Below are 57200 nucleotides of genomic sequence, written 5' to 3'. Positions count from 1 at the left end.
CCCGCCGCGTGATCGGCAACCACGTCGTCCTCGACCTCGGCGACGGCACCCACGCGATGTACGCGCACGTGCGGCGCGGCTCCCTCACCGTGCGCGCCGGTGACCGGGTGCGCGTGGGCCAGGTCATCGGGCAGTGCGGCAACTCCGGCAACTCCACCGAGCCGCACGTGCACTTCCAGCTGATGGACGGCCCCGACGTCGTCTCGGCGCGCGGGATCCCGTTCCGGTGGCGCGGGGTGGGGGTGCCCGCGAACAGGGAGGTCTTCACGGTGCCCGCGCCCGCCGACGCGACGGACGCGACGGACGCGACGGACGCGGCCGACGCGGCCGACGCGGCCGGCGCAGCCGACGCACCCGACCCGGCCGAGGCCGCCGCGGACGTACCCGCCAAGGCCGATGAATCCATGACCCGGTAAATGTTTGATCCCGGCCAAAAATCATCCGCATACAATGCGGAGCATGGCACAGAGAGACGCGCCGGCCGCCGTCGAGGCGCCCCAGGCCACGCGGCCGGGTCTGCGCGAGCGGAAGAAGCGGCAGACCGCCGAGCGCATCTGGCGGGCCGCGGTGGACCTCTTCGTCGAGCGCGGCTTCGACAAAGTGTCCGTCGCCGAGATCGCCGAGGCCGCCGACGTATCGAAGATGACCGTCTTCAACTACTTCGGTACGAAGGAGGACCTGGTCCTCGGGCCGATGGAGGAGCACGTCGCCGACGCCGCGGACGCGGTGCGCGGCCGTGCCCCCGGCGAGTCCGCCGTGGACGCCCTGCGCCGCCAGCTGCTCGGCGCGATCGCGGAGCGCTCCCCGGCCGTCGGCCTCAGCGACGACCAGCGCTCCTTGCAGACGCTGCGCCTCGTCCTGGAGACACCGGTGCTGCTCAAGCGGGCGCACGACTTCCACATGCGGGGCCAGACCCTGCTCGCCGACGTCCTCGCCGAGGAGACCGTCGAGCCGGTGCTCGCCCAGGTCGCCGCCGCGCAGCTCATCGGCGTACGCAACGCGGTCTGTGCGGACGCCATGCGCCGCCGCCTGGCGGGGGAGCCGCTCGCCACGATCGCGGCGGACGCCGACCGGCTCGCCCGCGCCGCCTTCGACCTGCTGGAAAAAGGCCTCAGCGGGTTCGCCGTCAAGGCTTAGGCTCCGGCTATGCCACCGGCCAAGAAGCGCGCCCGCGCCTACGACCAGACGAAGACCCGCACCGCCGTCCTCGCCCAGTTCGCGACCGCGCGCGAGGCGGTCGCCGGGCTCTCGGACGAGCAACTCGCCCGGCCCACCAGGCTCGGCGACTGGAGCGTGCGCGAACTGGCCGCGCATCTGACGATGTCGCTCGGCGCGGTCGCCCGCGCGCTTGCCGCGCCCGCTCCGGCCAAGGCCGATGTCACCTTGCAGAACTGGGCGTTCCAGACCTCGGCGGCAGCCGGCCAGGTCGACGAGGACGTGCGCGGGATCGTGGGCGGGGGCGCGGACCTCGACGCCTTGTTCGGGCAGGCCGTCGACCGGCTCGCCGACGCGCTACCCGACGCCCCCGGCAGCCGCGTCGTCCAGATGCGCTTCGGCGGCATGACCCTCGCCGACTTCCTGGTCACACGCACCGTCGAACTCGTCGTCCACACCGACGACCTGAACGACGCCGTGCCCGGCCTCGACGTCCCGTACGACCGCCAGGCCCTGGCCGCCTGCACCCGGCTGCTCGCCGACACCCTCGCCGTCAAGGCCCCCGGCGGCTCGGTGGAGGTGCGGATTCCGCCGTACGCCGTGGTGCAGTGCGTCGAGGGGCCCCGGCACACCCGCGGCACCCCGCCGAACGTCGTCGAGACCGACCCGTTGACGTGGATCCGGCTCGCGACGGGCCGGACGACCTGGGCCGCCGCCCGCGACGCGGCGAAGGTCAGCGCGAGCGGCGAACGGGCGGATCTGGGCGGGCTCCTGCCGCTGATGTCGTAGCCGGTACGAGGCCTACGAGGCCTACGAGGCCTACGACGCCTACGACGCCTACGACGCCTACGAGGCTCCTGAGGCGCGGGTGCAGGACGCGCGGCCGACGGCCGGTGAGGGAACCGGTCCGCCCGTCGTCCCGTCACAGTGACATGTACAAGCAGCGCGTAACCCAGACCCTCACCGTCCTCGTCGCCGCAGGTCTGCTCGCCGCCTGCGGCTCGGAGTCCGGATCGAAGGATTCCGGCAAGTCCGGCAAGTCCGGCAAAGGTGACTCCGGTTCCGTCGGCGCCAAGGTGCCCCTGACCGGCGTGCGGTGGAACGTCGAGAGCCTCACCGTCGACGGCAAGAAGCAGAAGGCCCCGGACGACGTCTACGTACGGCTCGGCGGCAAGGGCGGCGCCGGCGGCCACTTCGGCTGCAACGGCTACGGCGCCGACGTCTCCGTCAAGGGCGACACCGTCGACTTCAAGCCCGGCGTCCACACCGAGATCGCCTGCGATGCCCTCGACTTCGAGAACAGCCTCGCCCGTGCCATCGACGGCAAGCTCAAGGCCAGCGTCGACGACGACCGCCTGACCCTCACCAACACCAAGGGCGACCGCATCGCCCTGACCAGCGGCCCCGCGGCCCCCGACGCCCCGCTCCAGGGCACGACCTGGACCGTGGACGCCGTGGGCAAGGGTGAGTCGGCGCGGCCCCTGCCGAAGCAGGTCGCGGGCAAGGCCCGGCTGGTCTTCGGCAAGGACGGCACCGTGCGCGGCAACCTCGGCTGCAACGGCGTGACCGGCAAGGCCGAGGCGCACGACGGCACCCTCGCCCTGGGCGCGCCGAAGCTGACCCGCATGATGTGCGTCGGCCCCAGGGAGAAGACGGAGAGCGACCTGCTCAAGCTGTTCGACGGCAAGACCCGGTACGAGGTCGAGGACGACACCCTCACGCTCACGGCCAAGGACGGCACGGTCGTGACGGCGACCGCGACGGTGGACGCCAACACGAAGAAGTAGCCCACCCCCCTGCGGCCCTCCCGCCGTCGATACGGCGGCTCACGCCGCCGGATACGGCAGCAGCCCCGCATCCGTCCGCTCCCACGCCGTCCGCAGCTCCGCGAGGAGTGCCGGCTCCCGGCCCGCCAGGTCCGCCTGTTCCCGCTGGTCGCGGCCCAGGTGGAAGAGCTGGTCCGCGCCGCCCTTGCCGCGGTAGTACTTCCACGGCCCGCGCCGCAGCGCCCGCTCGCCCCGCACCCGCCAGAACAGGTCCCGCTCGCCCGGCTCCGTGCCGCGCAGCAAGTACGGGGCCAGGCTCGTGCCGTCGAGCGGCCGGGCCGGATCGGGCCGCGCCCCGGCGAGTTCCAGCAGCGTCGCCGTCCAGTCGGGCGTGTACACGGGCAGGTCACTGACCTGCCCGCCGTCCAGACGGGCGGGCCAGCGCAGGATGGTCGGCACCCGGATGCCGCCCTCCCGTAGCGAGCCCTTGTTCCCGGACAGCGGCCAGTTGTAGGAGAAGCGCTCGCCGCCGTTGTCGGAGGCGAAGAAGACCAGGGTGTCGCGCTCCTGGCCGGACTTCTTCAGGGCGTGCAGCACGTGCCCGACCGAGCGGTCCAGGTCCTGCACCATCTCCGTGTACTTGGCGACCGATCCGCCGTCCCGGTGCTGGAGGGCACCGCGCTCCCCGGCCTCGATCCGCCGTACGACCTCCGCGCTCGCCTCGGTGTCGCCGTCGGCTATCCACGGCCAGTGCGGGGTGGTGAAGTTCAGGTTGAGCAGCCACGGCCGGTCGTGCTCGCGCCGGACGTACTCACTGGCCCGCTCGGTGAGGATCCGCGTGTAGTAGCGCAGGTCCTTGTAGGTCGCGTCGCCCTCGTACAGGTCGTACTCGCCGGCCAGGCCGAGCTTGGAGTAGTACTCCAGGGCCCCGCCGAAGTTCCCGAAGAACTCGTCCCAGCCCGACCTGGTGGGCGAGTAGTCCGGCAGGTAGCCGCAGTGCCACTTGCCGATCAGGGCGGTCGCGTACCCGGCGCCGCGCAGCAGCGAGGCGAGCGTGGGGTGGGTCGGCTCCAGGCCCGCCGACTTGTCCGCGATGGGCTCGGCGAGCCCGCCCTTCGTCCGCCCGGGGAAGCGCCCCGTGTACAGGCTGAAGCGGGTGGGGGAGCAGGTCGCCGAGCCGGAGTAGGCCTGGGTGAAGCGCACGCCCTGGCGGGCGAGGCGGTCCAGGTGCGGGGTCCTGATGTGCGGCGAGCCGTAGGACGACAGGTCGGCCCAGCCGAGGTCGTCGCCGAGGACGAAGAGGATGTTGGGCCGCCGCCCGGCCCTCCCGTCGTGCCGCTCGCGGGCGGCGAAGGGCCGCTCGGCGGGGGCCGCGACAGGGGACGCGACGGGCGCGGCGACGGCCTCGCCCGCACCGATCCCGACGGCGGTGGCGGCGCCCGCCACACCCCCGGTGAAGGCGCGCCGGGACAGCGGACTCTCGTACGAAGGCACAAAGGGCTCCTGGGCAGGAAGGGCCCCCGTCGCGGGGGCGCGGCGAAGCCCCCCGAGGTGAAGCGGCGGGGGTGCGGCCGGAAAGGGCGGAGGGGCGCCCCGGAAGGGGCGCGAGAAGCGCGCCGGAGCGCGCGCGAAGCGGGACGGCTGGGGCGGAAAGCCCCCGAAGCGCCCCGAAGGGGGAACGTTTCAGCGTGACAAACGTCCCACGACCAAGAAGGTCAAACCGCCCTGAAACAGGGCGAAATGAAAGGCCCGCTCAAGCGCCGAAACGACAGATCGCGCTCGCGACGCGGGCCAGATCCACATGGCGGCGCCACACGAGCGGGACCGTCAGCGGGTCACCGAAGGGCTGCATGAACCAGGAGCCTCGCGGAGCCGGCGGAGGGCTGTCAATGCACTGTCGTGCCTGTTCACGAGCCCTTCGCACGGCCGAAGCAACCCGGCCGGAACAAGATCGGGAAGGCGTCCGCCAGGAGGTCCGCAAACAGGCCGCCTGGAGGAACGTACATATGCGGCCACGCCCTTCCGGGCCCCCGTCAAGCCCCCGCCTACGCTCCGTACAGGACCCGTATCCCCAATTCGGACCAGTGGTCGATCTCGCCTACACTCGGTGCCGTGCCACGTGGTGACGGTCGACTCAATCACGATCTGCTCCCCGGCGAGAAAGGCCCCCAGGACGCTTGTGGCGTCTTCGGTGTCTGGGCTCCGGGCGAAGAGGTCGCAAAGCTCACGTACTTCGGGCTCTACGCCCTCCAGCATCGGGGTCAGGAATCCGCGGGAATCGCGGTCAGCAACGGCTCCCAGATCCTCGTCTTCAAGGACATGGGCCTCGTGTCCCAGGTCTTCGACGAAACCTCCCTCGGCTCCCTCCAGGGTCACATCGCGGTCGGACACGCCCGCTACTCGACCACCGGAGCCTCCGTCTGGGAGAACGCCCAGCCCACGTTCCGCGCCACGGCCCACGGCTCCATCGCCCTCGGCCACAACGGCAACCTCGTCAACACGGCCCAGCTCGCCGAGCTGGTCGCCGCCCTGCCCAAGGAGAACGGCCGCGCGACCCAGGTCGCCGCGACCAACGACACGGACCTGGTCACCGCGCTGCTCGCGGGCCAGACCGACGCCGACGGCAAGCCGCTGACCATAGAGGAAGCCGCGGCCGCGGTCCTGCCGCAGGTGCGGGGCGCCTTCAGCCTCGTCTTCATGGACGAGCACACGCTGTACGCCGCCCGTGACCCGCAGGGCATCCGCCCGCTGGTCCTCGGCCGCCTGGAGCGCGGCTGGGTCGTGGCGTCGGAGTCCGCCGCGCTCGACATCTGCGGCGCCAGCTTCGTCCGCGAGATCGAGCCGGGCGAGTTCGTCGCCATCGACGAGAACGGCCTCAGGACCTCTCGATTCGCGGAAGCGAAGCCCAAGGGCTGTGTCTTCGAGTACGTCTACCTGGCCCGTCCCGACACCGACATCGCGGGGCGCAACGTCTACCTCTCGCGCGTCGAGATGGGGCGGAAACTGGCCAAGGAAGCGCCGGTCGACGCGGACCTCGTCATAGCGACCCCCGAGTCCGGCACCCCCGCCGCGATCGGCTACGCGGAGGCCTCGGGCATCCCCTTCGGCGCCGGCCTCGTCAAGAACGCCTATGTCGGGCGGACCTTCATCCAGCCCTCCCAGACCATCCGCCAGCTGGGCATCCGGCTGAAGCTGAACCCCCTCAAGGAAGTCATCAAGGGCAAGCGCCTGGTGGTCGTCGACGACTCGATCGTCCGCGGCAACACCCAGCGCGCCCTGGTCAAGATGCTCCGCGAGGCGGGCGCCGCCGAGGTGCACATCCGCATCTCCTCTCCCCCCGTGAAGTGGCCCTGCTTCTTCGGCATCGACTTCGCGACCCGCGCCGAGCTGATCGCCAACGGCATGACCGTGGACGAGATCGCCACGTCGCTCGGTGCCGACTCGCTCTCGTACATCTCCATCGACGGCATGATCGAGGCGACCACCATCGACAAGCCGGACCTGTGCCGCGCCTGCTTCGACGGCGAGTACCCGATGGAGCTGCCCGACCCCGAGCTGCTCGGCAAGCAGCTCCTGGAGACGGAGCTGGCCGCGGGCCCGGCGGCCACGGCCGCCGCCGACGCGATCCGTCGCCCCTGAGCCCCATCGTCAACACCGAAAGATCCCGGGCAATGTCTGAGACAACTGCTGGTACTGGTGCCTCCTACGCCGCGGCGGGCGTCGACATCGAGGCGGGCGACCGCGCCGTCGAGCTGATGAAGGAGTGGGTCAAGAAGACCCAGCGCCCGGAGGTGGCGGGCCTCGGCGGCCTCGGCGGCTTCGCCGGGCTCTTCGACGCCTCCGCGCTCAAGCGCTTCGATCGGCCGCTGCTCGCCTCCGCGACGGACGGCGTCGGCACCAAGGTCGACCTCGCCCGGCAGCTCGGCGTGTACGACACCATCGGCCACGACCTGGTCGCGATGGTCATGGACGACATCGTGGTGTGCGGCGCCGAGCCGCTGTTCATGACCGACTACATCTGCGTCGGCAAGGTCCACCCGGAGCGCGTCGCCGCCATCGTCAAGGGCATCGCCGAGGGCTGCGTCCTCGCGGGCTGCGCGCTCGTGGGCGGCGAGACGGCCGAACACCCGGGCCTGCTCGGCCCGGACGACTTCGACGTCGCCGGCGCGGGCACGGGCGCCGTGGAGGCCGACCGGGTGCTCGGCCCCGATCGCATCCGTAAGGGTGACGCGGTGATCGCCATGGCGTCCTCCGGTCTTCACTCCAACGGGTACTCGCTGGTTCGGCACGTGGTCTTCGACCGCGCGAAGATGACCCTGGACCAGCAGGTCGAGGAGTTCGGCCGCACGCTCGGCGAGGAACTCCTGGAGCCCACCAGGATCTACTCCCTGGACTGTCTGGCGCTGACCCGCACCACCGACGTGCACGCGTTCAGCCACGTCACCGGAGGCGGCCTCGCGGCGAACCTGGCCCGGGTGATCCCGGACGGCCTGCACGCCACCGTGGACCGCTCCACCTGGGCGCCGGGCGCCGTCTTCGACCTCGTCGGCAAGGCCGGGCAGGTCGAGCGCCTGGAGCTGGAGAAGACCCTGAACATGGGCGTGGGCATGATCGCCGTCGTGCCCGAGGAGTCGGTGGACGTGGCCCTGGCGACGCTCGCCGACCGCGGCGTCGACTCCTGGGTCGCGGGCGAGATCACCGACCGCGGCGACCACGCCACGGGCGCCGAGCTGACGGGCGACTACGCCAAGTAACCCACCGGACAGCACGAAACCCGGTCCGGCAAGCTGCCCGGACCGGGTGAAGTGCGTTGTCCCGCCGTCCGCGAGAGGTGCGGACGCTACCGCGGGAAGTACCGAACTACGAGGTCAAGCGCCGCGGCGCTGCTGCGAGGGGCCGGACTCGCCGGCGTCCTCGTCGTCATCGTCGTCGGTGTTGTACAGATCCGCGTACTGCGCGTACGGGTCTTCGTCGTCCTCGTCCTCGAACGGCTCGCCATTCGGCGGCTGCTGCGAAGTCGAAGCGCCCAGCTCGTTGGCCAGACGCGACAGGTCAGTCCCGCCGCTGTTGTACTTCAGCTGGCGGGCGACCTTTGTCTGCTTGGCCTTGGCCCGGCCGCGCCCCATGGCTCGACCCCCTCGGTATCGGGGCTCATGGCCCCAGAGTCTTGACACGCGTTCATGATCCGGAACGGGCTCTCCGTGGAGAGACCGGTCCGTAGGGCTTCCACGGTACCTGTTCCTGCGGCCATACGGTACGTCGCCCGCAGGACGCGCCTGGGCGCACGACCGGCAAGGAGCCCTTTCCTCGCTGGTCAGCTGCGATTTTAACCTCTTCTTGGCGGGCGACCCGCCGACGGGCGTGAGTCTTGTCTCCCGATGACGCCGGCGGGCCCCTACGAGGGCCTTGTCAGGGCCCAATCAGGCCGTTCTGAAGGCCGTTTTCAGTTGTCCCGGGGCCGCGTTCCGTATGCTTTCGGACACTTTCCGCAGCCTTTCGCCCGGTACGCGTCAGCGGCGGCGGGCCTCCGCGATGCGCTGCTCGGCGATCCTGTCGGCCGCTGCGGCGGGCGGGATGCCATCCGCCTTCGCGCGAGCGAAGATGGCGAGCGTGGTGTCGTAGATCTTCGACGCCTTCGCCTTGCAGCGGTCGAAGTCGAAGCCGTGCAGCTCGTCGGCGACCTGGATCACGCCGCCCGCGTTCACCACGTAGTCCGGGGCGTAGAGGATGCCGCGGTCGGCGAGGTCCTTCTCGACGCCGGGGTGCGCGAGCTGGTTGTTGGCCGCGCCGCACACCACCTTCGCGGTGAGGACCGGCACGGTGTCGTCGTCGAGCGCGCCGCCGAGCGCGCACGGCGCGTACACGTCGAGGCCCTCGGTGCGGATCAGGGCCTCGGTGTCGGCGACCGCGGTGACCTGCGGGTGCTTGTCCGTGATGCGGCGTACGGACTCCTCGCGCACATCCGTGACCACGACCTCGGCGCCGTCCTCGACGAGGTGCTCGACGAGGATGTGCCCGACCTTGCCGACGCCCGCGACGCCGACCTTGCGGCCGCGCAGCGTGGGCGCGCCCCACAGCGTCTCGGCGGACGCGCGCATGCCCTGGAAGACGCCGAAGGCGGTCAGGACCGAGGAGTCGCCCGCGCCGCCGTTCTCCGGGGAGCGGCCGGTCGTCCAGCGGCACTCGCGTGCGACGACGTCCATGTCGGCCACGTACGTGCCCACGTCGCAGGCCGTCACGTAGCGGCCGCCGAGGGAGGCCACGAAACGGCCGTAGGCCAGGAGCAGCTCATCGCTCTTGATCTTGTCCGGGTCGCCGATGATGACGGCCTTGCCGCCGCCGTGGTCGAGACCGGCCATGGCGTTCTTGTACGACATCCCGCGCGCGAGGTTCAGCGCGTCGGCGACGGCCGCCTCCTCGGTGGCGTAGGGGTAGAAGCGCGTACCGCCGAGGGCGGGGCCCAGGGCGGTGGAGTGGATGGCGATGACGGCCTTGAGTCCGCTGGCGCGGTCCTGGCACAGCACGACCTGCTCATGACCCCCCTGATCCGACTGGAACAGGGTGTGCAGGACGCCGTCGGTTGCATCGGTCACGGTGGTGACTCCCGGTTACGTAGCGGCGGTTGGGCGGGCGCCCGTGCGGGTGGCGGGCTCCGTTGTGGCATGAGAGTAGAGCCTCATGGGGCCCTGCCGCCGCACGGAGGTCGGCAAGACTCTGTCCCCTCTTCGCGGGCGTCACTCTCCCGGGCTGCGAGACGCAGTACGGCGGTGTTCGGCCATGGCAGGATCCGCAGTGTTTTCCGGCCGGAACGCGGGGGAGGGGAGGAGCCGTGCCCAAGGTGTCCTCGGTGGTCGTCCCGTACGCGTCGTACTTGCGTGTGTACGAGCCGCTCGCCGCCTTCCCCGAGCCCGAGCGCACCCACTGGGCGCGTTACGCGCGCCGCCCGGAGCGGCCCTCCTACCAGGACGAACTACGGGCTTCGCTGGCGGACTTGGCGCCCACACCGCCGATCCCGGTGCCGGTGCACGAGAGCCGGGAGGCCTTCGTGGTCGAGGCGGACGGTGTGGTGTGCGTCTGCCCCTGGCGCACGCGCCTGCGCGGCTGGCAGGCCCTCGACGAGCTGTCCGGGCAGCTGCCCGCGCCGGTCCTGGACGCGGTCATCCCGCCGGTGGTGCGCCGGCAGGCCGCGGCGGACTACGAGGCCTGGCTGGCCCGCAACCCCGACGCGCGCCCCTGGATCCGCACGGCGACCTGGCACGTCCCGCTGAACTGGTTCGTCCTGGTCGCGGACGAGGAGCGCTTCTACGACAAGGGGTACGCCGACGCTGCGGGCGAGGACGAGCCGCCCGGGGCCGCCGCGCCCGTCCTGCGGTACCGCACGCCGATGGTGCAGGCCCGGCGCCGGGTCGCGCGGGGCCTGAAGGCACTGCGGAACGCCATGGACGAGGGGCCGCTCATCGACGGCCTGGTGGACGTCGGCCGGTGGCTGGAGGAGTTCCACCCGCGCTCGCTCGTCGAGCTGGACTACGGCGGCCTGGTGCACACGCTGCCGGAGGAGACACTCGACGGCGACCACTCGGCGGCGGACGTGGCCGCGGGCATCGAGGCGCTGCGTGACGGCGACGGGGAGGGCGCGGGGGAGGCGTACGTGCGCCTCGTCGAGCGGTGGCGCGCGGTCCGGGAGCGGCAGTTCTCGAACTGACGTCGCCTTCCTTGACGAAGCCGTAACACCGAGCCGGCGGTTTTCCCCTGGAAGTAGTGCATCCTGGGCTTTCCCCTGTCCCGCCGCCGGGACGTAGGTCCCGATCCGGGCCTTTGCCTCAAGCGTGATGGACCGCACTTAACTGACCCTTGCGCCGATCGGCCTTCCTCATGCCAAAATAGGACAAGGAGTCCGGACAGGGTTCCTTCCGTCCAACTACGGGCGGAATGCTCAGCATTGCACGCTATGGGGGGTCTGTTGACTCCTGATCGCTCTGTGACTGATCGTCACTGTGACGTGACTGTCCGCTATGGCATGGTCCATCGGCTTCCGTCGCTGATGGACACCTGGGAGGGCAATTCCATCGGTTTGGCCGACGCGGCTGGACGGATGGTGTAGTTGTAGTGCCGAGGACAAGCCGTTCGTCCTATAACCGACTCGACTCGCGTCCGCCATTTCGGGCAACGCGGGTCAAGGTGCAGAATTTAGAGGAATGAACCGAGAAGGTTCGGTTCTCCCGAGGAGGCCGCTCATGACCGCTCGCACCCCTGATGCCGAGCCGCTGCTGACCCCGGCTGAGGTTGCCACGATGTTCCGCGTCGACCCCAAGACGGTCACGCGCTGGGCCAAGGCTGGCAAGCTCACGTCGATTCGCACGCTCGGCGGGCACCGCCGTTACCGCGAGGCCGAGGTCCGCGCACTGCTCGCGGGCATTCCGCAGCAGCGCAGCGAGGCCTGACGCAGGGCGTTTTCGCAGCAAGAAGTACACATCGGACGAAGAGCACCGTCGCTGCCGGGTCCCCCAACCCGGCCGTACCGTCCGACACATAGCTCCATGCGACGCGGGTCCTGCCCCAACGGGACCCCTGCCTGAGCCACTTGGGTGCGTCGTCGATCGCGCTGGACTCCGCCGGGTCCAGCGCGATCTTTTTTGTGTCCGGCCTCCCGGGCCCGGGCCGCTCGCCCTACAGGCTCTCCCAGGCTTCAACAAGGCGGCTCACAGGGCCGCTCAACAGCGCCCATCGTGAGGTGTCGCGAGACTCTGTCCGTAGGTGCAATTGCACATATTAGATTGACCTGTTGTAGGACGGGTGTAAGTTCAACGGTTTTCGAAACTCATTCGGTGACTACCGTCACACGCACCGTGGCTTGTTGCCTTTGCCGCCCTTGCGCTAATGGGGCGTAGCGCCCGGACGGGGAGAACACTCCCGCTCCCGTGGCTCTCAGCTTCCCACCGCGGGTGTGCCGGGCGCGGCGGCTTTGGTCATGCCTTGGGAGGACTTTCGTCCTCGCATTGCCCGGTGCGCGGCTCGGCGGCCTCAGACGCCTCCGTGACCTCGTGGGCCTCTTCCGGGGGCTCCATGGCGAGGCGCAGCAGCCGGTGGCAGATGGGGCAGTGCCGGGTCACGTGGCGGTAGCTCGAGGCCGCCGCGAGATGGGCGCGCAGCAGGGCGCGTGTCTCGTGCCGCGCGGATGCGGGGACTGGCGTCATGCGTCACCTCCGGGGGGCGTGGCCGCCCCTGGGCCCCTGGGTCCTGCTGATTGGGGTACCGGGGGAATGTGACGCCGTCAAGAAGGCGAGCGGCAACTGGACGCGGGCCCTCGGCGCGTGCCTCACCCCCGCGAGCCCCTGGCGGGTGCCCCGCCGCGCGGGCTCGCCCCCGGGCGCCGGGCGGACGCGGAGCCTCCGGCGGCGGCCCCTGCCGGCCGGGAACGCGAAAGCGGGCCGCACCTGACGGTGCGGCCCGCTTTCCGATGCGGTCCTGACGGGATTTGAACCCGCGGCCTCCACCTTGACAGGGTGGCGAGCACTCCAAACTGCTCCACAGGACCAGGTTTCGCGGCGCTCGTACTGCGTTGCGCTGCGAGAAGGACTGTACAGGAGTGCAGGCCAGCGGTCGAACTCACCCTGCGTGCGTGACCGGTTACGGCGCCGCCGCGTCGATGGCCTTCACGATCCGCTTGTCCGACACGGGGTAGGCCGTGCCGAGCGCGTGGGCGAAGTAGCTGACGCGCAGCTCCTCGATCATCCAGCGGATGTCCAGGACCTCCTGCGGGACCGGGCGGCCCTGCGGGAGCTGCTCCAGGAGCCAGGCGTACTCGTCGCGCATCTCGCGGACCTTCTCCATGCGCGTGGTGTCCCGCTGCGCGTTCGCCGGCATCTGCTGGAGGCGGCGGTCGGCGGCGACCATGTAGCGCATCAGGTCCGGCAGCCTGCGGATGCCCGTCGCGGTGACGAAGCCGGGCTTGACGAGGCCGTCCAGCTGCTCCCGTACGTCCTGGAGGTTGGCGAGCAGGGCGGGGCTGCGCGTCGACTTCAGGCGCCGCTCACAGGCCTGCCAGGCGGCGAGGACCTGCTGGACCTGCGCGACCGTACGGACCGTCGTGTCGACGATCTCCGCGCGCACCTTCTCGTAGAGCTTGCGGTACGACTCCTCGTCCCACACCGGTCCGCCGAAGTCCGCGATCAGCTTGTCCGCCGCGGCGGTCGCGCAGTCGGCGAAGAGGGCGGGCATGGAGCCGTGCGGGTTCGCCGACAGGGCGAGCTTCTGCTGGTTGGTCAGCTTGTCCTGGGCGAACTTGGCCGGGTTCACCGGAATGTTGCGCAGGATGAGCCGGCGCGTGCCCTTCCACATGGCCTGGACCTGCTCCGCCTCGGTGTCGAAGAGGCGCACGGAGACCGTGTCGCCGTCGTCGACGAGGGCCGGGTAGGCCTTCACCGGCTGGCCCGCCCTGCGGGTTTCGAAGACGCGGCTCAGCGTGCCGATGGACCAGTCCGTGAGGCCGGTGCGCTCGATGGTGGCGCCGCCCGTGCGCTCCGCCGTGGCGGCCGCGGCCTGGGACAGGGCCTTGCGGGCCTTCGGCTTGAGCCGGAGCTTCAGGGCCTCCAGGTCCTTGTCCTCGGCGAGCTTGCGGCGCCGCTCGTCGGTGATCCGGAAGGTGATCTTCAGGTGGTCGGGGACACGGCTCAGGTCGAAGTCGTCGCCGTGCACCGGGACGCCCACCATTTTCTGCAGCTCACGGGCGAGCGTGACGTGCAGCGGCTCCTGGAGAGGGGTCGCCCGCTTCAGGAACTCCTTGGCGTAGTTCGGCGCCGGCACGTAGTTGCGGCGGATCGGCTTCGGCAGGGAGCGGATCAGCTCCGTGACGACCTCCTCGCGCAGGCCGGGGATCTGCCAGTCGAAGCCCTCGGCCGAGACCTGGTTGAGCACCTGGAGCGGGATGTGGACCGTCACGCCGTCCGCGTCCGCGCCCGGCTCGAACTGGTACGTCACCCGGAACTTCAGCGGCCCCTGCCGCCACGCGTCGGGGTAGTCGTCCTTCGACACGTCGCCCGCGCGCTCGTTGATGAGCATGGACCGCTCGAAGTCGAGCAGCTCGGCCGCCTCGCCGCCCTCCTGGAGCTTCTTCTTCCACCAGGAGTCGAAGTGCGCCCCCGACACCACGTCCTCGGGCACGCGCTGGTCGTAGAAGTCGAAGAGCGTCTCGTCGTCGACGAGGATGTCGCGGCGCCGCGCCCGGTGCTCCAGCTCCTCGACCTCGGTGAGCAGCCTGCGGTTGGCGGCGAAGAACTTGTGGTGCGTGCGCCAGTCGCCCTCGACGAGCGCGTTGCGGATGAACAGGTCGCGGGAGACCTCGGGGTCGATGCGCCCGTAGTTCACCTTGCGGTCGGTGACGATCGGGACGCCGTACAGCGTCACCTTCTCGTACGCCATCACGGCCGCCTGGTCCTTCTCCCAGTGCGGCTCGCTGTACGTGCGCTTGAGCAGGTGCTGGGCGAGCGGCTCGACCCACTCCGGCTCGACGCGCGCGTTCACCCGGGCCCACAGGCGTGACGTTTCGACCAGCTCGGCGGACATCACGAAGCGCGGCGGCTTCTTGAACAGCGCCGACCCCGGGAAGATCGCGAACTTGGCGCTCCGCGCCCCCAGGTACTCGTTCTTCGCGCCCTCCTTCACGTCCTTCATGCCGATGTGCGACAGCAGACCCGCGAGCAGCGAGATGTGCACCTGCTTCTCGGGGGCGTCGCTGTCGTTCAGATGGATGCCCATCTGCTTGGCGACCGTGCGCAACTGCGTGTAGATGTCCTGCCACTCGCGGATGCGCAGGAAGTTCAGATACTCCCGCTTGCACATGCGGCGGAACGCGGAGGAGCCCAGCTCCTTCTGCTGCTCGCGCACGTACCGCCACAGGTTGAGGTACGCCAGGAAGTCCGACGTCTCGTCCTTGAACCGGGCGTGCTGCTGGTCGGCCTGCGCCTGCTTGTCGGCGGGGCGCTCGCGCGGGTCCTGGATGGACAGGGCGGCGGCGATCACCATGACCTCGCGGACGCAGCCGTTCCGGTCGGCCTCCAGGACCATGCGGGCCAGGCGCGGGTCCACCGGCAGCTGCGCCAGCTTGCGGCCCTGCTGGGTGAGGCGCTTCTTCGGGTCCTTCTGCGCGGGGTCGAGCGCGCCCAGCTCCTGGAGGAGCTGCACGCCGTCGCGGATGTTGCGGTGGTCCGGCGGGTCGATGAACGGGAACTTCTCGATGTCGCCGAGGCCCGCCGCGGTCATCTGGAGGATGACGGACGCCAGGTTCGTCCGGAGGATCTCCGCGTCCGTGAACTCCGGGCGCGCGTTGAAGTCGTCCTCGGAGTACAGGCGGATGCAGATGCCGTCGGACGTACGCCCGCAGCGGCCCTTGCGCTGGTTGGCGCTGGCCTGGCTGATCGCTTCGATGGGCAGGCGCTGCACCTTCGTACGGTGGCTGTAGCGCGAGATGCGGGCCGTGCCCGGGTCGATCACGTACTTGATGCCCGGGACGGTCAGGGACGTCTCGGCGACGTTCGTGGCGAGGACGATCCGTCTGCCCGTGTGCGGCTGGAAGACGCGGTGCTGCTCGGCGTGCGACAGCCGGGCGTACAGCGGCAGGACCTCGGTGAACTTGAACTTCTTCTTCTCCAGCGCGTCCGCCGTGTCGCGGATCTCGCGCTCGCCGGAGAGGAAGACCAGGATGTCGCCCTTGCCCTCGGCCTGGAGTTCCTCGACCGCGTCCGTGATCGCGGTGATCTGGTCGCGGTCCGGGTCGTCGCCCTCCTCCTCCAGGAGCGGGCGGTAGCGCACCTCCACCGGATACGTACGGCCGCTGACCTCGACGATCGGGGCGTCGCCGAAGTGCCGGGAGAAGCGCTCCGGGTCGATCGTCGCGGAGGTGATCACGACCTTCAGGTCCGGGCGCTTCGGAAGCAGCTGCGCCAGGTAACCGAGCAGGAAGTCGATGTTGAGCGAGCGCTCGTGGGCCTCGTCGATGATGATCGTGTCGTACGCGCGCAGCTCGCGGTCCGTCTGGATCTCGGCCAGCAGGATGCCGTCCGTCATCAGCTTCACGTACGTGTTGGCGCCGACCTGGTCCGTGAAGCGGACCTTCCAGCCGACGGCCTCGCCGAGCGGCGTGTCCAGCTCGTCGGCGACGCGCTCGGCGACCGTGCGGGCGGCGATGCGGCGCGGCTGCGTATGGCCGATGAGGCCGCGCACGCCCCGGCCCAGCTCCAGACAGACCTTCGGGATCTGGGTGGTCTTGCCGGAGCCCGTCTCACCCGCGACGATCACGACCTGGTGGTCGCGGATCGCCTCCAGGATCGCGTCCTTCTTCTGGCTGACCGGGAGCTGCTCGGGGTACGTGATCGCGGGCACGCCGTCGGCGCGGCCCGCCATCCTGGTGACGGCCTGGTCGATGTCCGTCGCGATCTCGGCGAGGACGGCGGCCCGGGCCTCGGGCTTGCGGATCCGGCGCGCACCTTCGAGCCGCCGGCCGATGCGGTGCTCGTCGCGCAGCGACAGCTCCGACAGGCGGGGGGCGAGGGCGTCGAGGGTGAGGGCGGGCTGCGTAGACATACGCGGTCCAGGATCTCACCCGGTGCTCACAGGTGGCCAACCGATTTCCCGGGGCGGGCGCGGCGGCACGTACCATTCCGGGCATGTCGTCCCGTGTGCGTACGCCGTGGTGCCCCCTGGTGGCGGTGCTGCTCGTGGTGCTCGGGGCGTTCTGCGGGCCCGCCTTCGCGGACCGGCCCGCGCCGCCCGTCGACCGGGCGGCCCATGTCTTCGCCCAGGAGGCCGACGGGCGCGGGGCGCCGGGATGCGGCCGGAGCGACGCCTCCGACCTGGGACAGCGGCCCGCGGTGCCGCCGCGGCAGGGGCCCGGGTACGAGCTGCCGCCGTCGGCGTTCGCGGCCCGTGCCGTCGACTACGACTCCTGGGGCAGCGAGCCGGCCGTGCGGGCCGTGGCGTCGCTGCGCGCGCCGCCGCCGCTCACGCCGCCCTCACCGGTGGACCTCTCCGTTCTGCGCGTGTAGGAGGCCCCTGTCTCAGGGGCCCCTCAGCTACGCACGTCCACGCACGCAACAGGAGAAGCGCATCACCATGTCCACTGCCCGCAAGAAGAAGAACATCGCCGTCGTCGCCGCGGTCGCCGTCGCCGCCGGGGCGCTCGGCATCGCCTCGTACACCGCTACCAAGCCGGACGACTCCGGGTCCAAGGGGTCCTCCGCGTCCGCCGGGAAGGGCTCGGACTCCGCCGCGCCGGAGCCGGGCGTCTTCCCCGAGCTGGAGGCCCTCGCGCGCCGCGACGCCAAGGACCCGCTCGCCCAGGGCAAGGCCGACGCGCCCGTCGTCATGATCGAGTTCGCGGACTTCAAGTGCGGCTTCTGCGGCAAGTTCGCCCGTGACACCGAGCCGGACCTGGTGAAGAAGTACGTCGAGAACGGCACGCTGCGTATCGAGTGGCGCAACTTCCCGATCTTCGGCGAGGACTCCGAGCGGGCGGCGCGCGGCGCCTGGGCCGCGGGCAAGCAGGGCCGGTTCTGGCAGTTCCACGAGGCCGCGTACGCGGACGGCGCCAAGGAGAAGGGCTTCGGCGAGGACCGGCTCAAGGAGCTGGCGCGCGAGGCCGGGGTCAAGGACGTCCCGCGCTTCCTGCGGGACACCGTGAGCGACGCGGCGAAGTCGGCGGTGAAGAAGGACCAGGACGAGGGCTACAAGCTCGGCGCCACGTCCACGCCGTCGTTCCTGATCAACGGGCGGCCCCTCGCGGGCGCGCAGCCCCAGTCCGTCTTCGAGGAGGCGATCCAGAAGGCGGCGGCGAGCCGGGCCAAGGGCGGCAAGGGCGGGGCCGGCAAGTGACGGCCGACGTCGGATACTTCGCCGCCTTCCTCGCCGGTCTCCTCGCCCTGGTCAGCCCGTGCAGCGCGCTGCTCCTGCCGGCTTTCTTCGCGTACTCGATCGACTCCACGTCGCGGCTGCTCGCCCGGACCGGCATTTTCTACGCCGGGCTCGCCACGACCCTCGTGCCGCTGGGGGCCGCCGGGTCGACGGCCGGGCGGTTCTTCTTCGGGCACCGGGAGCAGCTGGTGTTCTGGGCGGGCTGGACGATCATCGCGCTCGGGATCGCGCAGGTGGTGGGGCTCGGCTTCGCCTCCCGCCGCCTCGCCGAGCTGTCCGGGCGGATCCGGCCCACCACGGCGGTGTCGGTGTACGCGCTGGGCGCCGTCTACGGGCTCGCCGGGTTCTGCGCGGGCCCGATCCTCGGCAGCGTCCTCACGGTCGCGGCGGTGAGCGGCAGCCCGGTGTACGGGGGCGCGCTCCTCGCGGTCTACGCGCTGGGGATGGCGGTGCCGCTGTTCGTGCTCGCCGCGCTGTGGGAGCGGTTCGACCTGGGGCGGCGGCGGTGGCTGCGCGGTCGCGCCTTCCGCGTCGGCCGTCTGGAGCTGCACACGACGTCCCTGCTCTCCGGCCTGTTCTTCGTGCTCCTCGGCGCCTTGTTCCTCGCCTACGACGGCGCCGCCGCGCTGCCCGGCCTCCTCGACGTGGACGACTCGTACACCGTCCAGGAGCGGGCGAGCCGCATCGGCGACGCGGTGCCGGACTGGGCGGCCCTGCTCGGCCTGGTCGCCATAGTGGCCGTGGTGGCCCTCACCGCGGCCCTGCGCAACCGCCGCACCGAGCCCGAGGCGACGTCGGACACGGAGTGACCCGCGCCTCCGGGTGGGCCTGCCGGGCCCACCCGGAGGGTCACCCGGAGACGGGTCAACTGGCGCGTGGGCAACGGCGTTTCACGTGAAACATCGGCGCCTGGGAAACGACGAAGCCCCCGTCCGGAGACGAGGGCTTCAAGGAAGTGGCTGGGGCCGGGATCGAACCGGCGACCTATCGCTTTTCAGGCGATCGCTCGTACCAACTGAGCTACCCAGCCACGCAGCTCACCGGGGTGATCTGCAAGCGGTCCTGACGGGATTTGAACCCGCGGCCTCCACCTTGACAGGGTGGCGAGCACTCCAAACTGCTCCACAGGACCTTGCGTTGTGCGAGCACTAGTCTCGCACAGGGTGGTGCGTGCCCCCAACGGGATTCGAACCCGTGCTACCGCCTTGAAAGGGCGGCGTCCTAGGCCGCTAGACGATGAGGGCTATCGACCCGCCTGGGCGCTTCGCAGCGCGTCGGGGACGTGAGAAGCATATGGGATGCGGGGACCGATCGCCAAAACGGTTTACGGAGGCGGGCCCGGCGGCGGCGTCGAGGGCTTCGCGCCGGGCTGGTTCTCCTTGGGGAGATGGCGGCTGACCTCGGCTTTCGTGAGGCCGAGCCCGCCGAGCTTGATCTCGTCCCAGGCCTGGAGCCGCTTGGTCGCCCGGTCCAGGTAGAGCACGGAGGTCTCGACGGGGTCCGGGTGCTCGCCCTCGACGGCGCGCAGCCCGCTGCCCCCGGTGGAGCCCTCGATCCGCAGCCGGGTGCCCTTGTCCATGACCTCCATCTCCTGGTGGTGCAGATGCCCCGCCAGGACCAGCGGCACCGTGCCGTCCGTCTCGCGCGCGGCCACCGGGTTGTGGGCGACCGCCACGTCGACCGGGGTGCGCGCGGCGGCCTGGGCGCGCAGGGATGAGGCGAGCGTGATGCCCGCCACCTCCTCCGCGGGGTCGCCCTCCGCCTTCGTGGAGCGGTCCGGCGTGAACTGGGGGTCGCCGATGCCCGCGAAGCGCAGGCCCGCGACGTCGACGGGCTTGCCGTCGTCCAGGACGTGCGTGTTCTTGAGCTTCTTCAGGTAACGCTGTGTGGTCGTGGAGTCGTGGTTGCCGCGCACCCACACGTACGGCGCGTCGAGGTCCTCGATGGGGTCGAGGAAGGCGTTCTCCGCGGCCGTGCCGTGGTCCATGGTGTCGCCGGAGTCGACGATGACGTCGATGTCGTACTGCTCGACCAGCGAGTTGATGATCTTCCAGCTCGCCGGGTTGAGGTGGATGTCGGAGACGTGCAGGAGGCGGATCGTGGAGGGGTCCGGCTCGTACGCGGGCAGCGTCGACGTGACGTCGTACAGCTTGGTGACGTTCGTCACCAGGCGCGCCAACTCGCGCTGGTAGACGTCGAATTCGCTCACGATGCTGCGCGCGTTGCCAACCATGGAGGGGGCGCTGCTGAGCAGGCCCGAGAACTTCGGCTCCAGGACCGAGCGGGGGTTCCAGGTGGCGAACGCGGCCACGCCGGACGCGGCGAGCAGGGCCAGGGCGAGGCCGCCCGCGGCGAGCGCGCGCCGGGGGCGGCGGTAGACGGCGAGGCCGAGCGCGGTGGCCCCGGCGACGACCGCGGCGCAGGAGCGCACCGCGAGGTTCAGCGTGCCGTTCACCACGTCGCTCGCCACCTCCTCCTGGAGCCCCGAGATCCGCTCGGGGTGGTCGACCAGGGCCTCGGAGCGCACCGGGTCGAGGCGGTCCACGTCGACGTCGAGGCGGATCGGCGCGGTGTGCGAGCGCAGCTCCAGGGCGCCGAGCGGCGACACGTCGATCTTCGTGCCGCCGGTGAGCGAGGGCCGCAGCGCCATTCGGGTGTCCATGGGCCCCACGGACGTACGGACGCTGCCGACGATCAGCAGCCCGAGCCAGGCGCCCAGCACCACGACGGCGATCAGGCCGAGGGAGCGGGCGAATGGGCGCGGGGCCCTGCCCAGCTCGACCGGCGTACGCCGCTGACGTGCGCCTTCTCGGGCATTCCGGCGTGCGCGCCGCAGGGTGCGGACGCGGTCGAGGAGAGTGGTGGGGACACCGCGCAGGCCGCGCAGGTGCCGCAGAACGACCGTGACGTCGCGCCCCATTGGGCCCGTATGCCCAAGCGGAGAGGTGGCTATGCCTGCCGGTGATCGACGGTCGACAATGGTCCTGTGCTGGAGATGACGCGCGAGGAGTTCGAGGAACTGGTGGCCGAGGCGCTCGACCGGATCCCGCCGGAGCTGACACGGCTCATGGACAACGTGGCGGTGTTCGTCGAGGACGAGCCGCCCAGCGACGACCCCGAGCTGCTCGGGCTCTACGAGGGCACGCCGCTGACCGACCGCGGCGAGTGGTACGCCGGGGTGCTGCCGGACCGGATCACCATCTACCGGGGGCCGACGCTGCGGATGTGCGAGTCGCGCGAGGACGTGGTGGCGGAGACGGAGATCACCGTCGTGCACGAGGTGGCGCACCACTTCGGGATCGACGACGAGCGGCTGCACGCGCTCGGGTACGGCTGAGCCGCCGGCCCGGGACGCGTTTGAGGGCTGCCGCGCGGGGTCCGGTACGCGTTTGAGGGCTGCCGCGCGGGGCCGGGACGCCGCCCGGCGTCCGCCGCGTACGGCCGTGGCGCCGGGCCGGGCGCGGGTCCTTCTTGGGGCGGTGGCGCGCGTGTCCTCTTGCCGGGCGCGGGAGTTGGGCAGGGCGTCTCTCTCCCCCTGCGCCTCGGAGGTGCTCGGCCGTGCGCCAGTTCTACGTTTCCGTCCGATGGGCCGCGACCGTGGTGGCCGTCGCGGCGACCGCGGGCTGCATGAGCATCGGCGACGACGGGAGCGGCGCGCCCGTGCCCGGGAAGTCGGCCAAGGAGCGCGGCGGCGCCGCCGCGCCCGACGGCGGCACGGTCCTGCCCGGCGGTGAGCGCGGACGCGGGGACGACGGGCACCGCGAGGGCGGCGGCGGCAAGGGCAAGAAGGGCAAGGGCAAGCGCGGCGACAAGGGCAAGGCGGCGCCGGAGGCCGACGGCGACGACAAGCCGGGCGGCAAGCCCTCGCGGGCCGGGTCCGGCACCAGCACCGCGTCGGTCGAGCCGACGCGGAACGGGCGGCCGACGCCGTCGCGCACGAAGCCCGGGCCCCGCCCCACGCGCACCACCCCCACCCCCGACCCCACGCCCGAGCCGCCCACGCCGACGCCGGACCCGACGACCCCGGAGCCCTCGTCGTCGGCGCACGGGGAGGCGGAGGGGCCGGTCAAGGAGCAGGGGGAGCCTTCGCCGCAGGCGGGGCCGGCGTAGCCCGGGCGTGCCGGGCTGTTCCCGGGTTCTCCCGGGGGTGCCTCCGCGGGTGCTTCAGGGGGTGCTCCTGGAGCCGCGGAGGGCGATTATGGTGCGCATTTGCCAATGGGGGTGGTAGGTGCGTATGGTGGTAGATCGTTTGATCCCATTTGCCCGGCCCTCTTGGTGGAAAAGCCACAGAAGAGCGCCGCGTGGCGCGTACTCTCCCTTGCCGTGGCTGACCGCATAGAGGCGGTCCATTGCGAAATCACGGAGTTGACGGGCGCGTGCCGAGACTCCGGAAGGTTTCGCATTTCGCATGTCCATTTTCAGTTCTGACCACGCCGTCCTGCCCGAGAATGAGACCGTCGTCGAGGCGGCGGAGGCCGCAATCGAGGGCGCCCCGACCGTGGCGCCCGAGGCCGTCGAGCCCGAGGCCGTCGAGTCCGAGGCCGTGGAGCCCGCCGAGCAGGTCGTCGAGTCCGAGGCGGAGGCCCTTGAGGCCGCTGACGCCGCCGCCGAGGCCGCCGAGGCCGAAGCCGACGCCGAGCCCGAGATCACGTTCGGTGACCTCGGCCTGCCCGACGGTGTCGTCCGCAAGCTCGCGCGCAACGGCGTGCACACCCCCTTCCCGATCCAGGCCGCGACCATCCCGGACGCCCTGGCCGGCAAGGACATCCTCGGCCGTGGCCGCACCGGCTCCGGCAAGACGCTCTCCTTCGGTCTGCCGACCCTGGCGCGCCTCGCCGACGGCTACACCGAGAAGAAGAAGCCCCGCGCGGTCATCCTGACCCCGACCCGCGAGCTGGCGATGCAGGTCGCCGACGCCCTCCAGCCCTACGGCGACGTCCTCGGCCTGAAGATGAAGGTCGTCTGCGGCGGTACGTCCATGGGCAACCAGATCTACGCCCTGGAGCGCGGCGTCGACGTCCTCGTCGCGACCCCGGGCCGTCTGCGCGACATCATCAACCGCGGCGCCTGCTCCCTGGAGAACGTCGAGGTCGCCGTCCTCGACGAGGCCGACCAGATGTCCGACCTGGGCTTCCTGCCCGAGGTCACCGAGCTGCTCGACCAGGTCCCGGCCGGCGGCCAGCGCATGCTGTTCTCGGCCACGATGGAGAACGAGATCTCCACGCTGGTCAAGCGCTACCTGACCAACCCGGTGACGCACGAGGTCGACAGCGCCCAGGGCAACGTCACGACCATGACGCACCACATCCTGATCGTGAAGCCCCGCGACAAGGCGCCGGTCACGGCCGCGATCGCCGCGCGCAAGGGCCGCACCATCATCTTCGTCCGCACCCAGCTGGGCGCCGACCGCATCGCCGAGCAGCTGCGTGACGCCGGTGTGAAGGCCGACGCGCTGCACGGCGGCATGACGCAGGGCGCGCGTACGCGGACCCTCGCCGACTTCAAGGACGGCTACGTCAACGCGCTCGTCGCCACCGACGTCGCCGCCCGCGGCATCCACGTCGACGGCATCGACCTGGTCCTGAACGTGGACCCGGCCGGTGACCACAAGGACTACCTGCACCGCTCGGGCCGTACCGCCCGTGCCGGCCGCAGCGGCACCGTCGTCTCCCTCTCGCTGCCGCACCAGCGCCGCCAGATCTTCCGCCTCATGGAGGACGCGGGCGTCGACGCCTCGCGTCACGTCATCAACGGCGGCGGCGCCTTCGACCCGGAGGTCGCCGAGATCACCGGCGCCCGCTCCATGACCGAGGTGCAGGCCGACTCCGCCAGCCAGGCAGCGAGCCAGGCCGAGCGCGAGGTGCAGGGCCTCACCAAGGAGCTGGAGCGCGCCCAGCGCCGCGCCGCGGAGCTGCGCGAGGAGGCCGACCGCCTCACCGCGCGGGCCGCGCGCGAGCGGGGCGAGGACCCGGCGGAGGCGCTCGCCGCCGCCGCGGAGACCGCCGCCGAGGCCGCCCCGGCCGAGGCCCCGGCCGCCCTGCCGGAGCAGACGGACCAGCCGCAGGCCGAGCGCGCCGAGCACACCGACCGCTCTGACCGCTCCGACCGCCCGTCGTACGACCGTCGCCCGTCCCGCGACGACCGTGGCGACCGCGGTGGCTTCCAGCGTCGCGACGACCGTGGTGACCGTGGCGGCTTCCAGCGCCGTGACGACCGCGGTGACCGCGGCGACCGTGGTGGCTTCCGCCGTGACGACCGCCGCGACGACCGTGGTGGCCGTTCCTTCGACCGTGACCGCCGTGACGACCGCGGTGGCTTCCAGCGCCGTGACGACCGCCGTGACGACCGTGGTGGCCGTTCCTTCGACCGTGACCGCCGTGACGACCGTGGAGGCTTCCAGCGTCGCGACGACCGTGGCGACCGCGGTGGCTTCCAGCGTCGCGACGACCGTGGTGACCGTGGCGGCTTCCAGCGCCGTGACGACCGCGGTGGCCGTCCCTTCGAGCGCCGTGACGACCGTGGCGGCTTCCGCCGCGACGACCGCCCGTCGGGTCACCGGGGCAGCGACCGTCCGTTCAACCGTGACCGCCGCGACGACCGCCCCGCCGGCGGCCACCGCTCCGGCGGCCACGACCGCCCGTCGTACAACCGCCGTGACGACCACCGCTCCGGTGGCTCCTTCGGCCGCCGCGACGACAAGCCGCGCTGGAAGCGCAACGGCTGACACGCCGGTCCGGCGCGTAGCCGATAGCCGATGAGGGCGGGCACATCTCCGGATGTGCCCGCCTTCGTCCGTACCCGGTTCCGCGCGGCCATCGCCTGACACACCGTGAGGACGGACGCGCTACCGATACCCGATCGGACTGCGGGGCCCGGCGGGCTATGCTCATGGGTGCGCCGACCTCACGTCGGCGAGGACCGTTAGCTCAATTGGCAGAGCAGTGGACTTTTAATCCATTGGTTGTGGGTTCGAGTCCCACACGGTCTACGGCTGGACCCCAGGTCAGATGTCCTTGGCCTGGGGTCTCTCGCTGTTTTCGGGGGCTTGGGGGTCGTTAGCCCGGCCTGTGCTCGGTCGAAGTGTCGCGGCTCTGCCCGGGGGTGCCTCCGGGCGGGCCACGCCATCCCGCTCCTGGACGGCCTCGTCCGCTGGGGCTCTATTGCGGGCATCTGCGGGCGTGGAGGTAGGAGTACACCGGCCCGCTCAGGGGCTGCCAGAGGTGTGGGCGGGCCGTGTCGCCGGGGGTGATGGGGGTCCGGCAGCCCACGCATGACAGCTCCGGCTTTCCCGCCTGCTCCCGTGCGGTGAGGTGCTGGGCGCCCAGCACCTGGCCGCGGTCGCAGGGGCCGAGGGGGCATCGGAGGCAGGTGATGCCGTGGTCGTACCAGTCGAGGTAGGTCACAAGCACCCGGGTCTGGACGGTGTGGCAGGGCGTGCAGGCGCGCAGGCGTCCGTCGGGGCTGAGGTCGATGCCCTGGCCGGGCGGCAGCGCGCGCGGGCACCACACGCACACGGCCCCGGACCGCTGCTCCGCGCGAAGCGTGTCGAGGGCGGGGACTACGGCCAGGCGCAGGGCCTTGGTCATGTCACGCATCGCTGCCCCTCTCCTCCGGGTCGCGCGGGTCAGGCCCAGCGCAGGCAGGGCAGGCGTACACGACGCTGTCGAGGACCACGGCGCCGACCCGGCCGCGAGAGGTGCCCGCCTCGACGGCCCCGGCCGTGAGCTGGACGGCGCACCAGACGCAGGCCCTCCCGGCGTACTGCTCCCGAGTCAGCTGGTGCGCAGACGGGGGATCGGGGCGCCTCTCCATCCCATGCAGGTCCGGCGGCTCCCTGCCGTCCGCGTAGTCGTCGAGGCAGTCCGGTGCGGACGCAGTGTCATGGCGCTGACCGGTCATCGGGACGCACCGGGCGTCCGGTTGACGGCGAGGATGCGCGAGATGCGATCGGCGCACTCCCGCTCTGCTCCCTGCACGCCCACCTCGTAGTCGAAACCGGTGACGTACCGGTCCCCGATGACGAGAATCTCCTCAGACAGACGGCTGTTCAGGGGGTTGGTCACGGTGACTCGCATCTCGGGTTCGTTCACCGTGATCAGCAGGCCGTGCTTCTCCAGGAAGCTGGAGAGCTGCTTCAGGTCGTTGGTGTCCACGCTCTGAAGATCCCAACGAAGCAGGTGAGGGCGGGATATGACAACCCATGACACAGAGGTGATCAGGCGTGTGGTCGCCGTGACCGGCACCAGGAACACGGGGCCCCGCCACCTCAATGAGTACGCGGATCTGTTCCATGACTACCTCGGGCCATTCGCCACCCGGGACGCGCATTTCTACATCGGGGGCGCCAAGGGCATCGACTCCATGTCCCTGACCTGGCTGGCCGGCAACACGTCCGCGGCCATCACCATCGTGGTTCCGGGCCGGATCGACCAACAGCCCGCCGAGGCCCGGCAGGCCATCGCCCGTAGCCGCGACCGCATCAAAGAGATCGTCGAACTGCGAGCGCCGGAGCTGAAGGCGCCCGCCTACCACGCGCGTAACCGGTGGATGGTGGACCGCGCGAGCATGACGATCGGCTTCCCACACCGCGCCGAAGAGTCCTCGGGCACGTGGCAGACCCTCGACTACACACGCGATCAGGGGAAGCCGCGCCTGATCGTGCCCGTGTGAGCACTGGCGGCGCCACTATGACGACATGGAGGATCGAGCTGCCGGAGCGGCACGGCTGAAGGCACTGCGGCACCGCCGAGGACTGTCCCTCGCCGGAGTCGCCCGCGCGCTCGTTTCCCTCGCCCGGGAGCTGCACCAGCCGGCCCTGCCCTCCGCGACCAGCGTGCAGCGATCCGTCGCCCGCTGGGAGGCCCCTCGACCCACCGTGCCGGACGAGCGGTACCAGCTCCTGCTCGCCCACCTCTACGCTCGCACCCCCACAGGTGTCGCCTCGCTGGGCCGGGGCTCCGACCTCGCCGAGTTCCTGGACGCTCTCGCCCTCCTCGGCGAGAGCGAGCGCCGGACAGCCGAACTGCGCAGCCAGGTCTTGCGCGCAGTCACCGACTGCGGCAGCGGCCTGCTCGCGCTCCTCGCGCCAGGCACACAGGCCGGACTGGACGCGGCGCTCGCGGACCCGTCACAGGCGGACGAGGAAACCGTGGCGGGGCTGGCCGCCGCCGTGGCCGACGTGAACGCCGAGGTGGGCTCACTGCCCATGGTGCGGCTTCAGCTCCTCCTCACGCCGGTCGCCGAGGCGGCGAGGCGCCTCCTCTCGGGCCCGGTACCCGACCCGCTCTCGCCCCGCCTGCGGGATGTGGTTGTATCCGCCGCCACCCTGGGGGGCCGCCTCGCGTTCGAGACGCGGGACGATACCGCGTCCCGCGCCCTGTACACCGAGGCCAGCCGTGAAGCAGGCCTGCTTGAGCAGCCGTGGCGGCAGGCGAGCGTACACATGAGCCATGCTCTGGTCACCCTCTACTCGACGGACGGCCTCGTCGGCTCAAGGCGCCTGGTCGACCAAGCTGTACGCACCGCCCGTTCCGGGGAGAGCCCGCTGATCCGCGCGCGAGCCCATGCGCTTCAGGCCGAACTCGCCGCGCGCGCAGGGCACGAGCGGCAGTCCCAGGTCGCGCTGGGGCTCGCCTGGTACGACATTGAGGCTGATCACGCCGACGATCCGGCGCCCACGTCCTTCTCGCCGGGGCACCTGCGCGGCTTCGAGGGCGTGTGCGAGCTGTACGTCGGCGATCCGGCCAAGGCGCACGACCGGTTCGCCCGGTCCGTAGCGACGCTGTCCGCTCCGCGGGAGCAGGTGCAGAGGGCCATCGTCACGACGGACCAGGCGCTCGCTCGCATCCGGCTCCGTGAGCCCCGAGACGCGGTGCGTCTGCTCCACCGATGTGTTGCCGCGGCCTCGGCCACCGGGGGCCGTGTTCCAGCGCTTCGCCTGCGGCAGGCCCGCCGCGAGCTGCGGCCGTGGCGACGGGAGAACTGGGTGGCTGACCTCGATGACCACCTGATGGACGTCCTCGGCTCTTGACGGTCGAGGGTGCACAGATGCGTAGGGGCAAGCCGACGCCTTCGGATGGGCTGTGACGAGCTGGGGTCGCCATGCCGTCCGGAGGCGACCAGCCCTGTTTCGCGGTGCGGGCAGCGGGTCAGGAGCCCCCGTCGTCTCCGCCCAGGCTCTGGCCCCCGTCGCCGCGGTTGTTCCTCCGGGTCTTCCCGTAGCGGCTCGCCGCGTCGGCTGCTGTGGAGGTCAGGCGGGCCGCGGTGCGGACGGGGCGGGGGGCGGTGCCGTGGAGGGTCCAGAGGACCGCGGTGAAGCCGGCGAGGGCGAGGGCCAGTAGCGCGATGAGCAGGACGAGCACGGGCGCGGCCCTCCGGGTCGGTCGGTCGAGGAGCCGATCCTCTCAGGTGCGCTAGCCCGCCCAGCGGCCCGTCAGGAAGGTGAGGGCGCAGAGGGTCATGAGGGGCGCCACCAGACAGACGTACGCCGTACGGACGCGCGGCGCGCGCAGGCTCCACGAGGCGAGGACGACCCATAGCGGCCACCACAGGAGGGTGGCGCGGGGAAGCGACATGTACCAGTACGACGTGCCGAGGGCCACGAGGGTCAGGCCCGTGTACGTCGCCTCCGGCCAGCGGCGGCGGTACAGGAGGAAGCAGGTCAGGGCCAGACCGAGGACCATGGTGAGCAGCTCGGCCTGGAACTCGACGGCGTAACCGGTGGACGTGGTGTGGTGGGAGGCCGCCTCCCAGGTGTTGCGCCAGGCCTCCCACGGCGTGTGGAAGTCGCGGTACCAGCCGCGCTCCTCCGCGTGCTTCCACGCCATCCAGTCGCCCGTACGGGATTGGAGGTACCAGCTGTACGCCAGCGGCGGCAGCGCGGGCAGCAGCAGCCAGGGCAGGGCGCGGCCGTCGCGGTGGGCGCGGACCGTCGTGAGGAAGTGCACCGCGAGCGCGGCGGTGAGGAACAGGCCGCTCACCCGGACCGTGGTCGCGAGCGCGGCGAGCACCCCCGCGAGCGGCCAGGCACGGCGCCGCGCCGCCAGCCACGCGGGCAGGGCGAAGGCGAGGAACAGCGCCTCGGTGTAGCCCGCCGCCAGGAAGACCGCGCACGGGGAGAGGAGGAAGAACAGGACGGCGCGGCGCCCCGCGTCCGGGTGCGGGACGTGCTCGCGCGCGACGCGGGCGAGGGCCAGCACTGCTACTGCTCCGGCGACGAGGGAGACGAGCAGCCCCGCCGCCGCCCAGTCCGGTACGACGGCGTGGACGGCGCGCAGGGTGAACGGGAAGCCGGGGAAGAAGGCCTCCCGGTTGTCCCAGCCCTCCATCCCGGGGCGGAGGTCCCCCGGGAAGTAGCCCTCCTGGGCTATGCGCAGGTAGTGCCACCAGTCCCACTGCTGCCAGGCGGACAGCGGGGACGCGGCGTGGCGGGCGCGCGAGTCGGGCGGGAACAGCCAGGTGGCTCCGTACGCCGTCGCCCACAGGCCCGCGCGCGTGACGACGTAGAGGAAGAGGACGTCCGTGTCCTGCTTGCCGAGGAGGCGCCACCGGCCGCGCGCCGGGGCACCGCGGCGCCGGGGGACGTGGACGGAGGCGGTCGCCCAAGCCCGAGACCGAGTCTGAGTCTGAGACCGAGACCGAGACCGAGGCCGGGGCCCGGGCCGGGACGGAGGCCGGGGCCTGGGTGGGGAGGAAACGGACAAGTCGGTGCCTCCGGGGGCGGGTTGGGGTGTTTTCGGGGCGCGCGGGGGTGCCACGCGGCGCGCCTGGCGCAGAACGCGTGAGCCGTCGTTCAAGGGGCCGGGGCCCAGGAGCCGCTCAAGGGACGGGCGCCGCTCAAGAGGCCGGGGCCCTGGAGTCGCTCAAGGCCCCCGGCGCGTCAGCCGCGAGGCGCCCCCGTGCCGGAGGCAGTCGTTCCCAACGCCGTCCCGAGCGCCTGCCCGCTCTCCGGCGGATACGTCGGGGTACCCGGCGGCGCACTGCTCTCCGGGCCGCCGAGCTGCGCCTCCGTACCCGAGGGGTCCGGCGGCGGGAAGCTCGCGCTCGGCGGGGGCGACGACTCGGGCTCCAGGGTTGGTGAGGGCGACGGAGAGGGGGAGGGCGAGAGCGGCGGGGAAGGCGACTGCGGGCCAGAGGGGACGCCTGCGGGCGGCGTCGGCTCCGAGCTGTACGTCAGGGCCAGCGCGCCCGCGCCCGCGACGACCACGCTCGCGGCGACGGCCACCGCGGTGACGAAGACGCGGTGCGCGCGGCGCCCGCGCCGGACGACGACGGAGACGGGTGGCACGCCCGCGCGGGCACGGCCGGCGTCGGCGGCCTCCTGGAACAGCGAGCGCAGGGGGTCGTGCGGTTCAGACACCGGGGGCCTCCTCGGTACGCGGGTCTGTCAGACGGAGGGCGAGCGCGGCACGGCCGCGGGACAGATGGGTCTTGACCGTGCCGGGGGACAGGCCGGTCTCCCCGGCGATCTGGTCGACGGAGAGGTCGCACATGTAGTGCAGGGCGAGCGTCCGGCGCTGCTGCGGCGGCAGTTCGCGCAACGCCTCGACCAGGGCGACCGACTCGGGGCCCGGGCCCTCCGCGTGCGGCGGCGCGCCGCTGCGCTGCCAGGCCGACGCCGAGCGGCGCAGACCGCGCCAGCGGCTCACCGCGAGCCGCCAGGCGACGGTGCGGATCCACGCCTCGGGGCGGCCGTCACTGTCGAGCCGCCCCCGGCGGCTCCAGCCCTTGACGAACGCCTCCTGGACGACGTCCTGCGCTTCGTGCAGGTCGCCGAGCATCACGTACAGCTGCCCTGTCAGCCGTGCGGCCGCTTGCGCGTAGAACTCCTCGAACTCCTCGACGGTCAACAGATTGCTCCCGGATCTCCTTGGTTTCACCGTGCATACGCCTGCCGACCCGCGTCCGGATGACACGGAGAACGAAAGATCGAGGTGAGGACGGTCACAGGCCGAGCGACCCGCGACCCGCCGGGCGAGCCCGCCCCACGACCGGCCCATCAGATCCTGCGCCCCCGCCGCCCCCGCGGCACGCTGCCAGTGAACGTGATCCGGAGGTGCGGCATGGCGGCTCAGGCACAAGAACGGCCCAGCCCCCGCAAGGGCATACCCGGCCGCCGGATCCGCGCGGCGGTCACCGCCCTGCTCCTCGCCCTGGCCGCCCCGGCCTGCGGCGGCGACGGCGGCCCCGGCGACGCGGCGACCCGCCCCGCCCGCCGCACCGACCTGCCCTTCACCCACCCCGGCGTCCTCCTCAGCAAGGCCCAGCTCGACCGGGTGCGCGCCCACGTCGCGGCCCGCGAGCAGCCCTGGCTCAGGGCGTACGAACAGCTGCGCGCCAGCAAGTACGCGGCCGCCGACTACCGCCCGAAGCCGTACGCCGTGGTCGCCTGCCCGCCCGGCGACCAACCCGGCCAGGGCTGCGTGGAGGAGCGCGAGGACGCCCTGGCCGCATACACCCAGGCGCTGCTCTACAACATCACCGGCGACCGCGCCCACGCCGTGAAGGCCACCGGGATCATGGACGCCTGGGCCCGCGTGGTCACCCGGCACACGGAGGCCAACGCGGGCCTCCAGACCGCCTGGGCCGCGACCTCCTGGGCCCGCGCGGCCGAGGCCGTGCGCTACACGTACGACGGCTGGTCCGACGGCGACCTGCTGCGCTTCGAGCGGATGCTCCGCAACGCCTATCTGCCCCAGGTCGTGGCCGGCTCGGTCGAGTCCAACGGCAACTGGGACCTCGTCATGGCCGACGCCGTCATCGGCATGGCCGTGTTCCTCGACGACCACGCGGCCTTCGAGGAGGCGGTGCGGCACTTCCGCACCCGCGTGCCCGCGTACTTCTACCTGAAGTCCGACGGGCCGCTGCCCGTCGCGCCCGAGGGAAGCGACGTCGACACGGCGGACGAGCTGCGCCGCTACTGGTTCGGGCAGCGGACGTTCGCCGACGGGCTCGCGCAGGAGACCTGCCGCAACTTCAAGCACGCCGGGTACTCCCTCGCCGCCACCGCGCACATCGCCGAGACCGCCTGGCACCAGGGCGTCGACCTGTACGACGAGGTCAAGGACCGGCTGCGGGCGGCGTTCGAGTTCCACTCCGGCTACCAGCTCGGTGCCGCCGCGCCCGGCTGGCTGTGCGGCGGCAGGCTCCAGCGCGACCTCGGGCCCGACACGGAGGTCGGCCTGAACCATCTGCGCGGGCGTCTCGGCATGGACCTGCCGCACACCAGGAAGCTCACCCTGGAGCGGCGCCCGGAGGGCACCGACGACCTGTTCGTGGCCTGGGAGACGCTGACCCACGCGGACAACGCGTGAGCCTCTCGGGAACCAGTTCGCGTTCTGCGCCCCTGATGGCGTACTGTTGGGTTCACCGACGCGGGGTGGAGCAGCTCGGTAGCTCGCTGGGCTCATAACCCAGAGGTCGCAGGTTCAAATCCTGTCCCCGCTACTGAAACCGAAGGCCCGGGATCCGAAAGGATTCCGGGCCTTCGGCGTTCCTGCGCATCCGCGCATCCGCGCATCCGCGCATCCGCGCATCCGCGCATCCGCGCATCCGCGCATCCGCGCATCCGCGCATCCGCGCACCCGCGTTCCCGCGCGCCCACGTTCCCGCGTTCCGGGTGTCGCAGGGGCGTGCCGGGGGGCGTGCGCCGCCCGCGCCACCGCCCCGCGCCAAGGCGCGCGCTGCTCGCCAGGTCACCCACTCGGAGCACGCCGGGTCGCCCCGGGGCCCCGACGCGGGAAGCCTTGGGCCGATGCGGAGGGTCTGCGGCGGGAGTGGAGCGGTGGTTGCATTGGGCGGTGGGGGCCTCGGCACCGCGAGCGCCGGGAGCGTCGAGGGCACCGGGAGCGCCGAGGGTACCGGGAGGGCCCGGGGCACCGGGAGCGCTCGGGGCCTTTGTGACGGCGGCGGGCCCGGGGAGCGCCATGGCCGCTGAGGGCCCCGGTCTCCCCCGCGAGCGGGCCCTCACCCGGGTGCTGCCCCCGCTCCTGATCGTCGTCGGGGTCGTCTTCGACGCGCTCACGCCGCCCCAGTTCACCGCGTCCCCGCTGTTCGCCGCCGCGCCCCTCATCGCGGCCCCGTTCTTCTCGCTCGCCACCACCGTGGCGACGGCCGCCGTGTCCTGCGTGGCCGTGCTCGCCCTGCGCATCGACAACCACGCGGGCGTGGACGTCGAGGTCGTCACCTCCTTCGTCACCATGCTCACCGTCGGCGCCCTCGCCGTCGTCATCAACCGCGTCGTGCGCCGCGGCGACGCCCGCCTCGCCTCCGCCCGCTCCATCGCCGAGGCCGCGCAGCGGGCCGTCCTGCCGCAGCCGGACCCGCGCATCGGCGGCCTCGACGTCGCCGCCCGCTACGAGGCCGCGCAGGCCGGCGCCTTCATCGGCGGCGACCTGTACGCCGTGCAGGACACCCCGCACGGCGTACGGCTCGTCGTCGGCGACGTACGCGGAAAGGGCATGGGCGCGGTGGCCGCCGTCGCCGTCGTCATCGGCGCCTTCCGCGAGGCCGCCGAGCAGGAGGCCACCCTGGAGGCCGTGGCGCAGCGCCTGGAGCGTGCCCTCGCGCGCGAGGGCACGCGGCGCGACGGGCTGGACGCCTTCGAAGGGTTCACCACGGCCGTCCTCGCGGAGATCCCGCGCGGCGGCGGGACCGTACGGCTCGTCAACCGCGGCCACCCCGAGCCGCTGCTGCTGCGCGCCGACGGACGCCTGTGCGTGCTCTCGCCCGCCGAACCCGCCCTGCCGCTCGGCATGGGCGACCTCGGCGCCTGGCCCGACCGCGCGGACGAGACCGACTTCCCGCCCGGCTCCACGCTGCTGCTCTACACCGACGGGCTCAGCGAGGCCCGGGACGCGCGAGGCGTCTTCTTCGACCCCGCGATCCGGCTCGGCGGCCGCGTCTTCTCGGGCGCGGACGCCCCCGACGCGCTCCTGTCCACCCTCGTCGCCGAGGTCGTCGACCACACCGGCGGCGGCGCCAACGACGACATGGCGCTCCTCGCCGTACGACGGCCCGTCACACCCCGTGACTGATCCGGGCCCCAGCGCAGCGCAACTGATGCCCCGTCACCTCCGGATGGAGATCGATTCGGCTGCGCTGGGTCATGGCGCGTGCTCAACTCGCCCTATTCGCAACCCTGATGTCCCGTTGTGTTCGTGGCGTAAGCGTTAACGATCAACCCGAACAGCTTGGAATACCGACCCGCTGTCTATTAACGTTCGATAACGCAGCGCGGTCGTCCCAGCCGTCACACCCGGCGGCTCCGCGCGCACGCGCCTAATCCCGCAAGGGAGCCGGGGAACCACCATCTTGGGGTGAATCGGACGCCTCTCGTGTACGCGGACCCGTATCCGCCGTCCGCGAGGAGCGGCCGTAGGAGACCTTCCTGCTCCGAACCCGTCAGCTAACCCGGTAGGCGAGAAGGAAGGAAAGGAGTGCGCCCCCGTGGCGTCCAACCGGCCTGCCCCAGAAGCGCTCTGCATACCGAACGGCAGTCTCACCGAGGGCGGTGTCGGTGGTGACGGCGGCGAAGGACCCGGGGGACACACCGGGTTCGCCGACTACGCCACCTCCTCCGCACCCGCCGGGCACGCCGGGCATGCCGGGCATGCCGGTTACGCCGGTTACGCCACCCAGGAGCCCCCGGCCTCCTGGGAGGAGTGGAACCCCACGGCGGAGACCGTCCGCCCCGTGCGCGGCAAGCACCGCATCCACAAGAAAGGCGGCGGCGGCCTCGCCCGCAGCTCCACCGTCCTCGGCGTCGGCGTCATCGCCGCCGTCGGCGCGGGCGGCATCGCCACCGCGCAGGGCGGCAAGCCGCCCGTCTCCATCTCCCTGCCGGACATGGCGTCCGTCGCGGACTCGCTGCCCGGCGTCGGCTCCCTGGTCGACGGCGACGCCGCGGCGGAGCCGGCCACCGCCGCGGCCGCCGCCCCGCTCAGCTCCGCGGGCGTCACCGACGCCGACGCCCAGCAGGGCACCACGGACGCGGGCGAGGCCCTGCGGGCCCGCATCCTCCAGCAGGCCGAGAACCAGCGCCACCGGGCGGACGACGCGCAGCGCAGACAGGCCGAGGACGCGGCCGTCGCGAAGGCCGCCGCGACCGCCACGGCCCAGCAGGACAAGGCCGAGGCCCAGGTGAAGGCCAAGGCCGCCGAGGAGAAGCGGAAGAAGGAGGAGGCGGCCCGCAAGAAGCGCGAGGCCGAGCGCCTCGCGAAGCTCGCCAAGAGCTTCACCCTCCCTGCCTCCTCGTACGTCCTGACCTCCCACTTCGGCGACTCCGGCGCCATGTGGTCCTCCGGCCACCACACCGGCCTCGACTTCGCGGGCTCCAGCGGCAGCCCGCTCAAGGCCGTCCACTCCGGCACCATCAAGGAGGCGGGCTGGGCGGGCGCGTACGGCTACCGCACGGTCCTGGAGCTGGAGGACGGCACCCAGATCTGGTACTGCCACCAGTCCTCGCTCGGCGTCAGCGTGGGCCAGAAGGTCAGCACGGGCGACGTCATCGGCCGCATGGGCGGAACGGGCAACGTCACCGGGGTGCACCTCCACCTGGAGGTCAAGACGAGCGGCGGCGCGACCATCGACCCGCTGGCCTGGCTGCGGGACAAGGGCCTGAACCCGTGAACCGCTGAACCCCTGACCCCTGGCACCGCGCGGCCGCTGCCCGCGTGGGCCCCTCCGACTCCGGCGGTCCTGGCGACGACCCCCCGACGCCAGGGCCGCCGGTCACGTCCTTCAGCCGAAAACGGCCGCCTCCCGCCGGAATTCCCAACTCCACAAGGACGTTGGCCCCCGTATGACCACTCTTCGCCCTCTGGGATCGTCCGACCTCGAAGTCTTCCCGCTCGCCCTCGGTGGCAACGTCTTCGGCTGGACCGCCGATAAGGACCAGTCCTTCGCCGTCCTCGACGCCTACGCCGCCGCGGGCGGAAACTTCATAGACACCGCCGACGCCTACTCCTTCTGGGTGCCCGGCAACAAGGGCGGCGAGTCCGAGACCGTCCTCGGGCAGTGGATGGCCGCGCGTGGCAACCGCGCCGACGTCGTGGTCGCCACCAAGGTCGGCGCGCTGCCCGACTACAAGGGCCTCTCCGCGAGCACCATCAAGGCCGGCGCCGAGGAGTCGCTGCGCCGCCTCGGCACGGACTACATCGACCTGTACTACACGCACTACGACGACCCGTCGGTGCCCGTCGAGGAGTTCATCACCGCCCTCGACGACCTGGTGCGGTCCGGCAAGGTGCGCGCGATCGCCGCGTCGAACATCACCGCCGAGCGCCTCCAGGAGTCCCTCGACTTCTCCGACCGCGAGGGCCTCGTGCGGTACGTGGCGCTCCAGCCGCACTACAACCTCGTCTCGCGCGACACCTACGAGGGCCCCCTCCAGGAGATCGCGTCCCGCTCCGGGCTCGCCGCCGTCCCGTACTACGCGCTGGCCTCCGGCTTCCTGACCGGCAAGTACCGCCCGGGCACCGAGGTCGACAGCGCCCGCGCCGAGAGCGCGGGCCAGTACCTGGCCACCGAGCGCGGCCGCCGCGTCCTGACCGCACTCGACGAGGTGGCGAAGGCCCACGACGCGCAGGTCGCCACCGTCGCCCTCGCCTGGCTCGCCGCACAGCCGACCGTGGCGGCGCCGATCGCCTCGGCCCGCACCGTCGAGCAGCTGCCCGCGCTGCTCGCGGTGGCCGACCTGGAGCTGACCGAGGCGCAGCTCGCGGCGCTCACGGCGGCCGCCGCCTGACGTCAGGGCCGATAGGGGTTGTGGCACGGGGGGAGCGCCGGGCCGTACGCCCCGACGGGCCCGTACGCGGCGTGCGGCAGCGGCGCCAGGGGCGGGGCTGTCGCCCGCGCCGCGTACCCGAGCGCGGGCGCGGCCACGGCCCTGCGCTCCCACAGCGCCACAAGGAGTTCCCGCTCCCGTACGACGAAGTCGGCGCCCGCCCGGCCGTGGCGGGCCCGGTGCCGAAGGAGCGCGAGGGAGGTCGCGTACGTCTCGTACTCGACGAGGGTGCGGCCGGCCGGCCTGCCCAGGTGGAAGGCCGCGTAGTCGCGGGCGAGGGTGCGGGCCGTCATGGAGCCGAGCGCGTGCGGCTCGGGCGCGGTGAACCAGCCCGCGGCCACGTACACCGGCAGCTCGTCGCGCACCAGGTGCAGCTCGCGCCGGCGCAGCCACACGGCCAGCCAGGTGAGCAGTCCGAAGAGCGGCAGCATGAACCCCGCGTACACGACGAAGAAGCCGTAGTCGCCGAAGCCCGCCGAGCCGTTCCAGAAGGCGTGCAGGCCCATCGCGAGGAGCAGCCCCGCGCAGGGCAGCAGCACGCGCCGGACGGTGTGGCGCTCGGCGGTCACGGCGGCGGCACCGAAGCCGATGCCGGTGAGCACCGTGAAGAGCGGATGCGCGAACGGTGACATGACAACGCGGACGAAGAAGGTCGCGGCGGTCACCGAGGCGAGGCCGCTCTCGCCGCTGAGCTGGTCGGTGCCGAAGGCGTTGCCGAGGTAGAGGACGTTCTCGGTGAACGCGAAGCCGGTGGCGGTGACGCCCGCTATCACGAACCCGTCGACGACCCCGGTGAAGTCGGCTCTGCGGAAGAGGAAGACGAGCAGCACGGCCGCCGCCTTCGCCAGCTCCTCGACGACGGGCGCTATGACGGTCGCGCCGAGGGTGTCCGCGCTGGTCGGGTCGGCCGTCGCGGTGGCTATCCAGCGGGTCGCGAAGCTGTTCGCCACGATCGCGATGAGCGCGGCCGCGCAGGCTCCCCAGGAGAAGGCGAACAGCAGGTTCCGCCAGGGGCCCGGCGCCACCCGGTCCAGCCAGCGGAACGCGGCGATCAGCAGCGGCACCGGGAGCGTGGCGAGTCCGAGCCCCACCAGGAAGCCCTCGGTCCCGGTCTGCTGGCGCACCAAGGCGAGGATCACGAGGCCGGAGAGCGCGAGCAGGATGACGACGCCCGTGACCCGGATGGCCCCGCGCTGCCACCAGTGCGGATGCCGGGGCCCGGGTGCCCCGGCGGACCCGTCGCGCCCGCCGGGCGGCGTCGGGTGGCTCGGGCATGCGGGACTGGTGGCCACGAATCGACCCTAACGAGGGTTGGGGAGGCCCGCGACGGTGCCTCGGCCCTGCCGGCGGCGCGGAGCGCCTCAGTCCTGGGCGAGCGTGGCGGCGCGGCGGAACAGCAGGTCGTTCACGACGTGCCCCTTGCGCAGGCCCTGGCCCTCGAAGCGGGTGAGCGGCCGGAAGTCGGGGCGCGGCGCGAACCCGCCGTCCGCCTGGGTGTTCTCGAAGTCGGGGTGCGCGCCGAGCACCTCCAGCATGTGCTCCGCGTACGGCTCCCAGTCCGTGGCGCAGTGCAGCACCGCGCCGGGCTTGAGCCGGGGCGCGAGCAGCGTCAGGAACTCCGGCTGAATCAGGCGCCGCTTGTTGTGGCGGGCCTTGGGCCAGGGGTCGGGGAAATACACGCGGGCGCCGTCCAGGCTCTCCGGGGCGAGCATCTCCCGGAGCAGGATCACGGCGTCGCCGTTGGCGACCCGGATGTTGGACAGGCCGTTCCGCTCCGCGAGATTGAGCAGGTTGCCCTGGCCGGGGGTGTGCACGTCCACGGCGAGGATGTTGGTGTCCGGGTCCGCGGCCGCCATCTGCGCGGTGGCCTCGCCCATGCCGAAGCCGATCTCCAGGACGACGGGCGCGTCGGACCCGAACAGCTCCGCCAGGTCGAGCACCTTCGCGCCGTCGATGTCGAAGCCCCACTTGGGCCACAGGCGCTGGAGGGCGTCGCCCTGTGCGGTGGTGACCCGGCTGCGGCGCGGCGTGAAGCTGCGGATCCGCCGCTCGAACCGGCCGCCGGAGGGGTCGGGCACGGGACCTTCGGGAAAACGGGGGGCGCCCTTCGGGCGGGAGTTCTCAGACACAGTGCCGTCGATTTTAGTGGGGCGGGACCGCGGCGGGGCGCCCCGAGCCGCCGGTCGGGTCAGCGCAGCGCGGCGAGCACCCGGCGGGCCACCTCGCGGCCGATGGGGAGCGACGCGGTGGCCGCGGGCGAGGGCGCGTTCAGCACGTGCACGGCGTGCGCCCCCTCCCGGATCAGGAAGTCGTCGACGAGCGTGCCGTCCCGCAGGACGGCCTGTGCCCGCACCCCCGCGGCCGCGGGCACCAGGTCCTCGGCCCGCACACCGGGCAGCAGCCGCCGCACGGCCTGGGTGAACGCCTCCTTGGACAGCGAGCGGCGCAGCTCCCCCGCCCCGTACCGCCAGTGGTGGCGGGCGATCTGCCAGGAGCCCGGCCAGGCGAGCGTCGCGGCCAGCTCGCGGGGGCGCACCACCGACCAGTCGTACCCCTCGCGGGCCAGGGCTGGCACCGCGTTCGGCCCGACGTGGACGCCGCCGTCGACGCCGCGGGTGAGGTGCACGCCGAGGAACGGGAAGGCCGGGTCGGGCACGGGATACACGAGCCCGCGCACCAGGCCGGGCCGCGCGAGGGTGAAGTACTCCCCCCGGAAGGGCACGATCCGCATGTCGGGCTCGTCGCCGGTCAGGCGGGCTATCCGGTCGCAGTGCAGCCCCGCGCAGTTGACCAGGACCTTGGCGCGCACGACGTCGCCGCGCGCGGTGCGCACGACGTCGCCGCGCGCGGTGCGCACGGCGACGCCGCGGCCGGGGCGGCGGTCGACGCGGACGACCTCCGCGCCGTACCGCACGTCGGCGCCCGAGGCGCGGGCGAGCTGCTCGGCGACCGCGCCGTAGTCGCAGATGCCGGTGGAGCCGACGTGGATGGCGGCGATGCCGCTCACGTCCGGTTCGTACTCCGCGATCTGGGCGGGGCCCAGCTCGCGGACCGGGATGCCGTTCTCCCGGCCGCGCTGGACGAGGGCGTGCAGGCGGGGCAGCTCGGCGCGGTCGGTGGCGACGATGAGCTTGCCGGTGACCTCGTGGGCGATGCCGTACTCGGCGCAGAACTTGACCATCTCGGCGGCGCCCCGCACGGCGAAGCGGGCCTTCAGGGAGCCGGGGCGGTAGTAGATCCCGCTGTGGATCACGCCGCTGTTCCGCCCGGTCTGGTGCCGGGCGGGGCCCGCCTCCTTCTCCAGGACGGTCACCCGGGTGCCGGGCGCGGCACGGGTGAGCGCGTGGGCGACCGAGAGCCCGACGATCCCGCCCCCCACGACGAGCACGTCACAGTCATACGCCACGGCACCCCGACCCATCGCTCTGCACCTCCCACCCCGATAGTGCCCTGCACCACTGACAACGCCGCTAAACGTGGTCCCGGGCGCCCGGGAGGCGGAAGGCTCGTGGCGCCGCTCACGCCGGGGCGACGAGCAGGGGCCGTGCCCGCTCCCTCAGCTCCACCACGCGCGGTTCGTCGCTGTAGGGCTCCAGGCGGTGCAGCAGGTCCTTCACATACTCCGTGGTGCGTGCGGAGGAGATGCGTCCGGCGACCTCCACCGCCCGTACGCCCTGCTCGCAGGCCGCGTCCAGGTTCCCGGACTCCAGCTCGGCGACGGCGGAGACGACGAGCCGCAGGCCGTGTGAGCGGACGAATTCCTCGGTGGGCCGGGACAGGGCCTGCTCCGTGAAGCGCCTCACCTGGCGGGGGGCCTTCAGGTCGCGATAGCACTCGGCGGCGTCCGCGGCGAAGCGGTCGTAGCCGTAGAAGCCGAGCCAGGAGGGGTCGTGGTCGCCGTCGCGGGCCCGCTCCAGCCAGCCCTCGGCGGCCCGCAGGGCGGCGCCCGCGGCCTGGGCGTCATGGGCGCGCGCGTGCGCGCGTGCCTCGACGAGCCGGAAGAAGCTCATGGTCCGGGCGGTCGCGAGGCTCCTGTTGCGCTCCAGGGCGGCCTGGGCGAGGTCGACGCCCTCGTCGCCGAAGCCCCGGTAGGTCGCCTGGAGGGACATCGACGCCAGGACGTACCCCCCGAGGGGCACGTCGGCGGCCGCGCGCGCCAGGCGGAGGGCCTGGATGTAGTACCGCTGGGCGGCCTCCTGCTGGCCGGTGTCGAAGGCCATCCAGCCGGCGAGCCGGGTCAGCTCGGCGGTCGCGCCGAACAGGGCGCGGCCCACCTCGTCCGAGTACGAGCCGAGGAGCAGCGGCGCCGCCTCGACGCGCAGACACTCCGGGACCATCGAGGAGCGCCAGTCGCCGCCGCCGTACTTGGAGTCCCACCGGCGGGCGTCCTCGGCGGCCTCGCGCAGCTTCAGGACGTCGCTGTGGCCGACCTTCATCGGGGCGCCGCCCTCGTCGGCCTTGGCGACGTCACGCGGGCCCTCGCGGCTGACGTCGCGGGCGACGGAGCTGTCGGCCGGGGTGATGAGCCAGCGGGACGCGGGCGTGGCGTACGCGCTGACGGCGAAGGAGCCGGCCAGGGACTGCCAGATGCCGCCGCCGCCCGCGCGGCGGCCCGCGAGGTCGAGGCGGTACAGCTCGGTCGCCGACTTGACCGCGGCGCCGACGTCGCGCGGGAAGGCGAGGCCCACTTCGGGCGCAGGGTCCGCGTCGGCCAGGCCGATCTCGTGCAGTGGCACGGGGCGGCCGAGCTTCTGGCCGATGGCGGCGGCGATGAGGTGCGGCGCGGCGCCCTGCGGCACCATGCCCTTGGACACCCACCGGGCCACCGACGTCTTGTCGTACCTGAGCGTCAACCCGCGTTGAGCACCGAGGTCGTTGACCCTGCGGGCGAGTCCCGCGTTGCTGATTCCCGCGAGGGCGAGAACGGTGCCGAGCTTTTCGTTCGGCCCGCGTTGCTCCCTGGACATGCGCCACCCCTCGGACACAGACGGCTGCCGGGCAGTGGCGTGACCGCCCGGCATTCGTGCTGCCTTCCCCCCGGGGGCGGCTACCGGGGGGCCTCGGTGTGTACGGCGTGTCGCGCGCCGTTTCCCGATCCCCGGCCGCAAGAGCACGTGGCCGAGCCCCCAGGTATATGCCTCCGCGAAAACAACAGCACACCCAGCGTAGTTCGGCGAATCCCAAGCGTTAAGAGGCGTAGTTCCGTATGGCGAGATTGTTGTCCGTACGGGCGTGCGGGGCCGTCGGAGCGTGCTCCGGGTGTGTGGCCGTGCGCCCGTGCGTGCGCTCTTCTACGGCCACCGGGAGGGCGTTTCCATGGATGACGCGTGGGTCGGCCCGCTGCGCTGGAGTCAGCGGGCTGGGGGACACCGCCGCCTCCATCCCCGCGGGCGGCGGACCGGTCCGGGAGGCGAACACCGCCTCCCGGGCTGTGCGTTGGCCGGCACGGCCCTGGGGGGCGTGTTCGGCCACGGCTGAATTGGCCGAAAATCGCCCCTGCCTGCCCGCTCTCCGGCCGCCCCACGTCCCGGTGTTGACGTCGTTGCGCCATCAACCATAGATCGTCCGGGGCGTGTTCGCGCCGCTCCGAGCGCCGTCGTAGACCCTCTCGCGCGCCTCCTTCGTGGCAGCATGGGTCTCCAGCCCCCGGTTCCAGGGGTGCGCTGGTTTGTCCACAGGCTGTGGAGGCGACGATGCGGTGGTTGGTGGGGTGGAGCAGTACCACCGCGAGGCCCTCGGCCGCTCTCGGCACGGCGGGCGCCTCCGGGGACGACGGCGAGACCGTCCACCCGGTGGGCTCCCAACTCCTGTGGGGCGACCCCGACCCCCTGTGGGCGGTCGGCGACTGGCGCCCCGACGAGGTGCGCACCGTCAAGGCCGACGACGAGACCCACATCGCCGTGCTCGGCACCTGCGGGGCGAGCGACGAGGAGCTGCGCGTCAGCCTGTTCGCCGCCCGTGGCGGCGCGCTGCGGCACCTGACCGCCTGGCCGGGCAGCTACACCGCGGTCGTCCGGGTCGGCCGCCGCGTGACGGTCGCGGGCGACCTGGCGGGCGCCCGGCCCGTCTTCCACACCCCCTGGGCGGGCGGCACGGCGTACGCGACCGCGGCCCTGCCGCTGGCCGACCTCATCGAGGCCGACCTGGACGTCGGCCACCTCGCGGCGCTGCTCGCCGCCCCCGACGTCCCGGAGGCGCTGCACGACTCGACCCCGTACCAGGGCGTGCGGCGCGTGCCCCCGGGGCATGCCCTGATCCTCCGCGCGGGCGCGCGCGAAGTCGCCGGGTACGAACCCGTCGCGTCCCTCGCCGTCGCGTCTCCGCCGACCGACGAGGCCAGCGCGGTGGACGGCGTCCGCGACGCCCTCGTCGAAGCCGTACGCGCGCGCCTGCGGGCCCCGCGCCACGTCCCCGGCACCGACATCGACCCCGGGCCCGTCCCCGGCATGGGCCCCGCCGAGCGGCGCGCGGCCCGCGGCATGCCGGTGCCCGGCATCGGCGCCGACCTCTCCGGCGGCCCCGCGTCCAGCACCCTCGCCCTGCTCGCGGCGGGCCTGCCCGGAATGCCGGGCACGGTCCTCGGCCACGGCACGGGCGCGGGCGAGCGGCTCCTCGCCGTCACCTTCAACGACCTGGCCACGGGCGGCCGCGAGGCCGAACTGGAGCGCGCCGGCACCATCGCGGCCAACCCCCGCCTCCACCACGTCGTCGTCACCGGGGGCGAGGAGACCCTCCCGTACGCCGACCTGGAAGGCCCCCTCACGGACGAGCCGAGCGGCGTGCTCGTCGCCGCCCAGCGCCACCGCGCCCGCCTCGCGTCCGGCAGCGCGGACCACTTCACCGGCTACGGCGCCCGGCAGGTGCTCGACGCCCATCCGGCGCGCCTGGCCGACCTCCTGATGGACCGCAAGCGCCGCCACCTGGTGCGGCCGGTGACCGCCCTCGCCAAGGCCGAGGGCTCCGTCATGGTCCCCGCGCGCGTGTACGGCGCCGCGCGCCGCCTCGCCCGTACGACACACCGCGCGGGCGTCGAGACCCTCGCCGACCGTCTGCTGCGCCGCCGCTTCGAGGAGCCGGGCGGCGCCGTCGGGGCCTCGCTCGCCGCCCTCGCGTGGGCCAGACCGGGGCCGGCCGCGCGCTGGCTGACCGGGGAGGCCCTCGCAGAAGTATCGGTTCGCCTTCAGGAGACGACGACCCGCCCCGGGCCGGGCCCGGGGCAGCGCCCCGGAGAGTTCCGCGCGCGGGCGGCCCTCTTCCGGCACGCGGCCGACCTGCGCGTCCTGGAGCAGGCCGCGGAGGTCCGCTTCCAGCGCCTGCACGCGCCGTTCCTGGACAACCAGGTCGTGCGCGCCTGCCGGGCGCTCCCGGAGTCCGTACGGGTACGTCCCGGGGCGCGCGCCCAGATCCTGCGCACGGTCCTCGAAGGCGCGGGCGTCAGCGAACTCCCGCCCGGCTGGGGCGCGCCGTCCCACGCGTCGAACGCGGCGGCGGCCCGCACCGGCCTCCGCACGGCGGTGGACGGCCTGATCGCCCTCTTCGACACGCCCCTTCTCGCGCAGGCCGGCCTCGTCGAGGCCCGCGTCGTCCGCAAGGCCCTGCGCGCGGCCGCCGAGGGCGAACGGGTGCCGCTCGACGGCCTGGCCGAGCTGGTCGCCACCGAGGTGTGGCTGCGCCGGCTGCTGTCCCGCCGTGGCACCTGCTGGACCGGCACGCCCGCCCGCCAGCGAGCCGTCCCGTCCGGGACGGTGGTGCCGCAACAGGGCACCCTGGGGGCGGCCAGGACGCCGCACTCGCTGCCGCACTGAATCTTTCAGCCTGTCCGGCGTTTGAGGACGAGGCGCGCAGCGCCGATGAAGCGGGGGTACGGGGGCGGCAGCCCCCGGTTCGGGAAGAGGCGGGCCTGGGGCGCCCCGCGAGGGCACACGGAAACGCGGCGGCACCACCCGCCCCCGACGAGCCAGAATGGCCTCGTGCGGTATCGAGTCCTGGGCGCCACGGAGGCGTACGACGATCAGGGAGCCCCCGTCCCGGTGGGCGGCCCCCGCCTGCGCGCGCTCCTCGCGGCCCTGGCCGCCCACGCGGGCCGCACCACCTCCGTGGACACCCTCATCGACGACATCTGGGCGGACACCCCGCCCGCGGACGCCCCGGCCGCGCTCCAGGCCCTCGTGGGCCGCCTCCGCAGAGCCCTCGGCAAGGAAGCCATCGCCTCGGAGCCCGGCGGCTACCGCCTCACCGCCGCCCCCGACGACGTCGACCTCCACCGCTTCGAACGCCTGGCCCGGGAGGGCACCGCCGCCCTGGACCGGGGCGAGCCCGAAGCCGCCGCCCGCACCCTGCGCGAGGCCCTCGCCCTGTGGCACGGGCCCGCGCTCGCCGACCTGCCCGACCGCACGGCCGCCACCCGCCCGGAGGCCCGCCGCGCGGAGGCCACCCGCGCGCGCGTCGAGGCGGACCTGCTGCTCGGCCGGGCCGCGGACGTCGTACCGGAGTTGCGGGAGCTGACCGCCACCCAGCCGTACGACGAGGCGCTGCACGCCCTGCTGATCCGGGCGCTGCGCGACGCGGGCCGGGGCGCGGACGCGCTCGCCGCGTACGAGCACGCCCGCCGCACCCTCGCCGAGGGGCTCGGCACCGACCCCGGACCCGAACTCCGGGCGCTGCACGCGGGCTTGCTGGCGGGGCCGTCGGCGGATCCGGCGGTGGATCCGGCGGGGGAGCCCTCGCGGGAGGGCCGCGCCGCGCGGGGGAACGGTTCGCGGGCGGATCATGGCATTCGGGCACGGCCCGGTCGCCAGACGCGGAAGGGGAACATCCGCCCCCGCTTGACCTCTTTCGTCGGCCGGGAACCCGAACTCGCCGCCATCCGTTCGGACATGCGGAGAGCCCGACTGGTCACCCTCACCGGACCGGGCGGCTCCGGCAAGACCCGTCTCGCTGTGGAGGCCGCCGCCGGGCACCCCAGCGCCTGGCTGGCCGAGCTGGCCCCGCTCGACCGGCCCGAGGCGGTCCCCGGTGCCGTCGTCAGCGCGCTCGACCTGCGCGAGACCGTGCTGATCACGAGCGAGCTGACCGCTCCGCAGGACGACCCCGTCGCCCTGCTCGTCGAGTACTGCGCCCCGCGCAGCCAGCTCCTGCTCCTTGACAACTGCGAGCACGTCATCGGCGCCGCCGCCGAACTCGCCGAGACCCTCCTCACCCACTGCCCGGGTCTCACCATCGTCGCGACCAGCCGTGAACCGCTGGGCGTGCCGGGCGAGGCCGTGCGCCCCGTGGAGCCGCTGCCGCCCGACCCGGCCCACCGCCTGTTCGCCGAGCGGGCCGCGGCCGTGCACCCCGGCTTCGACGCCACCGCGGACGCCGCCGCGGTCGACGAGATCTGCCGCCGCCTCGACGGCCTGCCCCTGGCCATCGAGCTGGCCGCCGCCCGCCTCCGGCTGCTCACGCCCCGGCAGATCGCCGACCGCCTCGACGACCGCTTCCGCCTGCTCACCAGCGGCTCCCGCACGGCCCTGCCCCGCCAGCAGACCCTGCGGGCGGTCGTCGACTGGTCCTGGGACCTCCTGGACGACGCCGAGCGCACGGTCCTGCGCGAGGTGTCCGTCTTCGCGGGCGGCTGGGACCTGGAAGCCGCCGAGGCCGTGTGCACGGGCCCCGCCGCCGACCTCATCGGCGCCCTCGTCGACAAGTCCCTCGTCGTCGCGGCCCCCGGCCCCGGCCCCGACGGCCCGGACATGCGCTACCGCCTCCTTGAGACCATCCACGAGTACGCGACCGAGCGCGCCGCCGAGACCCCCGCCGTGCGCGCCGCCGCCGAGGACCGCCACGGGGCGTACATGCGCGCGCTGGTCGAGCGCGCCGAGCCCCTGCTGCGCTCCGCCGAGCAACTGCCCTGGATCCGCCGCCTGGAGACGGAGCTGGACAACATCCGCGCGGCCCTGCACCGCGCCGTCGAGCAGCGCGACGAGGAGCGGGCCACCGCCCTCGCCCTCGGCATGGGCTGGTTCTGGTGGCTGCGCAACTACCAGACGGAGGGCTCGGACTGGATCGGCCGCGTCCTGGGCAGCATCAGGCGCCCCGAGGGCCCGGAGCCGACGGAGCCCACGGCGGGTGGCACCTCGCCGTCCGCCGCCGCCTCCGCGTCCCCGCTCGCCCCTGGTTTCGCCGGTTTCGACGCCGACCTCGCCGACGAGGACCACCCGCTGTTCTGGTCCCGGATGGGCCTGCGGATGCTGCACCTGTTCCTGACGGTGGAGGTGCGGCCCGCGGACGTGCGCGCCGACGACCGTGCCAAGCGGTACACCCGCCGCGTCCGGGACACGCTGTGCCGGCCCGTGCCCGCGAGCGGCCGCTTCCCGGGGCTGCTCTGGCCGTTCACGATGTACTTCCTCGACCAGCCGCACGACGTGATGCCGTCCCTGGACACCGCGGTCGCCAACTGCCGCCGCTTCGGCGGCGACTGGGAGGTCGCGGTCACCCTGATGTTCCGGGTGCACACCGTCATCGACCGGCCCGGCCTGCTCGCCGGAGTCGACGAGGACCTGAGGGAGCTGCGCACGCTGAGCAGGCGCGTGGGCGACCGCTGGCTGCGCGCGCAGGTGAACAGCGCGGCGGGGGAGGCGGCGATGGCCCGCGCCCACCACGCGGACGCGCGCCGGGCGTACGAGGAGGCACTGCACCTCGCGTACGAGGTCGGGGCGCACGCCGAGACCACGTTCCTGCTCGCCCGCCTCGCCGAGATCGCCTACCGTGAGGGCAACCGCGAACTGGCCGTCAAGGGCCTGGACGAGGCGAGCGCCGAGGCCGACCGGTTCGCGGTCTCGGACGCCCGCGCCTTCGTCTGCCTGATGCGCGCCTCCCTGGCGATCGACGACGGCGACGTGGCGCTGGCCCGGTCCCTGTGCGCCGCGGCCCGCGAGGAAGCGGAGCGTGGCACGCTGCCCCCGCAGTTCGGAGCGGGCCTCGGCAATGTGGAGGCCCGGGTCACCGCCGCCGAGTCGGGCCCCGAGGCCGGGCTCGCCGTGCTCGTCGCCGTGCTGCGCGAGGCCTTGCACCACCACTGCTCGGAGCCCGTCACGGCGGGTCTCGTGGACTCGGGTGCCGTGCTGTTCCTGCGGCTCGGTGAGCACGCCCGCGCGGCCCGCCTGCTGGCCCGCGCCACGCGCTGGCGCGGCGGCCACGAGCGCCCGATGCCGGAGCGCGCCATGGCCGAGCGCGTCGAGGCCGAGGCCCGCGAGGCCCTGGGGCCGCAGGCCTACGACCGGGAGCGGGCGGCGGGCGCCGCGCTCACCGTCGACGAACTCCTGGTGGAACTCGCCCCGCCGCGCTGACCGGCGCCCCGCCGCACTGACCGGCGCCCCGCCGCGCTGCCCGGGCGCCCCGGCCCCGGGCGCCGGCGCTCTCGTGCCGCCGGAGGCCTCAGGTGCAGCGCAGGCGGGACTGCGCCCAGTCCGCGAGGGCCACCGAGTCGAAGTCCGTGTGCGGCTCGACGACCAGGCGGATCGTCTTGCGTCCGGTCAGGTCGACGCGCACGGGCACGGCCGGGTCCCCGCCCGCGACCAGCTGCGACCGCCACAGTCGCGCCCCGTCGGCGTACACGGAGAACCGCACCTTGCCGAGCCGCATCGTCATGTCGTCGACCCCGACGAGCGCCTCGTACGAGGTGCACTTGCGGTTCAGGTCGATGGTCACGGAGGAGTTGCCGTGCACGGTCACGCCGTGGCCGTACCGCTTGTCGGCGATGGACATGCCCCAGCGCTGCCACACCCAGCTGCTCTCGCCCAGCCGCATCTCCGGCTTGGTGCCGTCGCCGGTGAGGCCGTACTCCAGCTCGTTCCACTGGTAGACGACCGGCGCGGGGGGCGGCGTCGGCGTCGGCGTGGGGGTCGGCGTGGGCCGGGGCGGGGCCGGCCTCGGCGGCGGTGGCGGCTTCGGCTTGGGCTTCTGCGGCGGTGGCTTCGGCTTCGGCGTCGGCTTGGGAGCGGGCTTCGGCGGCGGCTTCGGCGCGGGCTCGGCCTTCGCCGGGGGCGTGGGCTTCGGCGCGGGCACGGGAGGCGGTGGCGGCTCCGGCTTCGGCAGCGGCTTGGAGGGCGGCGGATTGCGCGGGATCACGGGCGGCACCGCGGATGCGGTCGGCTTCGGCCTGGCCTCCGGCGGTTCGTCCTTGCCCGGGCCGCCGGCGAGCGCGACCGCCACGGCCACGCCGACCGCGACCACACCCGCCACGATCCCGACCTTCGCCGGGGTGCCGAGCCCCTCGGCGGCCGCGCCGCCGGACGCCCCGGCACCGCCCGAGCCGCTGCCCGCGGCCGCGCCCGCGGCACCCGCCGCGCCCGCGCCCGCGGCGCCGCCCCCGACGAGGGCGGCCACCTTGCCGTACCCGGCGGCACCGAACCAGCCGATGACGGCCACCGGCACGACGGCGGGGATGCCGCTGGCGACTTCCTTGATCTGGCCCGCGGCGAGGCGGCAGTTGGCGCACTCCTCCAGGTGCTTGCGCAGGCCGCGCTCGGCGCGGGTGCGCAGCCCGCCACGGGCATAGGCGCCGAGCCGGTCGGCGTAGCGCGCGCACTCCTCGCTCTCGGTGAGCGTGGCGCTCACATGGGCCTGGAGATAGGCCTGCTTGAGACCTTCGCGGGCGCGGCTCGCGAGCACGCGCGTGCCGTTGGCGTCCAGGCCGAAGAGCGTGGCGACCTCGCTCGGCGACTCGTCCTCGACCTCCGTGTGCCAGAGCACCGCCTGCCAGCGCTCGGGCAGGCTGCGGAAGGCCTGCATGGCGAGCGACTGCTCCGCCTCGTGCATGGCCCGCACGTCCGCGCCCAGGTCCAGCGTCTCGTCGTCGGCCACCTCGGAGCCGCGGGCCGCCTGCGCGGCGAAGACCGCGAAGTCGTCGACGAGCTGCTCCCGCTTCGCCGACTTCGTCCATCCGGCCGCGACGCGCCGCACCGTGGTCAGCAGATAGGCGCGCACCGCGTGCTCGGGGCCCGAGCCGGACCGCACGGCCTGGAGCATCCGCGCGAAGACTTCGGCCGTGAGGTCGTCCGCGGTGTGGGCGTCCCGGCAGCAGGTGCGGGCATAGCGGCGCACCGCGTCGGCGTGCCTGCGGTACAGCTCCTCGTACGCGGAGTCCTCGCCCGCCCGCATCCGGGCGATCAGGTCGGCGTCGGGCGGCGAAACGTCTCCGCCACGGGCGCCGAACGCTCCGGCCTCCGTGCCCGGTGCGCCGGTCGAGCCGCCGCCGCGCTGGGGCGGCACGCTCGGCTCGGGCCCGGCCGCACCTGAACCAGCGGCACCGGCGGCGGCGCCGGGCGTGGAGCCGCTCGTGCTCCCGCCACCGCTGCCGCCGGGGCCGCCCTGGCTCGGAACCTGCCGGGAGGGCAACCCGCCCGACTCACCACCGGTGGAGCTGGGCTCGTCCCGCCCGTCAACACTCATCGAGGACAGCCCCCGCATGCACACTCAGACCCGGACACCGGGAAAGAGTGCCACACGGCCGCGCCCCGTCGAATAGGGACGACAAGCAACCACCCATCCGGGGCGAGTTACCGGAACCGAGCACTACCGTTCACCCATTCGGGGAACGCTCAACTCCTCGGGGTCCAGGAGGAGTTGAGCGCTCCAGGCCCTTGCGGGCCCGAACGGTTGTTCACGAAGGGCGCGACCGCAGCCCCTCGAGGAGGATGTCGAGGAGGCGGGACGAGGCCGCGGCCTGCTGCGCCGCGTCCGGCAGCGAAGGCGCCGCCGTCGCTATCACGAGCAGCACGTCGGACACGGTCACGTCCGCGCGCAGCTCACCCGCCGCCCGCGCCCGCTCCACGAGCCGCCCGACCACGTCGAGCAGCGCCGCGGCACCCGCGTCGTCGCTCTCCCGGGCCGGCGCGGGCCGCTGCTCCACGAGCCGCAGCTCCGGCGGGAGCGCGGAAGGCACCTGTCGCTGCTGCGGCACCCGGACCTCGGCGGCGTCCGCCACCCTGGCCCCGTCGACCGCCTCAGCGCCTCCTGCTCCCTCGGCCCCATCGGCCCCCTCGTCTACGCTCACGCGCAGCACCTGAGGCGGAAGCAGCCGCCCCGCGCCCGAGGCCACGGACGTCCGCAGGAAGCGCGAGAGCGCCGACCACGGTTCGTCCTCCTGCCCGAGTGCCGCGCGGGCCTGCTCGGTCAGCCGGGAGGTCTCCTCCTCGGCTATCCGTCGCACCAGTACGTCCTTGCTCGGGAAGCGGCGATAGACCGTGCCGACGCCGACGCGGGCCCGCCGTGCCACGTCCTCCATCGGCGCGCCGTACCCCAGCTCGCCGAAGACTTCGCGCGCCGCGCGCAGGACGTGCTCGAGATTCCGCTGCGCGTCCACGCGCAGCGGCGTCGTACGCGCTACGTCCCCCACTTCCCGTCCGTTTCCGCCCGAGGCGACGGCGGGTGCCGGCGCTGTCGCGGAAGTCCAGTGAGAGTCCTGAATGTGCATATGTGTTCCCCCGGTAATGACGTCTCCCCCCGGAGACACTCCCCGCCATTGATGACCGGCGTGTGAGGAGCGAGCTGCGCACGAATCCGGCAAACCGGACTCGACGAGCGCATCCCCCGACACCCCGACGTCACACGAACATAGTTGAGCCAGAGTCAATTCAGAAGGGGTGGGTTCCGCACGGGGTGCCCCCCGATCGGAGTACGCACCGGTTCCCACCCGATTGCACCCTGGTCCACCACCCTGCCACCACCCCCTGACCTGCGCACATTCCACCCGGTCTGCCAAGTGGAGCGGCTGCCGCCACCCGAGGGTTCCAGTCATACAAATTGCCGAGCCTGTGGACAAACACCGAAGCACGGGTGCGTCATGGGATGGTGACGGAACCTGTGCGCATTCTCGTTGTCGGCGGTGGATACGTCGGGATGTACACCGCGCTGCACCTCCAGCGGAAGCTCAAGCCGGAGCTGCGGCGGGGCGAGGCGGAGATCGTCGTGATCTCGCCCGATCCGTATATGACGTATCAGCCGTTCCTGCCCGAAGCCGCGGCCGGGTCGATCTCCCCGCGGCACGTCGTCGTCCCGCTGCGCCGCGTCCTCGACCAGTGCCGCGTGATCGTCGGCGAGGTCACGACGATCGACCACGCCAAGCGCACCGCCTCCTTCAAGACGCTCGCCACCGAGGAGGAGGGCACAGGACCCCTCGACCTCGCGTACGACGAGCTGGTGCTCGCCCCCGGCTCCATCTCGCGCACCCTGCCCGTGCCAGGACTCGCCGACTACGGCATCGGCTTCAAGACCGTCGAAGAGGCCATCGGGCTGCGCAACCACGTCATCGAACAGATGGACATCGCCTCGTCGACCCGCGACCCCGCCGTCCGCGACGCCGCCCTGACCTTCGTCTTCGTGGGCGGCGGCTACGCGGGCGTGGAGGCGCTCGGCGAACTGGAGGACATGGCGCGCTACGCCGCGCGGTACTACCACAACGTCAAGGCCGAGGACATGAAGTGGATCCTCGTCGAGGCATCCGGGCGCATCCTGCCCGAGGTCGGCGAGGAGATGGGCAAGTACACCGTCCGCGAGCTGCGCCGGCGCAACATCGACGTACGCCTGGAGACCCGGCTCGACTCCTGCGAGGACCGCGTCGCCGTCCTCAGCGACGGCGACCGCTTCCGCACCCGGACGGTCGTGTGGACCGCCGGGGTCAAGCCGCATCCGCTGCTCGCCGCCACCGACCTGCCGCTGACCGAGCGCGGGCGCCTGAAGTGCACCGCGGAACTGGCCGTCGACGGCGCCCCCCACGCGTGGGGGGCGGGCGACGCGGCCGCCGTCCCCGACGTCACCGCCGAACAGCCGGGCACGGAGTGCGCCCCCAACGCCCAGCACGCCGTGCGCCAGGCCAAGGTCCTCGGCGACAACATCGCCGCCGCGCTGCGCGAACAGCCCCTCCAGGAGTACCGGCACAAGTACGTGGGCTCCGTGGCCTCCCTGGGGCTGCACAAGGGCGTCGCACACGTCTACGGCCGCAAGCTGAAGGGCTACCCCGCCTGGTTCATGCACCGCGTCTACCACCTCAGCCGGGTGCCCACCGTCAACCGCAAGTCCCGCGTCCTCGCCGAATGGACGCTGTCCGGCCTGTTCAAACGCGAGATCGTCTCCCTGGGGTCACTGGAACACCCGCGCGCGGAGTTCGAACTCGCGGCCGGGGGCGAGCGCCCGAAGGAGTCCTGATGACCTTCGACAGGAACTCTCCGAGCAGGTCCGGCGTCTGACGGATGTCAGTCCGGTCGGCCAGACTGGACGTGTGACCATGAGCGGGCCCACAAGAGGGCACCTGAGAAGCAAGGGTCCGCTCCACGCCATGCTGTGTCTTCCCGGGAGGCGGTGCCGCACGCCGCACCGCCACCGGCCGAACGCCCGGCCGTACACCCCCGCCCGATCCAGAAGCGACACCACGAGGCCTACCGCAGTGAACTTCACGCGCTGGAGCGCCCGGCTCCCCGGAACACAGCGCCGCGCCGCGGCGCGCACCGAGACCGGCGGCTCCCCGGCACAGCGAGGCGACAGCTCCGTCCCCGCGGCCCGCGCCGAGCGCATCGCGGAGCAGCCCTCCCACGGCCCCGAGAACCCCGAGGGCGCCGTCGGCGGCGTCGGTGTCGATGGGATTCCCGCCCGCGAGGTCCTCGCCAGCATCCCCGCCCTCGTCGCGCTGGTGCACGGCCCCGACCACCGCATCGCGTACGTCAACGACGCGTACGCCACGGCGTTCGGCCCCCGCCCCACCGGCGCCCCCGCGCGCGAGGCGCTGCCCGAGCTGGAGGAGGTCGGGCTGCTCCCGCTGCTCGACCAGGTGCTGCGCAGCTCCAAGCCGCGCACGGTCAAGTCCCGCAAGGTCCCCGGCGGCCGGTCGTACACGTTCACGTGCACCCCCGTCTCGCTGCCCCTGGGAGGGCCCGCCGAGGGCGCCCAGGGCGGCGGGGTGCTCGTCTTCGCCGCCGACGTCACGGACCACGCCGACGCCGCCGAGCGGCTGCGCGCCAGCGAGCGCAGCCAGCGCGAGACCGCCGTCACGCTTCAGCGGTCACTGCTGCCCCAGGAGTTGGAGCAGCCCGACGACCTGCGCATCGCCGCCACGTACCAGCCCGGCGGCACCGAGGCCGCGGTCGGCGGGGACTGGTACGACGTGATCACGCTCGGCGGCGGCCGCACCGCCCTGGTCATCGGCGACGTCATGGGGCGCGGCGTGCGCGCGGCGGCCGTCATGGGCCAGCTCCGCACGGCCGTGCGCGCCTACGCCCGCCTCGACCTGCCGCCGCACGAGGTCCTCCAGCTCCTCGACGGCCTCGCCGCGGAGATCGACGCCAGCCAGATCGCCACGTGCGCGTACGCCGTCCACGATCCGAACGAGGGCAGCTTGTCGTACGCGTCGGCGGGCCACCTGCCGATCCTCGTCCGCGACGAGAACGGCACGATCCACCGCGCGGACGAGCCCACGGGCCCGCCCCTCGGCACCGGCGGCTGGCTGCACGCCTCCGGTTCCGTGCCGCTGGGCCCCGGCTCCACCGCCGTGCTGTACACGGACGGACTCGTGGAGCGCCGCAGCGAGGACATCGACGAGGGCGTCGCGTCCCTGGAGCGGGCCCTGGGCGGCGCCACGGGCACGCCCCAGGTGGTCTGCGACCGGCTGATCCGTGCCCTCGGGGTCACCGCCGACCACGACGACGACGTGGCGGTCCTGGTCCTCCAGCAGCCCGCCCGCACCGGCGCGGACGCGGAGCTGTTCCGCAACGCGGCCCTTGAGCTGCTCGGCGGCGTCGAAGCGGCCCCACGCGCGCGTGCCTTCGCCACCGGCGTCCTCGCCAGCTGGCGGTTCCCGCCGGAGCTGCTCGACCTGGGCGTCCTGGCGGCCAGCGAGCTGGTCGCGAACTCCCTGCAACACGGCACCCCGCCGATGCGCCTGCGCCTGCGCCGCACCGACCGCCGTCTGATCATCGAGGTCACCGACGGCGACGACCACCTGCCGAGGCGCCGCCGCGCCGAGCCCGCGGACGAGGCGGGACGCGGCATCGCGATCGTCGCCACGATCGCCTCGAACTGGGGCTCACGGCGTACGCCGGGCGGCGGCAAGGCCGTGTGGTGCGAATTCGCGCTGCCGCGCGCGTAGAGGCGTAAGGGGTCCATACGACTACGCGCGCGGGCGATGCCCACGCGCGCGTAGCTGACGATTTCTCCGACCGTCCTCTTAGAACTCTTAGGACTCTCAGGGAGTCCTAGGAGTGGGCGGTCACGGCTTCCGGGGCGCTCTGGGCGACGACCCGGCTCTTCTGGGCGTACGGGTGGTTCTGCGCCGGCGTGAGGTGCTTGCCGAGGCGCAGCGCGAGCACCGTGATGCCGAGCGAGAAGAGCAGGAACGTCACGACGTACGGAGCGTGCAGCGTGGCGCCCATGGGGCCGCCCACGGCCGGGCCGACCGCCAGGGCCAGCTGCTTGACCAGGGCGAAGGCCGAGTTGTAGCGGCCGACCATCGACTCGGGGGCCAGGTCGGCGACCAGCGGCGCCACGGTGGGCGCGAGCATGGTCTCGCCGATCCCGAAGAGCGCGTACGTCGAGATGAAGGCGGCGGTGGCCATGGCCTGGCTGCCGTGGCCGAGGCCCGCGTAGCCGGCGGCGATCCACGCGACGGCCCAGATGAGGCCCACGGCGGCGATCACCTGCGAGCGCTTGCGGCGCTCGACGAACCGCAGGACGGCGAACTGGGCGATGACGATCGCGCCGGTGTTGGCGGCGAGCGCGATGCCGAGCGTCGACGGCGAGATCCCCGCCGCCTCCACGCCGTACGCGGACAGGCCGGACTCGAACTGGCCGTAGCAGGCGAAGAACAGCACGAAGCCGAGGACGCACAGCTGGAGCATCACCGGGTTGCGGAAGACGTCCTTCATGCTGCCCCGGGCCTGCGGCGCGGCGTCCGCGATACGGGGCGAGCGGGGCAGGCGCGTGGTCAGCATGACGCCGACGAGTACCAGGAAGATCACGGTCTCGATGGCGAACAGCAGCGTGAAGTCGCTGGGCCGCTCGTGCTTGACGAGCTGGCCGCCGATGAGGCCGCCGACGCCGAGGCCCAGGTTCTGGAGGAAGAACTGCATGGCGAACGCGCGCGTGCGGGTGTCCGGCGTGGAGCACTCGACGATCATCGTGGCGAGCGCGGGCTGCATGACGGCCTGGCCCGCGCCGAGCGCGCCCGCCGACAGCAGGACCAGCGGGGCACTGCTGGCCAGGCCGAGGCTCAGGGCGCCGACGGCGGCGGTGAGCAGGGCGGCGACGAGGACGGGCAGCGGCCCGCGCCGGTCGATGGCGCGGCCCGAGAACGGCAGCACGATGAGCGCGGCCACCGCGAAGGCGGCGAGCACGAGGCCCGCCGTCACGGCGCCGAGGTCCCGGACCTGTGCCACGTACACGTACAGGAAGGGGACGGTAAAGCCGAGGCCGAACGCGCTCAGTGCGTTGCCCACGTGGATCCGGCGCATCGCGGCGCCCATCGCCATGGTCACTTTCACCTACCTTAGGAGTGAAGACTTCGAAGCTAAAGTTAGGATCTAAACAATACACATCGAAGGACTTCGACGCCAACCATGGGCGTGCCATACTGCGCCCATGGGTGACACCCCCGGCCCCACAGAGCCGACACTCGAAGAGCAGATCGCCGCGTACCAGCGCGAGTTCCAGGACCTCGATCCCCAGGTGGAGAAGATCGTCTCGGCCCTCGGCCGCCTCAACCGGCGGATGAACGTCGCCTACGGCCGCCAGACCGCGACCCTTGGCATCAGCAACGCCGAGTGGGAGGTCCTCAAGGCACTCGTCCTCTCCGGAGCGCCCTATCGGATGGGCCCCGGCGAGCTGGCCAAGCGCCTCGGCCTCACGCCGGCCGCCATGACCCACCGCATCGACCGCATGGTGAGCGAGGGCCTGGTCACCCGGGAGCGCGACGAGTCCAATCGCGTACGGGTGATCGTGGAGCTGACCGGCGAGGGCCGGGAGAAATGGCTGGAGGCGATGCGCCTGGCCACGGTCTTCGAGGAGGACCTCCTCCAGGACCTCACGGCGGCCGAGCGGGGCGTCCTGGGCGAGGTGCTCACCCGGCTGCTGCGGCGGGTGGAGCACGCCCAGCCGGACGCGGGCGGGCGCCTCAACGACCTCGACTGATGTTCACGGAGTCAGGGGTTGACAGTGCCCCACGGGGTCCGTAAGGTACTTCGAGTTGTCGCGGGGCCGTAACGGTTCTGCGACGGCACCTCTCGCCGCTTACGCGGCACTCAAACACCAGCACGATCTCCCCCCGGGACTGATTTCGGCATGTCTGAATTCAATTCCCAGGACGCGATTATGAATCGCCGGGAACATCCGCTAAAGTTTGAGACGTCGGAACGGCCCAACAGCCGCGAAGACAGCCCAAGTTGACTGGGAATCAGGCCCGAAAGGATCTGATAGAGTCGACACCGCCGGAAGGCCGAAAGGCCGGAAAGCACCGAGGAAATCGGAACGGACCGGGAAGCCGGAAAGAGTCTGATAGAGTCGGAAACACGAAATACCGAAGGGAAGCGCCCGGAGGAAAGCCCGAGAGGGTGAGTACAAAGGAA

At 72.8% G+C, this 57200-nt stretch carries 45 protein-coding genes, 6 tRNA genes and 1 riboswitch (1 of these 52 running past the window's edge); of the genes, 27 read left to right on the top strand and 24 right to left on the bottom strand.

The window, feature by feature from the left end; translation table 11 throughout:
• From AC07GB_RS02955 to AC07GB_RS02940, 4 genes are all read left to right on the top strand, one after another.
• Nucleotides 1-416, top strand: partial view of a M23 family metallopeptidase gene (locus tag AC07GB_RS02955; protein WP_478841460.1) — the end only. Its footprint begins 541 nt before the window's first position; the window shows 416 of its 957 coding nt (coding positions 542-957); its start codon lies off the left edge, out of view; it ends in the stop codon at nt 414-416.
• Between the two features lie 43 nt (nt 417-459).
• Nucleotides 460-1137 (top strand): TetR/AcrR family transcriptional regulator, encoded by a 678-nt coding sequence (locus tag AC07GB_RS02950; protein ID WP_478841459.1) that lies wholly within the window; start codon nt 460-462, stop codon nt 1135-1137.
• Nucleotides 1138-1146: 9 nt separating this feature from the next.
• On the top strand, nt 1147-1944 hold the full coding sequence (locus tag AC07GB_RS02945; protein WP_478841458.1) for a maleylpyruvate isomerase family mycothiol-dependent enzyme: 798 nt from the start codon (nt 1147-1149) through the stop codon (nt 1942-1944).
• Between the two features lie 143 nt (nt 1945-2087).
• Nucleotides 2088-2942: an META domain-containing protein gene (locus AC07GB_RS02940; RefSeq protein ID WP_478841457.1), complete on the top strand. Its 855-nt coding sequence runs from the start codon at nt 2088-2090 to the stop codon at nt 2940-2942.
• 39 nt (nt 2943-2981) lie between these two features.
• On the opposite strand, the gene AC07GB_RS02935 is transcribed toward AC07GB_RS02940, so the two are convergent.
• On the bottom strand, nt 2982-4415 hold the full coding sequence (locus AC07GB_RS02935; RefSeq protein WP_478841456.1) for a sulfatase family protein: 1434 nt from the start codon (nt 4413-4415) through the stop codon (nt 2982-2984).
• Nucleotides 4416-4674: 259 nt separating this feature from the next.
• Nucleotides 4675-4773 carry a putative leader peptide gene (locus tag AC07GB_RS02930; RefSeq protein ID WP_478841455.1) on the bottom strand — a complete coding sequence of 33 codons (99 nt, stop codon included), beginning with the start codon at nt 4771-4773 and terminating at the stop codon, nt 4675-4677.
• 260 nt (nt 4774-5033) lie between these two features.
• On the opposite strand from AC07GB_RS02930, the gene purF reads away from it, so the two are divergent.
• Both purF and purM read left to right on the top strand, forming a co-directional pair.
• Complete coding sequence (gene purF / locus AC07GB_RS02925; protein ID WP_478841454.1) at nt 5034-6560, top strand: amidophosphoribosyltransferase; 1527 nt, start codon at nt 5034-5036, stop codon at nt 6558-6560.
• 32 nt (nt 6561-6592) lie between these two features.
• Nucleotides 6593-7675: a phosphoribosylformylglycinamidine cyclo-ligase gene (purM, locus tag AC07GB_RS02920; RefSeq protein WP_478841453.1), complete on the top strand. Its 1083-nt coding sequence runs from the start codon at nt 6593-6595 to the stop codon at nt 7673-7675.
• 114 nt (nt 7676-7789) lie between these two features.
• On the opposite strand, the gene AC07GB_RS02915 is transcribed toward purM, so the two are convergent.
• Nucleotides 7790-8047: a DUF3073 domain-containing protein gene (locus AC07GB_RS02915; protein ID WP_399612065.1), complete on the bottom strand. Its 258-nt coding sequence runs from the start codon at nt 8045-8047 to the stop codon at nt 7790-7792.
• Between the two features lie 384 nt (nt 8048-8431).
• The gene (locus AC07GB_RS02910; protein WP_478841452.1) at nt 8432-9514 is read right to left on the bottom strand and encodes a Leu/Phe/Val dehydrogenase; all 1083 of its coding nucleotides are present in this window, start codon (nt 9512-9514) and stop codon (nt 8432-8434) included.
• Between the two features lie 236 nt (nt 9515-9750).
• Between AC07GB_RS02910 and AC07GB_RS02905 the strand changes: the two genes are divergently transcribed.
• Nucleotides 9751-10623, top strand: a complete 873-nt coding sequence (locus AC07GB_RS02905; RefSeq protein WP_478841451.1) for a DUF8083 family protein — start codon at nt 9751-9753, stop codon at nt 10621-10623.
• Nucleotides 10624-11155: 532 nt separating this feature from the next.
• The gene (bldC, locus tag AC07GB_RS02900) at nt 11156-11362 is read left to right on the top strand and encodes a developmental transcriptional regulator BldC (RefSeq protein ID WP_003949541.1); all 207 of its coding nucleotides are present in this window, start codon (nt 11156-11158) and stop codon (nt 11360-11362) included.
• A 525-nt stretch (nt 11363-11887) separates the two neighbouring features.
• On the opposite strand, the gene AC07GB_RS02895 is transcribed toward bldC, so the two are convergent.
• The 3 genes from AC07GB_RS02895 to hrpA all read right to left on the bottom strand — a co-directional run bounded on the left by AC07GB_RS02895 (nt 11888) and on the right by hrpA (nt 16499).
• Nucleotides 11888-12115 carry a DUF6274 family protein gene (locus AC07GB_RS02895; protein WP_478841450.1) on the bottom strand — a complete coding sequence of 76 codons (228 nt, stop codon included), beginning with the start codon at nt 12113-12115 and terminating at the stop codon, nt 11888-11890.
• A gap of 266 nt (nt 12116-12381) precedes the next feature.
• A tRNA-Asp gene (locus AC07GB_RS02890) sits at nt 12382-12456 on the bottom strand.
• A 92-nt stretch (nt 12457-12548) separates the two neighbouring features.
• Nucleotides 12549-16499: an ATP-dependent RNA helicase HrpA gene (hrpA, locus tag AC07GB_RS02885; protein ID WP_478841449.1), complete on the bottom strand. Its 3951-nt coding sequence runs from the start codon at nt 16497-16499 to the stop codon at nt 12549-12551.
• Between the two features lie 83 nt (nt 16500-16582).
• Between hrpA and AC07GB_RS02880 the strand changes: the two genes are divergently transcribed.
• The 3 genes from AC07GB_RS02880 to AC07GB_RS02870 all read left to right on the top strand — a co-directional run bounded on the left by AC07GB_RS02880 (nt 16583) and on the right by AC07GB_RS02870 (nt 18634).
• A complete protein-coding gene (locus tag AC07GB_RS02880; RefSeq protein WP_478841448.1) occupies nt 16583-16960 on the top strand; it encodes a hypothetical protein in 378 nt (125 codons plus the stop codon).
• Nucleotides 16961-17027: 67 nt separating this feature from the next.
• Entirely contained in the window at nt 17028-17786 is a 759-nt protein-coding gene (locus tag AC07GB_RS02875) for a DsbA family protein (RefSeq protein WP_478841447.1), read from the top strand.
• Complete coding sequence (locus tag AC07GB_RS02870; protein ID WP_478841446.1) at nt 17783-18634, top strand: cytochrome c biogenesis CcdA family protein; 852 nt, start codon at nt 17783-17785, stop codon at nt 18632-18634. Before AC07GB_RS02875 ends, AC07GB_RS02870 begins: the two co-directional genes overlap by 4 nt.
• Before the next feature lie 147 nt (nt 18635-18781).
• Here the strand turns inward: AC07GB_RS02870 and AC07GB_RS02865 are convergent.
• From AC07GB_RS02865 to AC07GB_RS02850, 4 genes are all read right to left on the bottom strand, one after another.
• Nucleotides 18782-18855: transfer RNA gene (locus AC07GB_RS02865), tRNA-Phe, on the bottom strand.
• Nucleotides 18856-18882: 27 nt separating this feature from the next.
• Nucleotides 18883-18957: transfer RNA gene (locus AC07GB_RS02860), tRNA-Asp, on the bottom strand.
• Between the two features lie 39 nt (nt 18958-18996).
• Nucleotides 18997-19069 (bottom strand) — tRNA-Glu (locus AC07GB_RS02855).
• 80 nt (nt 19070-19149) lie between these two features.
• Nucleotides 19150-20745, bottom strand: a complete 1596-nt coding sequence (locus tag AC07GB_RS02850) for a metallophosphoesterase family protein (protein WP_478841445.1) — start codon at nt 20743-20745, stop codon at nt 19150-19152.
• Nucleotides 20746-20811: 66 nt separating this feature from the next.
• Between AC07GB_RS02850 and AC07GB_RS02845 the strand changes: the two genes are divergently transcribed.
• The 4 genes from AC07GB_RS02845 to AC07GB_RS02830 all read left to right on the top strand — a co-directional run bounded on the left by AC07GB_RS02845 (nt 20812) and on the right by AC07GB_RS02830 (nt 24813).
• Nucleotides 20812-21162, top strand: coding sequence for a metallopeptidase family protein (locus AC07GB_RS02845; protein WP_030685713.1), 351 nt, complete (start codon nt 20812-20814; stop codon nt 21160-21162).
• Between the two features lie 221 nt (nt 21163-21383).
• Nucleotides 21384-21935 carry a hypothetical protein gene (locus tag AC07GB_RS02840; protein WP_478841444.1) on the top strand — a complete coding sequence of 184 codons (552 nt, stop codon included), beginning with the start codon at nt 21384-21386 and terminating at the stop codon, nt 21933-21935.
• A gap of 298 nt (nt 21936-22233) precedes the next feature.
• Nucleotides 22234-24549 carry a DEAD/DEAH box helicase gene (locus AC07GB_RS02835; protein WP_478841443.1) on the top strand — a complete coding sequence of 772 codons (2316 nt, stop codon included), beginning with the start codon at nt 22234-22236 and terminating at the stop codon, nt 24547-24549.
• A gap of 191 nt (nt 24550-24740) precedes the next feature.
• Nucleotides 24741-24813: transfer RNA gene (locus AC07GB_RS02830), tRNA-Lys, on the top strand.
• 169 nt (nt 24814-24982) lie between these two features.
• On the opposite strand, the gene AC07GB_RS02825 is transcribed toward AC07GB_RS02830, so the two are convergent.
• Both AC07GB_RS02825 and AC07GB_RS02820 read right to left on the bottom strand, forming a co-directional pair.
• Nucleotides 24983-25420: a hypothetical protein gene (locus tag AC07GB_RS02825; protein ID WP_478841442.1), complete on the bottom strand. Its 438-nt coding sequence runs from the start codon at nt 25418-25420 to the stop codon at nt 24983-24985.
• 300 nt (nt 25421-25720) lie between these two features.
• On the bottom strand, nt 25721-25978 hold the full coding sequence (locus AC07GB_RS02820) for a hypothetical protein (protein WP_478841441.1): 258 nt from the start codon (nt 25976-25978) through the stop codon (nt 25721-25723).
• Between the two features lie 37 nt (nt 25979-26015).
• Here AC07GB_RS02820 and AC07GB_RS02815 point away from each other — a divergent pair, with 37 nt between their 5' ends.
• The gene (locus AC07GB_RS02815) at nt 26016-26495 is read left to right on the top strand and encodes a DNA-processing protein DprA (RefSeq protein ID WP_478841440.1); all 480 of its coding nucleotides are present in this window, start codon (nt 26016-26018) and stop codon (nt 26493-26495) included.
• 25 nt (nt 26496-26520) lie between these two features.
• Nucleotides 26521-27855, top strand: coding sequence for a hypothetical protein (locus AC07GB_RS02810; protein WP_478841439.1), 1335 nt, complete (start codon nt 26521-26523; stop codon nt 27853-27855).
• A 118-nt stretch (nt 27856-27973) separates the two neighbouring features.
• Here AC07GB_RS02810 and AC07GB_RS02805 read toward each other — a convergent pair whose 3' ends face one another.
• From AC07GB_RS02805 to AC07GB_RS02790, 4 genes are all read right to left on the bottom strand, one after another.
• Nucleotides 27974-28186 (bottom strand): hypothetical protein, encoded by a 213-nt coding sequence (locus AC07GB_RS02805; protein WP_478841438.1) that lies wholly within the window; start codon nt 28184-28186, stop codon nt 27974-27976.
• A gap of 51 nt (nt 28187-28237) precedes the next feature.
• Nucleotides 28238-29581 carry a mannosyltransferase family protein gene (locus AC07GB_RS02800; protein ID WP_478841437.1) on the bottom strand — a complete coding sequence of 448 codons (1344 nt, stop codon included), beginning with the start codon at nt 29579-29581 and terminating at the stop codon, nt 28238-28240.
• A gap of 122 nt (nt 29582-29703) precedes the next feature.
• A complete protein-coding gene (locus AC07GB_RS02795) occupies nt 29704-30183 on the bottom strand; it encodes a hypothetical protein (RefSeq protein WP_478841436.1) in 480 nt (159 codons plus the stop codon).
• The gene (locus AC07GB_RS02790) at nt 30176-30673 is read right to left on the bottom strand and encodes a SigE family RNA polymerase sigma factor (RefSeq protein ID WP_478841435.1); all 498 of its coding nucleotides are present in this window, start codon (nt 30671-30673) and stop codon (nt 30176-30178) included. The genes AC07GB_RS02795 and AC07GB_RS02790 overlap by 8 nt, the downstream gene beginning before the upstream one ends.
• 213 nt (nt 30674-30886) lie before the next feature.
• Between AC07GB_RS02790 and AC07GB_RS02785 the strand changes: the two genes are divergently transcribed.
• From AC07GB_RS02785 to AC07GB_RS02765, 5 genes are all read left to right on the top strand, one after another.
• Nucleotides 30887-32137: an alginate lyase family protein gene (locus AC07GB_RS02785; RefSeq protein ID WP_478841434.1), complete on the top strand. Its 1251-nt coding sequence runs from the start codon at nt 30887-30889 to the stop codon at nt 32135-32137.
• 59 nt (nt 32138-32196) lie between these two features.
• Nucleotides 32197-32270: transfer RNA gene (locus tag AC07GB_RS02780), tRNA-Met, on the top strand.
• 479 nt (nt 32271-32749) lie between these two features.
• Complete coding sequence (locus tag AC07GB_RS02775; RefSeq protein WP_478841433.1) at nt 32750-33859, top strand: PP2C family protein-serine/threonine phosphatase; 1110 nt, start codon at nt 32750-32752, stop codon at nt 33857-33859.
• A gap of 231 nt (nt 33860-34090) precedes the next feature.
• Nucleotides 34091-34260, top strand: a riboswitch (cyclic di-AMP (ydaO/yuaA leader).
• A gap of 11 nt (nt 34261-34271) precedes the next feature.
• Nucleotides 34272-35453 (top strand): M23 family metallopeptidase, encoded by a 1182-nt coding sequence (locus AC07GB_RS02770; RefSeq protein ID WP_478841432.1) that lies wholly within the window; start codon nt 34272-34274, stop codon nt 35451-35453.
• Between the two features lie 172 nt (nt 35454-35625).
• Nucleotides 35626-36570 (top strand): aldo/keto reductase, encoded by a 945-nt coding sequence (locus AC07GB_RS02765; protein WP_478841431.1) that lies wholly within the window; start codon nt 35626-35628, stop codon nt 36568-36570.
• 2 nt (nt 36571-36572) lie between these two features.
• On the opposite strand, the gene AC07GB_RS02760 is transcribed toward AC07GB_RS02765, so the two are convergent.
• From AC07GB_RS02760 to AC07GB_RS02745, 4 genes are all read right to left on the bottom strand, one after another.
• Nucleotides 36573-37901 carry a PrsW family intramembrane metalloprotease gene (locus tag AC07GB_RS02760; RefSeq protein WP_478841430.1) on the bottom strand — a complete coding sequence of 443 codons (1329 nt, stop codon included), beginning with the start codon at nt 37899-37901 and terminating at the stop codon, nt 36573-36575.
• 69 nt (nt 37902-37970) lie between these two features.
• Nucleotides 37971-38750: a tRNA (guanosine(46)-N7)-methyltransferase TrmB gene (gene trmB / locus AC07GB_RS02755; RefSeq protein ID WP_478841751.1), complete on the bottom strand. Its 780-nt coding sequence runs from the start codon at nt 38748-38750 to the stop codon at nt 37971-37973.
• Between the two features lie 47 nt (nt 38751-38797).
• The gene (lhgO, locus tag AC07GB_RS02750) at nt 38798-40030 is read right to left on the bottom strand and encodes an L-2-hydroxyglutarate oxidase (protein WP_478841429.1); all 1233 of its coding nucleotides are present in this window, start codon (nt 40028-40030) and stop codon (nt 38798-38800) included.
• 97 nt (nt 40031-40127) lie between these two features.
• Nucleotides 40128-41576 carry an MFS transporter gene (locus AC07GB_RS02745; RefSeq protein ID WP_478841428.1) on the bottom strand — a complete coding sequence of 483 codons (1449 nt, stop codon included), beginning with the start codon at nt 41574-41576 and terminating at the stop codon, nt 40128-40130.
• Between the two features lie 726 nt (nt 41577-42302).
• On the opposite strand from AC07GB_RS02745, the gene AC07GB_RS02740 reads away from it, so the two are divergent.
• Nucleotides 42303-44414, top strand: coding sequence for an asparagine synthase-related protein (locus tag AC07GB_RS02740; protein WP_478841427.1), 2112 nt, complete (start codon nt 42303-42305; stop codon nt 44412-44414).
• 165 nt (nt 44415-44579) lie between these two features.
• Nucleotides 44580-47939, top strand: a complete 3360-nt coding sequence (locus AC07GB_RS02735) for an AfsR/SARP family transcriptional regulator (protein ID WP_478841426.1) — start codon at nt 44580-44582, stop codon at nt 47937-47939.
• Between the two features lie 88 nt (nt 47940-48027).
• On the opposite strand, the gene AC07GB_RS02730 is transcribed toward AC07GB_RS02735, so the two are convergent.
• Nucleotides 48028-50043, bottom strand: coding sequence for a sigma-70 family RNA polymerase sigma factor (locus tag AC07GB_RS02730; protein WP_478841425.1), 2016 nt, complete (start codon nt 50041-50043; stop codon nt 48028-48030).
• Between the two features lie 211 nt (nt 50044-50254).
• The gene (locus tag AC07GB_RS02725; RefSeq protein WP_478841424.1) at nt 50255-51067 is read right to left on the bottom strand and encodes a TetR/AcrR family transcriptional regulator; all 813 of its coding nucleotides are present in this window, start codon (nt 51065-51067) and stop codon (nt 50255-50257) included.
• A 374-nt stretch (nt 51068-51441) separates the two neighbouring features.
• Between AC07GB_RS02725 and AC07GB_RS02720 the strand changes: the two genes are divergently transcribed.
• Nucleotides 51442-52797 carry an NAD(P)/FAD-dependent oxidoreductase gene (locus AC07GB_RS02720; protein WP_478841423.1) on the top strand — a complete coding sequence of 452 codons (1356 nt, stop codon included), beginning with the start codon at nt 51442-51444 and terminating at the stop codon, nt 52795-52797.
• Nucleotides 52798-53035: 238 nt separating this feature from the next.
• Nucleotides 53036-54730, top strand: a complete 1695-nt coding sequence (locus tag AC07GB_RS02715) for an ATP-binding SpoIIE family protein phosphatase (protein WP_478841422.1) — start codon at nt 53036-53038, stop codon at nt 54728-54730.
• Between the two features lie 106 nt (nt 54731-54836).
• Here AC07GB_RS02715 and AC07GB_RS02710 read toward each other — a convergent pair whose 3' ends face one another.
• Nucleotides 54837-56102 carry an MFS transporter gene (locus AC07GB_RS02710; RefSeq protein ID WP_478841750.1) on the bottom strand — a complete coding sequence of 422 codons (1266 nt, stop codon included), beginning with the start codon at nt 56100-56102 and terminating at the stop codon, nt 54837-54839.
• A 115-nt stretch (nt 56103-56217) separates the two neighbouring features.
• Between AC07GB_RS02710 and AC07GB_RS02705 the strand changes: the two genes are divergently transcribed.
• The gene (locus AC07GB_RS02705) at nt 56218-56766 is read left to right on the top strand and encodes a MarR family winged helix-turn-helix transcriptional regulator (RefSeq protein WP_478841421.1); all 549 of its coding nucleotides are present in this window, start codon (nt 56218-56220) and stop codon (nt 56764-56766) included.
• The last annotated feature ends 434 nt before the right edge of the window (nt 56767-57200 follow it).

The organism is Streptomyces sp. NPDC045778, from assembly GCF_056431945.1.
This window is presented reverse-complemented; position numbering and strand designations above follow the sequence as displayed.

Bases quoted from the DNA above. Each gene is read 5' to 3' on its own strand.
- AC07GB_RS02725 (WP_478841424.1), bottom strand. From the start codon at position 51,067: ATGCACATTCAGGACTCTCACTGGACTTCCGCGACAGCGCCGGCACCC.
- AC07GB_RS02875 (WP_478841447.1), top strand. From the start codon at position 17,028: ATGTCCACTGCCCGCAAGAAGAAGAACATCGCCGTCGTCGCCGCGGTC.
- AC07GB_RS02785 (WP_478841434.1), top strand. From the start codon at position 30,887: ATGGCGGCTCAGGCACAAGAACGGCCCAGCCCCCGCAAGGGCATACCC.
- AC07GB_RS02880 (WP_478841448.1), top strand. From the start codon at position 16,583: ATGTCGTCCCGTGTGCGTACGCCGTGGTGCCCCCTGGTGGCGGTGCTG.
- bldC (WP_003949541.1), top strand. From the start codon at position 11,156: ATGACCGCTCGCACCCCTGATGCCGAGCCGCTGCTGACCCCGGCTGAG.
- AC07GB_RS02945 (WP_478841458.1), top strand. From the start codon at position 1,147: ATGCCACCGGCCAAGAAGCGCGCCCGCGCCTACGACCAGACGAAGACC.
- AC07GB_RS02825 (WP_478841442.1), bottom strand. From the start codon at position 25,420: ATGCGTGACATGACCAAGGCCCTGCGCCTGGCCGTAGTCCCCGCCCTC.
- AC07GB_RS02775 (WP_478841433.1), top strand. From the start codon at position 32,750: ATGGCCGCTGAGGGCCCCGGTCTCCCCCGCGAGCGGGCCCTCACCCGG.
- AC07GB_RS02930 (WP_478841455.1), bottom strand. From the start codon at position 4,773: ATGCAGCCCTTCGGTGACCCGCTGACGGTCCCGCTCGTGTGGCGCCGC.
- AC07GB_RS02815 (WP_478841440.1), top strand. From the start codon at position 26,016: ATGACAACCCATGACACAGAGGTGATCAGGCGTGTGGTCGCCGTGACC.
- AC07GB_RS02940 (WP_478841457.1), top strand. From the start codon at position 2,088: ATGTACAAGCAGCGCGTAACCCAGACCCTCACCGTCCTCGTCGCCGCA.
- AC07GB_RS02810 (WP_478841439.1), top strand. From the start codon at position 26,521: ATGGAGGATCGAGCTGCCGGAGCGGCACGGCTGAAGGCACTGCGGCAC.
- AC07GB_RS02745 (WP_478841428.1), bottom strand. From the start codon at position 41,576: ATGTCCAGGGAGCAACGCGGGCCGAACGAAAAGCTCGGCACCGTTCTC.
- AC07GB_RS02950 (WP_478841459.1), top strand. From the start codon at position 460: ATGGCACAGAGAGACGCGCCGGCCGCCGTCGAGGCGCCCCAGGCCACG.
- AC07GB_RS02705 (WP_478841421.1), top strand. From the start codon at position 56,218: ATGGGTGACACCCCCGGCCCCACAGAGCCGACACTCGAAGAGCAGATC.
- hrpA (WP_478841449.1), bottom strand. From the start codon at position 16,499: ATGTCTACGCAGCCCGCCCTCACCCTCGACGCCCTCGCCCCCCGCCTG.
- AC07GB_RS02720 (WP_478841423.1), top strand. From the start codon at position 51,442: ATGGTGACGGAACCTGTGCGCATTCTCGTTGTCGGCGGTGGATACGTC.
- AC07GB_RS02895 (WP_478841450.1), bottom strand. From the start codon at position 12,115: ATGACGCCAGTCCCCGCATCCGCGCGGCACGAGACACGCGCCCTGCTG.
- AC07GB_RS02710 (WP_478841750.1), bottom strand. From the start codon at position 56,102: ATGGGCGCCGCGATGCGCCGGATCCACGTGGGCAACGCACTGAGCGCG.
- AC07GB_RS02915 (WP_399612065.1), bottom strand. From the start codon at position 8,047: ATGGGGCGCGGCCGGGCCAAGGCCAAGCAGACAAAGGTCGCCCGCCAG.
- AC07GB_RS02765 (WP_478841431.1), top strand. From the start codon at position 35,626: ATGACCACTCTTCGCCCTCTGGGATCGTCCGACCTCGAAGTCTTCCCG.
- AC07GB_RS02850 (WP_478841445.1), bottom strand. From the start codon at position 20,745: ATGGGGCGCGACGTCACGGTCGTTCTGCGGCACCTGCGCGGCCTGCGC.
- purM (WP_478841453.1), top strand. From the start codon at position 6,593: ATGTCTGAGACAACTGCTGGTACTGGTGCCTCCTACGCCGCGGCGGGC.
- AC07GB_RS02730 (WP_478841425.1), bottom strand. From the start codon at position 50,043: ATGAGTGTTGACGGGCGGGACGAGCCCAGCTCCACCGGTGGTGAGTCG.
- AC07GB_RS02740 (WP_478841427.1), top strand. From the start codon at position 42,303: ATGCGGTGGTTGGTGGGGTGGAGCAGTACCACCGCGAGGCCCTCGGCC.
- lhgO (WP_478841429.1), bottom strand. From the start codon at position 40,030: ATGGGTCGGGGTGCCGTGGCGTATGACTGTGACGTGCTCGTCGTGGGG.
- AC07GB_RS02835 (WP_478841443.1), top strand. From the start codon at position 22,234: ATGTCCATTTTCAGTTCTGACCACGCCGTCCTGCCCGAGAATGAGACC.